The sequence below is a fragment of the Haloferax sp. Atlit-6N genome (assembly GCF_003383195.1).
Lineage (GTDB): Archaea > Halobacteriota > Halobacteria > Halobacteriales > Haloferacaceae > Haloferax > Haloferax gibbonsii.
In genome coordinates this window covers 342,673-400,343 of sequence record NZ_QEQJ01000003.1, presented here as the reverse complement: position 1 = coordinate 400,343, position 57,671 = coordinate 342,673, and the positions used below count along the sequence as shown (strand labels likewise).

The 57,671-nt window shown below is 61.4% G+C and carries 47 protein-coding genes and 2 pseudogenes (2 of these 49 only partly in view); 35 read left to right on the top strand and 14 right to left on the bottom strand.

Translation table 11 applies throughout. The features are described 5' to 3' along the window. Positions 1–1,100, top strand: the 3' portion of a protein-coding gene (locus DEQ92_RS14060; RefSeq protein ID WP_115821026.1) for a Cdc6/Cdc18 family protein. 148 nt of this gene lie to the left of the window's left edge; 1,100 of the gene's 1,248 nt are visible here — the last part of the coding sequence; the start codon falls outside the window, past its left edge; the stop codon is at positions 1,098–1,100. A gap of 728 nt (positions 1,101–1,828) precedes the next feature. Here the strand turns inward: DEQ92_RS14060 and DEQ92_RS14055 are convergent. After that, complete coding sequence (locus DEQ92_RS14055; RefSeq protein WP_115821004.1) at positions 1,829–2,320, bottom strand: hypothetical protein; 492 nt, start codon at positions 2,318–2,320, stop codon at positions 1,829–1,831. A gap of 115 nt (positions 2,321–2,435) precedes the next feature. Here DEQ92_RS14055 and DEQ92_RS23230 point away from each other — a divergent pair, with 115 nt between their 5' ends. Together DEQ92_RS23230 and DEQ92_RS14050 are read left to right on the top strand one after the other, a co-directional pair. Then, positions 2,436–2,774, top strand: coding sequence for a hypothetical protein (locus DEQ92_RS23230; RefSeq protein ID WP_074796151.1), 339 nt, complete (start codon positions 2,436–2,438; stop codon positions 2,772–2,774). Continuing rightward, positions 2,756–3,175 (top strand): putative toxin-antitoxin system toxin component, PIN family, encoded by a 420-nt coding sequence (locus tag DEQ92_RS14050; RefSeq protein ID WP_115821003.1) that lies wholly within the window; start codon positions 2,756–2,758, stop codon positions 3,173–3,175. Before DEQ92_RS23230 ends, DEQ92_RS14050 begins: the two co-directional genes overlap by 19 nt. A 371-nt stretch (positions 3,176–3,546) precedes the next feature. Here DEQ92_RS14050 and DEQ92_RS14045 read toward each other — a convergent pair whose 3' ends face one another. Both DEQ92_RS14045 and DEQ92_RS14040 read right to left on the bottom strand, forming a co-directional pair. Further along, entirely contained in the window at positions 3,547–5,355 is a 1,809-nt protein-coding gene (locus tag DEQ92_RS14045) for an MBL fold metallo-hydrolase (protein WP_199522916.1), read from the bottom strand. Beyond that, entirely contained in the window at positions 5,355–6,239 is an 885-nt protein-coding gene (locus tag DEQ92_RS14040) for a hypothetical protein (protein ID WP_147299495.1), read from the bottom strand. The genes DEQ92_RS14045 and DEQ92_RS14040 overlap by 1 nt, the downstream gene beginning before the upstream one ends. A 268-nt stretch (positions 6,240–6,507) precedes the next feature. On the opposite strand from DEQ92_RS14040, the gene DEQ92_RS14035 reads away from it, so the two are divergent. Then, entirely contained in the window at positions 6,508–7,566 is a 1,059-nt protein-coding gene (locus DEQ92_RS14035; protein WP_115821001.1) for a hypothetical protein, read from the top strand. A gap of 381 nt (positions 7,567–7,947) precedes the next feature. Here DEQ92_RS14035 and DEQ92_RS14030 read toward each other — a convergent pair whose 3' ends face one another. Beyond that, entirely contained in the window at positions 7,948–9,264 is a 1,317-nt protein-coding gene (locus tag DEQ92_RS14030) for an RNA-guided endonuclease TnpB family protein (protein ID WP_115821000.1), read from the bottom strand. Positions 9,265–9,307: 43 nt separating this feature from the next. Between DEQ92_RS14030 and tnpA the strand changes: the two genes are divergently transcribed. Continuing rightward, the gene (gene tnpA, locus DEQ92_RS14025) at positions 9,308–9,706 is read left to right on the top strand and encodes an IS200/IS605 family transposase (protein ID WP_115821024.1); all 399 of its coding nucleotides are present in this window, start codon (positions 9,308–9,310) and stop codon (positions 9,704–9,706) included. Between the two features lie 286 nt (positions 9,707–9,992). Here tnpA and DEQ92_RS14020 read toward each other — a convergent pair whose 3' ends face one another. Both DEQ92_RS14020 and DEQ92_RS14015 read right to left on the bottom strand, forming a co-directional pair. Next, a complete protein-coding gene (locus DEQ92_RS14020; protein WP_115805651.1) occupies positions 9,993–11,228 on the bottom strand; it encodes an MFS transporter in 1,236 nt (411 codons plus the stop codon). A gap of 1,085 nt (positions 11,229–12,313) precedes the next feature. Then, positions 12,314–13,096, bottom strand: coding sequence for an IclR family transcriptional regulator (locus tag DEQ92_RS14015; protein WP_008096833.1), 783 nt, complete (start codon positions 13,094–13,096; stop codon positions 12,314–12,316). Positions 13,097–13,601: 505 nt separating this feature from the next. On the opposite strand from DEQ92_RS14015, the gene DEQ92_RS14010 reads away from it, so the two are divergent. The 9 genes from DEQ92_RS14010 (at position 13,602) to DEQ92_RS13970 (ending at position 22,397) form a co-directional block, all read left to right on the top strand. Further along, positions 13,602–14,699, top strand: coding sequence for an ABC transporter ATP-binding protein (locus DEQ92_RS14010; protein WP_049968672.1), 1,098 nt, complete (start codon positions 13,602–13,604; stop codon positions 14,697–14,699). Position 14,700: 1 nt separating this feature from the next. Continuing rightward, positions 14,701–15,501, top strand: a complete 801-nt coding sequence (locus DEQ92_RS14005) for a creatininase family protein (RefSeq protein ID WP_049913702.1) — start codon at positions 14,701–14,703, stop codon at positions 15,499–15,501. Between the two features lie 153 nt (positions 15,502–15,654). Then, on the top strand, positions 15,655–16,926 hold the full coding sequence (locus DEQ92_RS14000; protein WP_008096827.1) for a sugar ABC transporter substrate-binding protein: 1,272 nt from the start codon (positions 15,655–15,657) through the stop codon (positions 16,924–16,926). Between the two features lie 9 nt (positions 16,927–16,935). Next, the gene (locus tag DEQ92_RS13995) at positions 16,936–17,874 is read left to right on the top strand and encodes a carbohydrate ABC transporter permease (RefSeq protein WP_008096826.1); all 939 of its coding nucleotides are present in this window, start codon (positions 16,936–16,938) and stop codon (positions 17,872–17,874) included. Then, positions 17,871–18,716 (top strand): carbohydrate ABC transporter permease, encoded by an 846-nt coding sequence (locus DEQ92_RS13990; RefSeq protein ID WP_008605944.1) that lies wholly within the window; start codon positions 17,871–17,873, stop codon positions 18,714–18,716. Before DEQ92_RS13995 ends, DEQ92_RS13990 begins: the two co-directional genes overlap by 4 nt. A gap of 44 nt (positions 18,717–18,760) precedes the next feature. Continuing rightward, entirely contained in the window at positions 18,761–19,909 is a 1,149-nt protein-coding gene (locus DEQ92_RS13985; RefSeq protein ID WP_008096825.1) for a hypothetical protein, read from the top strand. A gap of 41 nt (positions 19,910–19,950) precedes the next feature. Beyond that, positions 19,951–21,117: a mandelate racemase/muconate lactonizing enzyme family protein gene (locus DEQ92_RS13980; protein ID WP_115820999.1), complete on the top strand. Its 1,167-nt coding sequence runs from the start codon at positions 19,951–19,953 to the stop codon at positions 21,115–21,117. Positions 21,118–21,168: 51 nt separating this feature from the next. Continuing rightward, the gene (locus DEQ92_RS13975; protein ID WP_115820998.1) at positions 21,169–22,011 is read left to right on the top strand and encodes an SDR family NAD(P)-dependent oxidoreductase; all 843 of its coding nucleotides are present in this window, start codon (positions 21,169–21,171) and stop codon (positions 22,009–22,011) included. A gap of 11 nt (positions 22,012–22,022) precedes the next feature. Further along, positions 22,023–22,397 (top strand): RidA family protein, encoded by a 375-nt coding sequence (locus DEQ92_RS13970; RefSeq protein ID WP_008096816.1) that lies wholly within the window; start codon positions 22,023–22,025, stop codon positions 22,395–22,397. A gap of 201 nt (positions 22,398–22,598) precedes the next feature. Here the strand turns inward: DEQ92_RS13970 and DEQ92_RS13965 are convergent, their stop codons facing one another. Then, positions 22,599–23,246, bottom strand: coding sequence for a bifunctional 4-hydroxy-2-oxoglutarate aldolase/2-dehydro-3-deoxy-phosphogluconate aldolase (locus DEQ92_RS13965; protein WP_049968671.1), 648 nt, complete (start codon positions 23,244–23,246; stop codon positions 22,599–22,601). A 138-nt stretch (positions 23,247–23,384) separates the two neighbouring features. On the opposite strand from DEQ92_RS13965, the gene kdgK1 reads away from it, so the two are divergent. From kdgK1 to DEQ92_RS13950, 3 genes are all read left to right on the top strand, one after another. Further along, positions 23,385–24,341 (top strand): bifunctional 2-dehydro-3-deoxygluconokinase/2-dehydro-3-deoxygalactonokinase, encoded by a 957-nt coding sequence (gene kdgK1 / locus DEQ92_RS13960; protein WP_115820997.1) that lies wholly within the window; start codon positions 23,385–23,387, stop codon positions 24,339–24,341. Between the two features lie 1,119 nt (positions 24,342–25,460). Further along, positions 25,461–26,114 (top strand): ribonuclease HI family protein, encoded by a 654-nt coding sequence (locus DEQ92_RS13955; protein ID WP_049968825.1) that lies wholly within the window; start codon positions 25,461–25,463, stop codon positions 26,112–26,114. 155 nt (positions 26,115–26,269) lie between these two features. After that, on the top strand, positions 26,270–26,593 hold the full coding sequence (locus DEQ92_RS13950; RefSeq protein WP_008096810.1) for a hypothetical protein: 324 nt from the start codon (positions 26,270–26,272) through the stop codon (positions 26,591–26,593). On the opposite strand, the pseudogene DEQ92_RS13945 reads toward DEQ92_RS13950, so the two are convergent. Next, a pseudogene (locus DEQ92_RS13945) lies at positions 26,594–27,097 on the bottom strand (inorganic phosphate transporter); the annotation flags it as partial. It abuts the gene before it with no gap. Positions 27,098–27,263: 166 nt separating this feature from the next. Here DEQ92_RS13945 and DEQ92_RS13940 point away from each other — a divergent pair. The 9 genes and pseudogenes from DEQ92_RS13940 to DEQ92_RS24465 all read left to right on the top strand — a co-directional run. Continuing rightward, positions 27,264–28,832, top strand: coding sequence for a glycoside hydrolase 43 family protein (locus DEQ92_RS13940; RefSeq protein ID WP_115820996.1), 1,569 nt, complete (start codon positions 27,264–27,266; stop codon positions 28,830–28,832). A 716-nt stretch (positions 28,833–29,548) separates the two neighbouring features. Continuing rightward, positions 29,549–32,701 (top strand): right-handed parallel beta-helix repeat-containing protein, encoded by a 3,153-nt coding sequence (locus tag DEQ92_RS13935; RefSeq protein ID WP_115820995.1) that lies wholly within the window; start codon positions 29,549–29,551, stop codon positions 32,699–32,701. A gap of 252 nt (positions 32,702–32,953) precedes the next feature. After that, a complete protein-coding gene (locus DEQ92_RS13930; RefSeq protein WP_115820994.1) occupies positions 32,954–33,631 on the top strand; it encodes an IS6 family transposase in 678 nt (225 codons plus the stop codon). Between the two features lie 120 nt (positions 33,632–33,751). Further along, positions 33,752–34,195 carry a DoxX family membrane protein gene (locus DEQ92_RS13925; protein WP_115820993.1) on the top strand — a complete coding sequence of 148 codons (444 nt, stop codon included), beginning with the start codon at positions 33,752–33,754 and terminating at the stop codon, positions 34,193–34,195. A gap of 96 nt (positions 34,196–34,291) precedes the next feature. Next, positions 34,292–35,266, top strand: a complete 975-nt coding sequence (locus tag DEQ92_RS13920; protein WP_115820992.1) for a deoxyhypusine synthase — start codon at positions 34,292–34,294, stop codon at positions 35,264–35,266. Positions 35,267–35,426: 160 nt separating this feature from the next. Further along, complete coding sequence (locus tag DEQ92_RS13915; RefSeq protein WP_115820991.1) at positions 35,427–36,530, top strand: extracellular solute-binding protein; 1,104 nt, start codon at positions 35,427–35,429, stop codon at positions 36,528–36,530. Positions 36,531–36,532: 2 nt separating this feature from the next. Then, the gene (locus DEQ92_RS13910) at positions 36,533–37,471 is read left to right on the top strand and encodes an ABC transporter permease (protein WP_008096784.1); all 939 of its coding nucleotides are present in this window, start codon (positions 36,533–36,535) and stop codon (positions 37,469–37,471) included. Continuing rightward, positions 37,468–38,349: an ABC transporter permease gene (locus DEQ92_RS13905; protein WP_049968656.1), complete on the top strand. Its 882-nt coding sequence runs from the start codon at positions 37,468–37,470 to the stop codon at positions 38,347–38,349. The genes DEQ92_RS13910 and DEQ92_RS13905 overlap by 4 nt, the downstream gene beginning before the upstream one ends. After that, a pseudogene (locus DEQ92_RS24465) lies at positions 38,349–38,819 on the top strand (ABC transporter ATP-binding protein); the annotation flags it as partial. The gene DEQ92_RS13905 and the pseudogene DEQ92_RS24465, both read left to right, overlap by 1 nt. A 92-nt stretch (positions 38,820–38,911) precedes the next feature. On the opposite strand, the gene DEQ92_RS24460 reads toward DEQ92_RS24465, so the two are convergent. Next, positions 38,912–40,306, bottom strand: coding sequence for a DUF6498-containing protein (locus DEQ92_RS24460; RefSeq protein ID WP_244661348.1), 1,395 nt, complete (start codon positions 40,304–40,306; stop codon positions 38,912–38,914). 120 nt (positions 40,307–40,426) lie between these two features. Between DEQ92_RS24460 and DEQ92_RS13890 the strand changes: the two genes are divergently transcribed. Beyond that, positions 40,427–40,774 carry a hypothetical protein gene (locus tag DEQ92_RS13890; protein ID WP_115820024.1) on the top strand — a complete coding sequence of 116 codons (348 nt, stop codon included), beginning with the start codon at positions 40,427–40,429 and terminating at the stop codon, positions 40,772–40,774. A 73-nt stretch (positions 40,775–40,847) separates the two neighbouring features. Continuing rightward, positions 40,848–42,278, top strand: a complete 1,431-nt coding sequence (locus DEQ92_RS13885; protein WP_115820989.1) for a DUF6498-containing protein — start codon at positions 40,848–40,850, stop codon at positions 42,276–42,278. 110 nt (positions 42,279–42,388) lie between these two features. Here the strand turns inward: DEQ92_RS13885 and DEQ92_RS13880 are convergent, their stop codons facing one another. From DEQ92_RS13880 to DEQ92_RS13870, 3 genes are all read right to left on the bottom strand, one after another. Continuing rightward, positions 42,389–42,700, bottom strand: a complete 312-nt coding sequence (locus DEQ92_RS13880) for a hypothetical protein (protein ID WP_008096769.1) — start codon at positions 42,698–42,700, stop codon at positions 42,389–42,391. A 1-nt stretch (position 42,701) separates the two neighbouring features. Continuing rightward, entirely contained in the window at positions 42,702–43,073 is a 372-nt protein-coding gene (locus DEQ92_RS13875) for a helix-turn-helix domain-containing protein (RefSeq protein ID WP_008096768.1), read from the bottom strand. Between the two features lie 343 nt (positions 43,074–43,416). Next, positions 43,417–44,601 (bottom strand): outer membrane lipoprotein carrier protein LolA, encoded by a 1,185-nt coding sequence (locus DEQ92_RS13870; protein WP_049913698.1) that lies wholly within the window; start codon positions 44,599–44,601, stop codon positions 43,417–43,419. A 131-nt stretch (positions 44,602–44,732) separates the two neighbouring features. On the opposite strand from DEQ92_RS13870, the gene DEQ92_RS13865 reads away from it, so the two are divergent. The 6 genes from DEQ92_RS13865 to aceB all read left to right on the top strand — a co-directional run bounded on the left by DEQ92_RS13865 (position 44,733) and on the right by aceB (position 53,811). Then, complete coding sequence (locus DEQ92_RS13865; RefSeq protein ID WP_008096766.1) at positions 44,733–45,608, top strand: hypothetical protein; 876 nt, start codon at positions 44,733–44,735, stop codon at positions 45,606–45,608. 89 nt (positions 45,609–45,697) lie between these two features. Continuing rightward, positions 45,698–47,263 (top strand): PAS domain S-box protein, encoded by a 1,566-nt coding sequence (locus DEQ92_RS13860; RefSeq protein WP_115820988.1) that lies wholly within the window; start codon positions 45,698–45,700, stop codon positions 47,261–47,263. A 742-nt stretch (positions 47,264–48,005) separates the two neighbouring features. Continuing rightward, the gene (locus DEQ92_RS13855; protein WP_115820987.1) at positions 48,006–50,870 is read left to right on the top strand and encodes a bacterio-opsin activator domain-containing protein; all 2,865 of its coding nucleotides are present in this window, start codon (positions 48,006–48,008) and stop codon (positions 50,868–50,870) included. A gap of 116 nt (positions 50,871–50,986) precedes the next feature. Continuing rightward, complete coding sequence (locus DEQ92_RS13850) at positions 50,987–51,130, top strand: rubrerythrin-like domain-containing protein (RefSeq protein WP_004971811.1); 144 nt, start codon at positions 50,987–50,989, stop codon at positions 51,128–51,130. A gap of 42 nt (positions 51,131–51,172) precedes the next feature. Further along, a complete protein-coding gene (locus DEQ92_RS13845) occupies positions 51,173–51,652 on the top strand; it encodes a nucleoside deaminase (protein ID WP_255564066.1) in 480 nt (159 codons plus the stop codon). A gap of 848 nt (positions 51,653–52,500) precedes the next feature. Continuing rightward, entirely contained in the window at positions 52,501–53,811 is a 1,311-nt protein-coding gene (gene aceB / locus DEQ92_RS13840) for a malate synthase AceB (protein ID WP_115820986.1), read from the top strand. Positions 53,812–53,933: 122 nt separating this feature from the next. Here aceB and DEQ92_RS13835 read toward each other — a convergent pair whose 3' ends face one another. After that, positions 53,934–54,698, bottom strand: a complete 765-nt coding sequence (locus tag DEQ92_RS13835) for an IclR family transcriptional regulator (RefSeq protein WP_008096757.1) — start codon at positions 54,696–54,698, stop codon at positions 53,934–53,936. Between the two features lie 186 nt (positions 54,699–54,884). After that, positions 54,885–55,766 (bottom strand): GAF domain-containing protein, encoded by an 882-nt coding sequence (locus DEQ92_RS13830; RefSeq protein WP_115820985.1) that lies wholly within the window; start codon positions 55,764–55,766, stop codon positions 54,885–54,887. A gap of 156 nt (positions 55,767–55,922) precedes the next feature. Between DEQ92_RS13830 and DEQ92_RS13825 the strand changes: the two genes are divergently transcribed. Next, positions 55,923–57,671, top strand: partial view of an FAD-binding and (Fe-S)-binding domain-containing protein gene (locus tag DEQ92_RS13825; protein ID WP_049968645.1) — the 5' portion only. Its footprint extends 1,275 nt past the window's final position; the window shows 1,749 of its 3,024 coding nt (coding positions 1–1,749); it begins with the start codon at positions 55,923–55,925; its stop codon lies beyond the right edge, outside the window.

The window sequence follows — 57,671 nt, the reverse complement described above, 5'->3', positions numbered from 1 at the left end:
AACTCCGGTCAGCTATCGATGGCGAGTCACCGGAGAACGTGGTCATCTACGGCGAGACCGGGACGGGCAAGAGCCTTGTCGCGAAGCATGTCTCGACGGTCGCCGAGAGTATGGCCGAAGGCATCCGCATCGGGACGGCGTATATCGACTGTAGCGACGACGACACAGAGACACAGGCCGTGTCTCACATCGCACGGAAGCTGAACGACGAAGGCCAGACCGGTGTCTCAGTTCCGGAGATGGGCCTGTCGAAAAGCGTCTACTACACGCGTCTCTACGCCATTTTGGACGAACTCTACGACGTCGTTCTCATCATTCTCGACGAGGCGGATATGCAAGCGGACGATGGCCTGTTGATGTCGCTATCGAGATCACGTGAGACAGGGAAGACGGATTGTCGAGTCGGCGTCGTCGCCATTTCCAACAAGGTCCGGTGGGCGGAGAACCTCAACGACCGCGTGAAGTCGTCGCTTCAGCCCCGAGAACTCAATTTCCACTCCTACGATGCGAACCAGCTTCGGTCGATTCTCGAACACCGGCGTGATGCGTTCCGGGACGGAGTCCTTGAGGATGGTGTGATTCAGTTGAGCGCCGCGCTCGCTGCCCAGGACCACGGCGACGCCCGACAGGCTATCGACATCCTCAGAAATGCGGGGATGCTCGCACAGCAACAGGACAGTGAGACAGTCACCGAGAAACATGTTCGGGAGGCCCGTCGAGAGGCTGAGAAAGATCGGTTCCACGACCTCATCGGGGGGTTGACGGTCCAGAAGAAGACCACACTCGCTGCCGTTACGACCCTCCACAAGCAGACCGGGCGCGATGAATTCCCGACCGGAGATATCTACGCGGCGTACGCTGACCTCTGCGAGGTGATCGGCGTCGAGCCGCGAACCGAGCGTCGCGTGCGAGACTTCGTCCGCAATCTGGCGTTCCTCGACGTACTCGACGCGCGAAAAGATAATCAAGGGCGGGCGGGCGGCATCACCATCTACGCCGGCTTACAGCCCGCTCACGACCTCGAGATCGTCCACGAAATCGCGATGACAGACGACCGATTCGCCAACGTTGACGAATCGACGACAACCCTCTCCGAATAGCATCCCACCCACCCCTCGTTTCCGACGTTCTTCAAGCCGTAATCAGTGTCTTCGACTGGCAGGGGTCACACACGCACCCCTCGTTTCCGACGTTCTTTGTCAGGTCCTACCCGGTAGGAAACCTCCGCCTCTATTTCGGCAGCAAACATTATCACATATGCGCTGGAAACCATTCACTAGCCGCCTTTCAGTTTTGAATTGGGTGGGACTGTAGTCCCGCCCACTGCAGGTTTAATTCACCCTCTCACAAGAACGTCGGAAATGCGGGGTGGGAGTGTAAACCGTGCAATCACACCCCGCCTGTCGAAAGTAACTGTATCGACCTGCAAGTGCGAAACACACCACACCTACTGCCTCAGCTATATGGAATTTAGATATTGTTCCAGTATGTGTGACTAATCTCCCCGAAACAAATGATGTCAATCAACTAGATAGCACAATCAACGTGGCCGCAGACGATTTTAATCGATAGTTTGAGTACCCTCAAAGCAGCATATTACGAGTTTTTACAATCGACACCCGGGGTGTGGATATAGTAGTAATAATATTGACAGGTCATTATCCGCCTATGTTTCTGAGATAGATATTACAGACCATCGGCTCTTTGTATCGCTGTTTGTTGGCTATGAAGCACGACATTCACTGCTATGTGACAATAACAACTGATCACGACGGTGAGTCACATGGCCGCTCGAATTGGGTATGGCCTCCAGCGGTTCTCCTTCTGGTTACGTAGTTTTGCTACTGGAGATTGTAATTGTCACATCGACGTCGTCGACAGAGAGTTCCTCTACCGTCTCAATCGCTAACTCGCTGACCAGCTCGTACGCCCTCCGTCCCAATCCACTGTACAGTAGAGCAAAGGATTTCATGAGGATCACTGCTTCTGTGAGTTCGTCATCTGTTGATCCATCTTTGCTGCGAGCCATCGATTTGAACGCAAATGAGGGATCGAAGTCTTCCCAGTGGTAGAGTATGGCAAAGTCAGTCAGCGAATGTCGTATCTTCTCGTCAAGCCGGGTGTGATACCGCTCCGGTGGTGCACCCCGCTCGCCATTGATGCACTCCCCGATACACACCCAGTCTGCCTGGGTGAGGAAGCCATTTCCTATCCCTCGAATGAACTGTTCATCCTCGTCGACGAGTTCGCTCCCACACTCGTGGCAGTACCTGGCCGATTCGGTTGCTCCTGTTGATCTGCACTTACGACACTTCTTCATGTGTCGCATTCTACCCCACAAGGCATAGAACCGTACACGTCACTTCGGGCTTTGATGGACAACACCACCATATTTTATCTATCCTCGACGGCAACCTTCGGTTGAGTGAATTGCAATGAGTTCCAGCGCATCAAATAATCCCCCTGAAGACAGCCCGTGGACGCCGGATGAGGCGTCGTCTGGGTCGGACTTCTCAGAGGGCAAGCGCGAGATTACTGATGGCTTCCGGAAGCTTGGCGACGGTGCCTCAGAAGTCGTGCATGGGCTCATTGTCGTCCTTTTGATTCTCCTTGTCCGTCTGTGGGATGACGACGAGGAAGAGCGTGCTAAGGAGTCTACAGCACGCAAAGAGGAATGGGACAATCTGTCTGCATCGGTCCAACGCAAATTCGACGAATCGAACGTAACCGAAGACGATGTCGATGATGCGATAGAATGGGCCAGGTCACAGTAGTCTTCGACACCAACGTCCTCATTTCTGGCCTCGGTTTTGGTGGAAAACCCAAGGAATGCATAGACTTAGCCGTCATGGGAGACGTTCAAATGGTCATCTCAGAGGATGCTCTCGACGAATTTCGAAGGGTCCTCACTTATGACCGCCTGCCCTTCGATGAAGAAGAGCAACAGACACTTCCAGACGATCTTATCCGACTCACCGGGGCCGAAGTTATCAACCCAGAAGTCTCTGTCGAGGTAATTGAAGACGACCCTGACGATGACATCTTTCTTGAGTGTGCGCTCGCAGCAGGGGCAGACTACATTGTTTCTGGTAACGACCACCTCCTCGACGAGCATCCGTTCCGTGGTATCAAAATCGTAGAGCCGGCAGAGTTCTTGACCCTCATTCGCGACTGATCCGCCTCTTGACACCCTCACGAAAAGAGACAGTAAAGATGTGCTGAACTCAGGACGCGAATCGTGCAAGGTTGCGGACATCGATCAACCGGAACAGCCGATGATACAGTCAAACGTTAGTACATAGCCGATTCCCAAAGCAATGACCAAGAGAACAACGAGTAGGAGGACTGCTAGAAGCCTGTTGTAGGTAGAGGGTCGTTCTTGTTTGCTCATATGAATCTTGTTTGCCACGTCTAATAGAGAACAGATAGTTGGTTCGGCCGTGCTGAACTTATCCTCTGTCAGTGTCACGCCACACTTACTATTCTCTGAGAATTTCAACAGAGCCGAAAGACTCTAACAAAGGAGACACATTCCTCTGAACTCGCTTACTCTCCGTTATCTATTTCTTCTCGAATGATTCGTCGAACGTCCTCCTCACTAAGCCCATTCTCAAGACGAGCAGCGGCGACATCAGCAGTCAAGGCAGACAACAATTCATACACATGGTCGAACTGGTCTGCAATCGAATCATATGACTCATCTTTTGCGTTCTTCTGGGTGAGCGCAGGCGTCTCCACTTCGATATCCCGTGTGACAGGGATTGGTGTTAACATTCGTGACCGAGTTACGGTTTCCACGTCGTCAAGATTATCGATGAGGTGGTTCGAGAATCGTTCTTGCGCATACGCTGGCCCGTGGATCAGTGAAATTGCTCGTGGCCCGACGTCCCTCGCGAATGATAGTAGTCCGTGTTGGGCGGCGTGTCCGCTTAAGCCATCAACCGGTGTCACCCAATCAGCCGGGATCGTAGCTCGTGTGTACATCCCATCGTCGGCCTGCACCCAGTCGACAGTCCTGTCGTTTTGTGGCCAGTCAGACCCAAACGGGTCTGTGTCTAGGAATAGCGTTGCCGATTCTTCTTCGGCTTTGAGTACGTTCTGGAGTTTCCTCCCGCCCGTTCCTTTCGCTTGGTACCCAGTGAGGAACACATTCGCGGACTCGTATCGGGCAGCGAATTCAGCGAGATATCGTGGAGAGTGACCACCTGTGAGCATCCCACTTGGTGAAATAATCAACGGGATGTTCTCACCGGTTTCTGGGTTGAAATTGCTGAGAATGCGTTCCCGGTCAGCGTCGGTTTCCGGCATCAAGGCGTTCTCCGGGAGGAATGGCTGGCGGTCCTGCGCGTTCTTCACGCGATTCGGGATTGATTCATCGAAGTACGTTGTGTCCTCAATATGGGTGTGGTACAGGTTTGTGGCGTCCTGCGCCATCCCATCGATGACCAGCACGACTTCATCTTGGATGTGGCTCGGCATCGTGTGAAGCCGCTCTTTGAACAACAACGACAGCGTCTGTGCTCGCCCCACACTGAACGTCGGAATCAATACCGGCTCACGGTTCTTTAACGCACGTTCGACGGACTTGTAGACCGAAGTGCGAGCGTCCTTCATCGACGTGTGGCTGTGCTTCCCACCATACGTCGATTCTATCATTAACAGGTCTGCTTCCGGAGGCGGGTCCATCGGGGGGAGATGCGTACTCCGTCCACCAACATCACCACTGAACACGACACGATACCCATTGGTTTCGAACGATATCCACGCGCTCCCTAGGAGGTGCCCAGCGTTCCCCATCGTGAACCGCAATGGGTCAATATCTGAGACGTGCGTGTACTCACATACACGGCCCGATTCATAGTCGACTGGTTGGAACCGTTCGTAGACTCGTTCGATGTCTTCTTCATCGAAGTGCTGTTCTCGTCCGGGTTTCTGTGCCTCCCGGCGGTGAATCTTCAACGAGTCCTCAAGGAGTGTCTGAGCGATTTGGGTTGTCGGGCGCGTCGCCACGATAGTTGCGTCATCGTCAAGCAACCCGCGATTCTCAAGGACAGGGAGCGCTCCACAATGGTCGATGTGTGCGTGCGTCAGGAACACGCCGTCGACCTGGCCTTTCTCGAGTCCACGGAAATCCGGGAACTGCCCACCGGTCCCTTGGTTCAACCCAGCGTCAACTAAGAGTGTGCTATGTTCTGTTTCAAGTTGATAACAGCTCCGTCCAACTTCCATTCCGCCCCCACGCGGGACCACAACCATTGGTGTGTCCTTGTCGACGGTGACGTCGGCGTGTTCGAGGGGGTCGAATTCGTCGCCCGTGTCTTTGGGGAGCCACGGCATCTCTGGGTCATGACTCATCACTTCAACACCTCCGTGGCGTGGAATACCGTGTGCTCGCGTTCCTGCCCCACGAACTTCACTTTCGACACCAACCCGTCCGTCTCATTGACGAGAGATGGAACGAATTCCTCGAGTGAGTCCAGCACCATACTCAACGGCCGGTTCTGGTCGCCGTCCGCGTTCAATTCGTCGAGCTGGTAGACCGAGGGAGTCAACGACAGGTCATTGTTTTTCTCTGCATCAGTTTCGGTGTAGTACTGGGCCCGCCCACCGGACACACTAGTTGTTCGTCCATGCCGGAACGGTTTTGCTTGAACTTCCTTGATACGGGTCAACCTCGTCGGTGTTCTGGTTTCTCCGGGGAGGGCTTCTTTGATGCTGTCACGCACATTCGTCGCGGACAGCGACCCTTCCTTTGCGAACCGAACCATTGTCATCTCACCATTTCGGTCGTACATATCTGGTTTCGGTACCAAATCCCCCGTCGTTGAGTCTGTGGTGAGGAAGTGACTCGGAATTTCTACGATATCAATCTCTTGGAGCGTGAGGGTGTCCGTGTTAACCACAGGATGATCGTCCTCGAGATGGTTCAGAACTTCAGTGAGCTTCTCACGGAACTCAGGCGGTGTCCAAGCAGTCGTCTTGTCGGGAGCACGCTCTACGGGGTTATCGAAGTGAACCGTTTGTTCCGGGATGTACGGGGCGCTCGGTTGGTTGACACTAACAGGGTACGACGGAGACTTGTAGGTGTCGTCTGTGGTGTCTGCACCTCTCGGACGTGGGAGACCAAGCTTCATGCGCACCGGGAACACGTTCGACGGGAGTTTGTCCAGTACAGACAATGGGTTATGGTCAGTGAGTAGTGCGGCTCGTGTCTCGGCTGATTCGGGTTTTCCGGACATGAATTGGGTACTCGTATTCGAAACGTGGCGCTTCATCAGCAAAACCTCGTTTCGCACCGAGTATGCTATTGTGTTTACAGGGGGATATGAATTAACACGGCTCAAGGAGCCGTGTTTCATTTTTGAACGCCCCTTCGGCAAACTCCAATGCCGAGTATTTTGGTTCCTTGAATAGCCTCTTCTCGAAAGTCGGCATATTGTATACCAAGTATACTGAATATACTTTTGGACCCATACTATTATTAGACTGTATGGACAACCAGAATGTATGCGCCCCAATGTTGACATTCCGTGGTCTATCCATGGAAAAATCAAGGAGTACGCTGAACAGACTGACCAGACTATCGAGGAAGCGTACATCGAGACTCTTGAGCAAGGTGTCCGCGATCTTCCAGAACAGTTGACCAACGTGAGCCTTCCCAGTAAAGGATACAAGGATTTCGGGCCAAGATTGATTCGAACTCAAGGCACTGAGTCGCACGAGATTAACAACTCGGTGACCTCTCACCCGTTCTTCTACCTTGGCGAGAACTCAATGCAGATTAAAACACGTAAGAACGACATGTCCGTCAATGAGTTCGTTGACCGACTGGCACGAATACACAACGTAGGGCGACTCAGTAGCTCTTGGTTTACGGTCCATCAACTGGGTGGCGCGTTGGTCGGGCGTGGTCCTGCAAACCTAGCAACTGCAATCAAGCAGTTGGATACCACACTCACTGACAAAGAAATCCCGACATACAAAAACGGCCATCTCATCTACATCGCCAAACTCGCCTATGAGGGAGAGTATCTCTTAATCAGGGCAGAACTGCCCCGATTATCCGGCGACAAACAGGTACTTTCGAACGTCGAGCTTCGTTTCATTGTAGAAGGTGTACCAGTAACCGGTGCGCTATACCAACGTCTCGCGAATGCCTTCGGGTTCAACGAACTTTTCAACGCCACGGAGTGCAGGCTTCCACAAACCGGGTTCAATGCACCAGAAGGTAGTAGACTTACCGTCACTGAGCAGATCACCACCGAAGACGAAAACTACGAGGACCCTAGTGTGACTGGCCTGATAGTCGAAAACCCGTTACAGGGCAACAACGATCTCTTAACGCACCTCAAAAAGGAACTCACTGGCCCAGAAGGGTCTACAGAGCAGGCCGCAAGTTGTCTTGATGTCCTGGCGAATTACGATGAATTGTACTGTGACCTCACCCATGCCCATGGACTTTCTGAGGAGCGTGAATACGAGTTCAGAGGATTATCAGCCACATACATCCAGCCACTATTCCATCGAAATAGCACCTGGAACATTTCAGTCAACATTGACTGGTAATTAAGCACCCGGTTGAATAGTTGAGACAAGTAATCTACTTCTCCCCGGGAATAGTCGATTCTCGGAAGCGTTTGACAGTGAGTTTTTTTTGGAACACCAAGCAGGAATCCAATGGAATGACAGCAAGCCAGGAGGTAGAAGTGCATCGTGATTGGGTCACCGCGACAGTGAAGCCAAAAGAAACAGACCGAGGAATATATTTCACTGACGAGTCGCCTGAGTTCACTCTTTTAGTCACCAATCATATGGATACTGATCTCAGAAAAGACAGTGAACTCACATGGTCAATTTCCGTCGGGGATGGGTATCCTGAGCCGTACATTAGAGAGAATGTAAACGACCACGGGTCGGGTGACCCGTGGCTTTTGTTGTTCCCTCAGCCTACGTTGTAAGCACCCCACGCGAAGCGATTTCGCGGGATGAGGATGGGCGGTTTACAGAGCGCCCCGACCCAGACAGGCTCACCTTCCGAACACTTGGTTGGGTTTTGCGAGTCCGGTAATTAACCGATTCAACATCTACGCCAGCGTGTTTCGCCCACACTCGCCACGCCACATTCACACTCGCGTTCCGGTCAGCATGGTCTTGATGAACCGCACACGAATCATTTGTACACCGGAACCGTCGTCCTTGACGGTATCCCCGATGACCACAGCACGAACATGACTTCGAGTTGTACGGAGACTCGACCGTCTCACACGGAATCTGGTTCCACGTCGCTTTGTAACGAACCTGTTGCTCGAACTTGTGGAACGGGAGTTTGTGCAGACGCCGATTCATGTACGTGCCGTACTTGATGGCGTCTCGAATTCCACTCAAGTCCTCGAACACCATAACGGGGTTCGGGAACTGTTGGGCGAACTCGACCACGACTCGGGACATTCTGTGAAGAACCCATTCTGTGTAGCGTTCTTCTTTGTCTCCGAGTTGGTTGTGGATGGAATGTTGGCCGTGTTCTTGACAGCGTTTCGTGATGGTGTGGTAGCGTTGGCGTTCGGCTTTCACCGAACCGTAGTCAAGCACGAGTGTTCCGAGCGTTTCCATCGTCCCACGGTTAAGAGCGGTGAGAGCGATGTTGCGCTCGTTAATATCGACGCCGACGAGTGTGTCAGCGTCTTCGGGTTCAGGTACTTCGACTTCTGTTTTGACCGTGACGTGTAGGTAATACACGCCATCTCGGTACAGAAGTTCGGCCTGTCCCAACGACCACTCATCTTCAGTCAAGGCTGACTTGATGAGGTTGAGATCTTCCGGTCGCCCTCGAAGGTGTCCTTTCACCTTCTTGTACGGCTTCGGACTCACACGGAACCGAATCCTACCTTCTTCGTCGTTGTGGGTGAGGCGGTAACCTTCGGTGTGTGCCATAACGAGTGGGTAGGCTCCTTTCTTGTCCGTGGCTGGTGGCGACGGTTTCCCGACGGTAGTGTCATCTTGGTCGTACCACCAGTTGAGGAGTTCTTTGTAAGAGTTCCACGCTTGCAGAGCCTTAGCAACGACCGCACACTTGTTGTTCCGGAGGAAGTCCTCGCGGTCAACCTCGCGTTGAATCTCGGTTTTGTTGTAGCCGTCTTGTTTGAGACGGAGTGTGTCGTTGGAGATGTCTCGTGCGGTGAATCGGGCATCTTTGAGCCACGACCGCTCACCAGACTCTATGCAGAGTCGAGTGCGTGCGGTTTTCGTGACTTCTTCGATACCCATACCTTGACTATCGAATCAAATGATAATAAAATTAGGGATTAGGGTGGGAGAGTACAGAAGTCATGGACATTCGATTAGTTTGTGTAAGTATCATTTCGTGTGGTGTCCGAAGTATCGGCACGGGATGTTGGAGTTAGTTCGAGACGAACTTGCAGAGTTGTTCCGAGGAACCGCCGAACGGTTCGGTCACGAGATTGTGTCGATGGAGATTGCTACCGACCACGTTCACTTGTTCGTGGAGGCCGACCCAAAATGGAGTCCTGCCGAGATTGCCAAGCAATTCAAGGGATACTCGGGGCGAACAATTCTCAATCGTCACCCAGAAATCAAACAGCGGTACTTCTGGGGGAGTGGGTTGTGGAAGGAGGGATACTACGTTGGGACGACTGGTGTGGTGTCCGAGGATGTGGTTCGTCGGTACATCGAGGAAACTGAACATTAGGCAAGCGTACGCGATTCACCCACGGGTCAGGTGACCCGTGGAACTCTCGCTGTCTTCTTTAGATATTGTAGGACTCGGAATTGCAATGGGGGGCTCTGTTGAAATCCACTTCACATCTGCCGATTTGCTGAGGAGCAGGTTCCCAGCAGTGTCCGCGAAAACCGTGGGAAGAACGACTCGCTGCAATGTCAACGCTGAAGGATTGCAACAGAGCCGCCAGTTTCACTTGAGGTTTGTTTTGAGCACCGTCCGGAATTGTTCTGAGGACGGTACAGTTGACACCACGTCAGGAGTCAACACTCGGGAGAAAACGACCTGTCTCTCGTCGGACACCCAGCAAAAGGACCACGGCCGCGATAAGCGGCATGACCGCACAGCAGAAATACACGGGCCAAAACCCGACTGCCTCCACGATCGGCAGTGTGACAATAGGACCAAACCCACCGCCGACATCCCCGAGGACGTTGTTCGTCCCTACGGCACGTCCCATCTCGCCGTCGGCGACGAGATCACCTAACAGCGCCATCAGTGGCCCGCTTGTGCCGCCCTGTCCGAGCCCAATGCACACGCAGGCGAGAACCAACATCCACGCTGAGTCCGCAAGTGCGAGCAACAGAAACCCGATCGACGTGACGCCAAGAAATAAGAGCAAAACCGGGACTCGTGACTGAGCCTGATCGCTGACGCGTCCTCCAAGATACATCGATAGGCCTGCAGCGAGAACAGTGAGGCCCATGAACAGACCCGAGGTGCCCTGAGCATCGAATCCAAATACGCTGAGTTGGTTCTGGTCGAGAAATAAGACTAGCGTCGCAAACAACGCCCCAATGTAGACGAACAGGACGGCAAAGTTGACTAAGCCGACCGTTACTGCGGGGAGACTCTTATTAATTTCCCAAGGCTTGACAGACTGATTCGCACCTCCATCAACGTGTGTTTCGGGCACTGTCTGGTATGCGACGACGCTGGCGAAGAACGCGAAAGCGGTAGCGACCGCGAACGCAACGACGTCCCCGGAGAATTCGCTGACGAGGCCGCCGAGTACTACTCCCGTCGGGAATCCAAAAAGTACGCCGCCTCTGATGAGTCCCATATTCGATCCCCGTGACCCACCATCACTGATATCGTCGGCTATCGTGTACGCAGTCGCAAAAACAAGCGCGCTCCCGACACCCCATAGAATGCGGGCAGTCATGAACCACGCTTCGGGAAGTGGTGCGATCATTGCGATAACGTAGCCGAGTGTCGAAATCCCCTGGACGAACATTCCGATGACGAACGGTTTCCTCGTCCCAAATCGGTCCACGAGGCTTCCGGCCGGTGCATTCGCGAACAGACGTGAAAACCGGTTCGCGCTCAAGATCATACCGACGAGAAACGGGGAAATTCCGAGAATAGCACCGAGGTTCGGCAAGATGGGGAAAATCACTCCCCCACCGAATCCGATGAAGAACGTGCTAACAATGACCGACCCGAGAACAAGACGTTCCTCATTTTTCGCCCTTGGGATCCGAATATTCACACTCGAGACGAGTGTTCCTGAGCTGCTTGAGTGTGACCATCCGACTGCGTAGCCAATACAGTTTCAAGATAATCGGCCCTGTTGAAAACCTCAGCAGCTGATAGTTTGCCGAGTTCGTGCTGAATACAGAGCGCACGTCGGTCACGCAACAAAAACGCGTATATCGGGTAGTTCGGCTTCGATGGCTCGCTCGTCTCCTCGTGGGTCGGTAGCACGCCCGGTGCGTACTGGGGCGGCCCAGACCTCTCCAACAGCGAGGGTGGGGCGTACTCCGCAGGCTCTACCGCCGATGGACTTCCCCACGTCTCGTGACGAAAGTCGCCGCTGACGGGATCAAGGGGTTCTCCCATGCGGAACCGTCGTGGGAGAATTGGCTCACGTTCGAGGATTTCGCCGAGGCATCGGCCGGCCTCTTCGCGGTCGGCTATATCAGTTCAAGTGTCCTCTCCGGGGCGGCCGTATGCTACGGGGCGCGAGCAGTGAGATCGAACCTCCGTCGACCGCGTCGGCCCGTCGTCGGTACCCGACTCCCTCTCGCTCGAAGCGTCGATGGCGAACGTGAACACGCGAACGGAACTCAGTGCGGTCCGTCAGCGGTTTGGTGAGTGAGTTCGCAGCTATTTCTGAGCCAGTTGTATTGCGGTTTTTATTCAATTATGTAGGCCGTCATTATCATCCACGGCTATTCGAAACTGAACAAGTCATGCCGACGCGGGTAACCTCGCGAGTCGTACAGAGGTCATCATCTGTAATCTGTCGTCAGATATGCGACGTTGAATAGTTGTTTTATCCGATTTCGAGCATCTATTTGGTACAAAGAACATCCCATGTGTGGATGGCTGTGATCCCTCCGGCCACTAGATGGTCGCTCCGGAGGCGATACGGAGAGGGCTATCGCTGCACTAATATTTTTTATTTTATGCAATATTATTCTATGAATGACGCTACCGACGCGTCGTCGTTTTATCGATCTTCTCGGCCGGAAGGTCGGAGAGATTCCGAGACGAGCGATACCCATTCGTATCGCGTCGCAAGGAATTACAGACGTAGTATCGTAATTCTAGAGCTACAACGAGCGCCGGTAATCACCCGTCTATGGTCGTGTACTCGGAGTACTGGTTACGCACTTCGAGTTCGTTTTTGCTGTACTGCAGTACGTTCAGTAGCTCCGCCATGTAGGCCGGTGTGAACCGGTCTCTGGGCCCGGTCACGCCGATAGACGCCTTGACCTCTCCGTTCTTATCGAGAAGCGGAACGGCGATACCTCGAATACCGCGGAGGTGTTCCTCGTCGTCGATGGCGTAGCCCCGTTTACGGACCCGCGCGAGCGAGTCTTCGAGTTCCGCCAGCGAGCTAACGGTCCTGTTCGTCCCCGACGGGAGGCCGTGTCGCTCGACGATTTCCGCCCGGCGAGCCTCGGGAAGGTACGCTAAGATCGCCTTTCCGAGCGAGGTCCAATGCATCTCTGTGCGATTCCCGATCGGAATCTCGTCCGCCGCGGCCTTCTCCCCGGTGCTTCGATACAGAATGACCCGTTTCCCGTTTTCTTCGACCGCGGCGCCGACTATCTCGCCCGTCACTCGGCTGAGCTCTTCGACCTTATTCCTGAGCAGTCGAGCGATGTCGACCCGCTGCCGGATGTCTCCGCCGACCTCGAGAAAGCGAAACGAGCGGCGGTACTCTCCGGCGTCTTTGACGACGAAACCCCGCTCGACGAGCGTGTTGAGGTGGACGTAAATCGTGCTTGCCGGGATGTCGACCGTCGACGCGAGTTCCGAGAGGCCGGCCGGTTCGACGCCGCTGAGAGCGTCGAGAATCTCGAACGTCGTTTCGACCGCGCGTATTGTTTTGACGTTGCCATCGGACATGGTACGGTCTTTCCCGCACTCGGTGAAAGTAGTTTCCCCCTGTTCAACTGGAATTCAACTCTCTCGGAAAGAAAACCTCGAGTATTTACCACAGAAAAAAGTACAGCGAGTGGCACGCTATTTTTACCTCATATCGACACGTATTTTCCGAACACGTCAAATCCGGGAGCGAAGCCGCGTCCGGTGAACAGGCCGAAATACCGGTTGAGAAGGCGTGTTCGACGAATGTCAACGGTAGTGTAGGCGTACGTCGAGGTTCTGCACTTTCGACCGTGTTGAATACGGGGCGTCGGCAGTGGTGACATCGCGGGGGACCGCCGCCGAGTCACTCGGTTAGACGCGAGGGGAGGCGAGAACCGACGACTGGACAGGCGCTTCACCTGCCGACTGGGGTGTCGAGAAGGTCGCAGCGGCGCCGAATGCGATTCAACACGGTTGGGAGCTCGGCGTTCGCCTCCATTACCAACATTTATTATGCGGGATTGAGGAGTAGTCCTCAGTCGACATGAGCCAGGTAAGACTATCGAACGTGAGTAAGGAGTACGACGGGGACATCCTCGCCGTCGAGGGGTTGGACCTCACCGTAGACGACGGGGAGTTCGTCGTCGTCGTCGGGCCGTCCGGCTGCGGGAAGTCGACGACGCTCAGGATGGTGGCGGGGCTTGAGACCGTCACCGGAGGTGAAATCGCCATCGGCGAGAACGTCGTCAACGACGTGCGGCCGCAGGACCGGAACATCGCGATGGTGTTCCAATCGTACGCGCTGTACCCCCACATGACCGTCCGCGAGAACATGTCTTTCGGGCTACGTCTCGCCGGGGAGGGCGACGGTGAGGTCCGGGACCGCGTCGAGGACGCCGCCGAGATGCTGGAGATTTCGGAGCTGTTAGACGACCTCCCGAAACAGCTCTCGGGCGGTCAACAACAGCGGGTCGCACTCGGGAGAGCCATCGTGCGCGACCCTGACGTGTTCCTGATGGACGAGCCGCTTTCGAACTTGGACGCCAAGCTCCGGACGCAGATGCGGACGGAGATTCAACGGATTCAGGAGGACCTCGGCGTCACGACGGTATACGTCACTCACGACCAGACAGAGGCGATGACGATGGCCGACCGTATCGTCATCCTCAACGACGGTAAACTCCAGCAGGTCGACCCCCCGGAGCGGTGCTACGACGAGCCCAACAACGAGTTCGTCGCCGGGTTCATCGGGTCGCCCTCGATGAACTTCTTCGAGGTGACCGCGACGGACCACGACGGTGGCGTTCGCTTCGAGTCGCCGAGCTTCGAGTTCACGCTGGGCGTCGACATTCCCTCTGGTGAGTACACGTTGGGCGTCCGACCGGAAGACCTCACGCCGGATCGTGAGGGAGGCTACGTCGAGACAGTCGTCGACGTCGTCGAACCGGTCGGCTCGGACAACTTCCTCTATCTGCAGACGGCCCGAGGTTCGTCCGAGGTCGTCGCGCGGGTCGAAAGCGAGTTCCGACCGACCGTCGGGGACGAGATAACGCTCGGGTTCGACGTGGACGACATGCACCTCTTTGGTAGCGACGGCGCGCGCGTACCGGTGAGCCAGACGCAACTGACGGACTCCGCCTGACATGATGTATGATTCAATCGGACGACGAGAGCACGAGTGGGCGGGAATGACCGCGGCCGAGGTTCGAGAGGTTGGAGCGAAGCCGGGGTCGGTTCTGGTGATTCCGGTAGGGAGCATCGAACAGCACGGCGAACACCTGCCGGTGGTGACCGACTCCCTCCTGGTCGAGGCGATGGTCGATTCCGCGGTCGAGCAGACCGACGGTCTCCCGGTCGTCGTCTCGCCGACGGTTTGGAGCGGGTTCTCACCGCACCATCTCACCTTCGGCGGGACGCTGTCGTTAGACTTCGAAACGATTCGCGCGACGCTCGAGGACATCGCGAACACGGGACTTCAAAACGACTTCGACGCCGTGTTGTTCGTCAACGGCCACGGCGGCAACGGTCCCCTCATCGGGTCCGTCGTCAGCACGGTCGGCGTCGAGACCGACGCCGAGGTCCTCGGAACGACCTACTTCGAGCTGGCGACTGACCGAATCGAGGCGCTTCGAGACACCGAGACTGGTGGGATGGCCCACGGGGGCGAGTTCGAAACGTCGCTCATGCTTGCGGTCCGACCCGACCTCGTCGGCGATTCGTCCACGCGGAACGGTGAACCGCTACACGAGTCGTACCGCTGGGGCGGACAGGACCTCCTCGACGGGGGCTCGGTGAGCGTCTACCGGTCGTTCGACGCGTACTCCGAGACGGGTGCCATCGGACTCCCCGAGGAGGCGAGCGCCGAGAAGGGAGAGCGGATTCGGTCGATTATCGCCGAGGAGCTCGCCTCGCTGCTCGATGCGGTTCACGAACAGAACGCGTGAGTCCCGACAATCATAATGAAAATAAAATATGAATAAAAACAATTATATATGTGGGCGCAATTGGTAGCGATGATGCGAGAGAATACCACAGAAGAAGCTAGCGGACAGACTCTGGACCGTCGGCGGCTCCTTCAAGCGCTCGGCGCTGGTGGCATGATCGCCGTCGCCGGCTGTACCGGCGGCGGGGACGGAAGCGAAAGCGGCTCCGATGGCGAGGGCAGCGGTGAGAGTGGGGACGACACGCAGAGCGTCCAACTTCTCACGATGGGGGTCGGCGACAACATCAAGCAGTTCTTCGAGGAGAACAACGCCGCCTTCGAGTCGGAGTACGACGTCGACGTCGAGTTCACGAGTGTAACCTGGGACAACGCACGACAAACGGTGAACAACCGAGTCGACGGCGGCCAGGCCCCGGACGTGAGCCGCTGGCCCGCCCGGTGGATTCCGCAACTCGTCGGGAAGGACGCGCTCGAACCGGTCGACGATCTGATGGACGGCGAGTTCGGCGAGAAGTTCGCCGAGGGGGTCGCCAACGGTACGATGTACAACGGCTCGCACTACGGCGTCCCGTGGGCCGCGTCGAACAAGTGTCTCTACTACAACAAAGACGCGTTCGAGGCCGCCGGTCTCGACCCGGAAACCCCGGCGCTGGACACGTGGGAAGACATGCTCGCGGCGGCGAAGGCCCTTACCGAGAGCGACGAGGTGAATATCCCGGCGCTCGGCCTCGCCGGCGCCGACGCCATCGAGACGGGGTCGCAGTACTACCACTACCACTGGTCGCACGGTGCCGACCTTGTCGACGACGAGGGGATGCCCGTGGTCAACTCGGACGGCGCCGTCGAGGCGCTCTCGTTCTACACCGACCTCCACCTCGAACACGGCGTGACGCAGTCCTCGCCGCTCTCGTCGACCCGACAGGACATCCGTCAACTGTTCGAGAACGGCGACCTCGGGATGGTCATCGGGCACGTGTACACGGGGCTCAACATAACCGAGTCACAGGAGAACGGCGAGGTCGACTTCGACTACGGTATCGTCCAGGTCCCGGAGGGCCCCGCGGGCCGGTACAGCCTGTTCACCATCGACACCCTGGGCATCTTCAGCCAGAGCGAACACAAGGACGTCGCGCGAGACCTCATTCGCTTCTATTTCGACGAGGAGCGCCGCTTCCAGTACTCGAAGCAGAAGGGCTTCCTTCCGGTCGTCGAGGCGGTCGGCGAACGGGAGTACTTCTCCGAGTCGAAGAACTGGGGGCCGTTCGTCGAGGCGGGACAGTACGCCCGTGCCCGGCCGAAGCTCAGCAATTTCAGCCAGTTCAACGACCGGATGGTCCAAGCGATACAGGAAGCGCTCGCCGACCAGAAGAGTCCGCAGAAGGCCTTGAACGACGCCCAGAGTGACCTCGAAGACGCGATGAACTAATGCAACGATATGAGCCTCGCTGAAGAACGTACCCAGACAGGCGACGATTCGCGACTGGCACAGTCCGCCGCGCACGTCAAGCGGAATCGCCGCGCGTACCTCTTGATAGCGCCCGCTGCGGTGTTCCTCGTCGCCGTCGTCGGGTACCCGATACTGGAGACGTTCCGCCTGTCGCTGTACCGATCTCCCGCCGATTCGACTATCGAGACGTTCGTCGGGTTGCAACACTACGTCGACATCTTCAACAGCGACATCTTCTACCGTCTCCTCTGGCAAACGGGACGGTGGGTCGCGGTCGGCGTCGCCGGGAAGACGCTACTCGGGCTGCTCATCGCAGTCCACCTCAAGGGCGACATTCGGGGTCGGAAGTTCTTCCGGACGGCGTTTCTCATCCCGTGGGGAATTCCGTACGCCATCTCTGCGGTCGTCTTCCGCTGGATAGAGCATCCACAGTTCGGCTATCTCAACGCCATCCTGCTCAAACTCGGCGTGATAGAGCAGGGTATCGGAATTCTCGGGAACCCAGACATCGCGTGGCTGGGCGTCGTCGTGGCGGATATCTGGATCGGTACGCCGTTCATGGCGATTATCTTCCTCGCGGGTCTGCAGTCGATTCCGCAGGACCTCTACGAGGCCGCGGCCATCGACGGGGCCGAGCGGTGGCACCAGTTCCGATACATCACGCTCCCACAGCTCAAGAGCGTCATCCTGATGGCGACGCTCCTCTCGACGATTTGGACCTTCGTCAGCTTCGACGTTATCTGGACGATGACGGGCGGCGGTCCGATTAGCACGACTGCGACGCTGGTGATACACATCTACCAGGTCGGCCTGCAGAACGGGAACCTCGGGCTCGGCGCCGCCTACAGCGTCATCGGGTTCCTGCTGTTGCTCCTGTTCGCCGTCGTCTATCTCAGGGTCTACACCCGCGGAGGTGAGGAGCTGTGACGATGGCAGGCCACGACGAGGGCGGACTGCGCCGAGTCAGAGTCTACGGCATGCTCATCGCCCTGCTCGGGATAATGATGTTCCCGTTCTACGCGATGTTCTCCAGTACGTTCAAACCGGAGTCGGAGATATTCTCCGCGCCGGCGACGCTCGTGCCGTCCCAGCCGTCTCTCGGGGCGTACGTGGACGTCTGGACGCAGACCGACGTGCTCCTCTGGATCGCCAACAGTTTCGTCATCTCGCTCGGAACCGTCGTCCTGACGCTTCTGCTCGCGATTCCCGCGGCGTACTCCTGCGCGCGGAACGACTTCGTGGGCAAGCGGACGTTCCTGCTTGCCGTCCTCGTCGTCCAGATGTTCGCCCCCGTGGTGCTCATCGTGGGGCTGTTCGACGTCATCAGCCGACTCGGACTGTTCAACACGTACCTGGCCGTTATCGTCCCCGCAGCGGCGTTCACCCTCCCGTTCAACATCTGGATGCTCTACGGCTACTTCAAGACCGTTCCCGTCGAACTGGAAGAGTCCGCCCGCATCGACGGTGCCAGCCAGTTACAGGTACTCACGAAGATTGTTCTTCCGCTGACCAAACCCGCGCTGGTCGCCAGCATCACCTACACGTTCCTGTACGCGTGGAACCGGCTACTGTTCGTGCTGACGTTCCTCACCGACAGCGGGAAGTACAACATCCCGCGCGGGGTCTTCTCGATGGTCGGCGCGCTCCAGACCGACTGGCGGATGATGCTCACCGTCTCGGTCATCGGTATCATCCCGCTCCTCGTCCTGTTCGCGTTCCTCGAACAGTACATCGTGGCGGGGATGACCGCCGGCGCAGTCAAGGAGTAACGGCCCTCCTGTATATTTATTATCGACCCGCGTGACGACCCGCTATGGAGTTCGCTATCTGGGCGTACCCGTGGGACGTGCTCGATACGGGACCACGAGAGACGGGCGCTCGCATCGCCGAACTGGGCGTCGACGAGGTGACCCTCGCGACGAACTATCACGCCGTACAGGCGTTCGCGCCGCACAACCCGAAGCGACGGACCTTCTTCGCACACGCGAGCTCGTACTTCCGCCCTGGCGGCGGCTACGGCCGCCTCGAACCGGTTCCGTACGAGGGGATGACCGGTGACTGGGTCGCTGAAATCGCCGACGGCCTCGAGAACGTCCGGTTGAACTCGTGGACGGTCGGTTGCCACAACTCGCGGCTCGGGATGCGCCACCGAGACGTGACGCTGACCTCCGCGCACGGCGACGACCTCGTCTTCGGCCTCTGCCCGACGAACCCCGACGTACAGGAGTACCTCATCGGACTCGTCCGCGACCTGACCGACTCGGCCCACTTCGACCGAATCGAACTCGAGACCTTCGACTACTTCTACGGGACGGGATTCGGTTGGCACCACCAGAAAATTCACGCTCGGCTGGGAACGCTCGGTGAGTTCCTCTTCGGACTGTGTTTCTGCGACCACTGTCGGGCAACCGCGTCGGACGCGGGCGTCGACGTCGACTCAGCTCGGGACACCGTCGCACAGACGCTCGACGAAATCGTCGACGGAACCGTTCCGCACGGACTTTCACCCGAGCTGTGGCTCCGCGAGCACGACGCGGTCGCCGACTACGTCGACGTGCGCGAAGAAACGCTGGCGACGCTCTACGCGGAGTTGTCCGCGGAGAGCGGGTCGACGCCGCTCGGATACTACGTCGGCGCGCCCGAACCCGGCCGCGAGTGGATGGTCGGGGCCGACCTCGACCAGTTGTCCGAGCACGTCGACTACTTCTGTCTGCCAGCGTATGAGTCCTCACGTGAGGCGGTGATAGACGCCTATCGAAGCGTCGATGCGGTGACCGATGACAGACCGTTACACGTCGGACTCCTCCCGGGCCACCCGGCGATACACGACGGCGACACGCTCGTCGACATCGTCGACTCACTACGGGCCGTCGACGTGCCGCGAGTCTCGTTCTACAACTACGGGCTGCTGCCCGAGCGGTCGCTGTCGTGGATTCGGGAGGCCACGGACGCGAGTCTGTAACAAACGATACTTTCATACTGTCGCCCCCTACAAGCGTTTGTATGGAGATAACCGACGTGACAGCGGTTACTGTCGACGTTCCGCTAACGAGTACCGACGAGCATCTCGGAATCGCCCCGTACACCACGAATCACGGCGAACTCGAATCGATGGAGCGCGTGCTCGTCCGCGTCGACACCGACGAGGGTATCGAAGGCTGGGGCGAGATGCGCGTGTTTCTCTCGCCGACGGCGACCGAGTCGCTCATCGAAGACGGTATCGGGCCGATGGTCGTCGGTCAATCGCCGTTCGAAATCGAACGCCTTCGCCGACAGGTGTTCGTCGAGTACACGAACGTGGATATGTTCTTTTCCGCCGTCGAAACGGCCTGTTGGGACATCGTAGGGAAAGCGCTCGACCGACCCGTGTACGAACTGCTCGGCGGCTGGACCGCGCCGACCCAGAGCACGCTCCAGCACAGGTCCCACGTGGCCGACGGCACCCGGACCCCCGGACCAGTCCCGGCCGCGTTCTGTCTCGGAATCCTGCCGCCCGAGGAGTCTCGCGTGAAGGCCCGTGAGGCACTAGACGCCGGCTTCGACGTGCTCAAGACGAAAGCGGGGAGGGACTGGCGACAGGACGTTGCGCGGATCAAGGCGATGCACGACGAGACGGACGGACAACTGGAGTTCCGCCTCGACCCGAACCAGGGTTGGACGCTCGACCAGGCAGTTCGCGTCGGCGCGATGCTCGAAGACGAAGGTATCTACCTGCAGTACCTCGAACAGCCGATTCGGGTGGACTCCCACGTGTCGCTCGCACGATTGCGACAGCGCCTTCGGCAGCCCATCGCCCCGAATGAGGACACCTACGTACCACACAACATCTCTTCGCTCGTCGAGGCCGGTGCGATGGACGTGGGCGTTATCGACCTCACCCCGGCCGGCGGCATCAGCGGTATCCGTCAACAGGCGGCGATACTCGAAGACGCCGGCGTGCCGTTCACTCACCACTGTGCGTTCGACCTCGGGATTCGGACGGCGGCGATTCTCCACGCCGTAAGCGGGATACCGGGCTTTTCGCTCCCCCCGGACTCGACGTACTACGCGTGGGAGGGCGACGTCATCGCGGAGCCGTTCGAAGTTGAAAACGGCTGTCTCCCCGCACCGCGCGGACCCGGCCTCGGAATCTCGGTCGACCGAGACGCCGTCGAAGCGTACCGAATATAGTGCAACACCATAGCAAGGTTGAATAGCTCCGACCACATCGGTGCGCACGCTATGGTTGAGTTATCACTACGAGACCGTCCGGCAATCGTAACCGGTGCCTCTCGAGGTATCGGTCGCGAAATCGCGGCGCGATTCGCGGAGGCTGGCGGAGACGTCGCCATCTGCTCGCGCTCGTTGGACGACGTGAGACCGGTCGCCGAGGAACTCACCGCCGCACACGACGGCCGGGTCGTTCCGGTCGAATGCGACGTGACCGCCCGCGACGAGGTTCGAAGCCTCGTCGATACCGCGCTCGACGAGTTCGGCGAGGTCAAGGTGCTGGTGAACAACGCTGGCGGGTCGGACGAGTCCGCGAACGTGGCGCACCGCTGCGACGAGGAGACGTTCGAGCGGATGGTCGACCTGAACCTCAAGAGCCAGTTCCTCCTGAGCAAGGAGGTCCTCCCGGCCATGGTCGCCGCCGGCGGAGGCTCGATGGTCCACATGGGCTCGGTCAACGGGCTCTTCGGCATCGGTCTGTCCGGCTACTCAGAGGCGAAAAGCGGTCTCCTCGCGATGTCGCGAAACATCGCGGCCCACTACGGCCAACACGGTGTTCGCTCGAACGTTATCTCCGCAGGGACGATAGAAACCGCGAGCAGGCGCGAGGAGATGGAGAACACAGAGGGCCGAACGGGCGATTCGAACGCGCGCGAAGGCTGGCTCGACCAGTACCCGCTTGGTCGCTTCGGGACGCCGCGTGAGGTCGCGGACACCTCGCTGTTCCTCGCATCCGAGCTGTCCAGTTTCATCACCGGCGAGAACATCGTCCTCGACGGCGGCCTCACGACGAGTCTCTCGACGTCGTTCATCAATGAAGTGTACGACGCGGACGAAGTACCATCGCGGCAGTAACCACATCAACGATGAAAGAACTAACCACAGCGGACGCACCGGACAGCATCGGACCGTACTCGCAGGGCGTCGTCTCCGGCGATAAACTCTACGTCTCTGGACAGGGACCCGTCGACCCCGAAACGGGCGAAGTCGTCGACGGGACGCCGGCGGAACAGACGAAGCGAACCCTCGAGAACGTCGAGGCGATTCTGGAGGCCGGCGGGTCGTCGCTCGCGGACGTGGTGAAAGCCACCGTCTTCCTCAAAGACATGCGCTACTACGACGAGGTGAACGAGGTTTACGGCGAGTATATGTCGGCACCATATCCGGCACGGAGCGCCGTCGAGGTCGTGAAACTCCCCGTGGACATCGACGTGGAAATCGAGGTCGTCGCCGAGCGGTGACGCGTCGAGCGAACGACTCGGAGGTACCGTCCCGACCGTAGGTGAGAGCGGAAGCCGACGGTGAAACACCGCGTCGGGAGTGGCAACGCTACCCTCCCCGCGGTCCCGAAGCAGTGTCGACCGTTGGGTTCCGTTTTCGTTTCGTGCAGTTCAGAACGCGTGACGGTTCGGTCGTCCCGGCCATCGAAGCCGGTCTGGTGTCTACTCAGCCCGTGCGGCCTCGACAGCCTCTCTGAACGCGCGGGCGTTCGCTTCGATAACGCCGAACTCGCCGCGAGCGATGGCCTCGGCGTCGACGATGGCGCTCCCGACGCCGACGGCTGTCGCGCCCGCGTCGAAGAACTCGCCGACGTTGTCCAGTCCGACCCCCCCGGTCGGGACGGTCGGGATGTGGCCGAGAGGGCCGCCGAGTGCCGAGACAAACCCCGGTCCGAGCGTGCCGGCGGGGAACACTTTCACCATGTCCGCGCCGGCTTGGAAGGCGTTGACGGCTTCGGTTGGCGTAGAGATACCGACGAGCGAGGGCGCGCCGTAGCGGTTCGCGGCTTCGACGACGCCTTCGTCGAACGACGGCGTGACGATGAACTCCGCACCGGCGAGGGTCGCCGCCCGCGCCGTCGCCGCGTCGAGGACGGTCCCCGCGCCGACGGTCACCTCGTCGGCCGCGAAGGACTCCGACACGTCTCGAATCATGTCGAGGACGCCCTCGGTGTTCGCGGTTATCTCGACCGTCGAGACGCCACCGCGGCGGAGCGCGTCGACCGTCTCGATCGCCGTCTCGGGGTCGGTCCCGCGGACGATTGCGACAATACCCGACTCTGCGATTCGCTGGGCGGTGGAAGCGACCATACCCGTAGCAGGACGACCCACGGCTTAACCTTCGGGGTCCGGCGACTGCCGCGAGCAAACATCGTCGAGAGCGGAGTCCTTATGCCGCGACTCCGCGACGTTCGAGTATGCAAGACTCGACCCGACGGAGTGGATACTGTGACGCCTGAACTGGTGACGTTCGGCGAGACGATGGTCCGCCTGTCACCTCCGAGAGGACGCCGCTTGGAGACGAGCGACACCCTGCGGTTCAGCACCGCCGGGGCGGAGTCGAACGTCGCCATCGCGGCCAGCAAGCTCGGAGCTGACGCCGCGTGGCTGTCGAAACTTCCCGACTCAGCGCTCGGCCGCCGGGTCGCGACCGACGTACGTCGACACGGCGTCGAACCCGCGGTCGTTTGGAGCGACGACCACCGACAGGGGACGTACTACCTCGAACACGGCGTCGAACCGCGTGGCACGTCGGTCATCTACGACCGGGCGGACGCCGCGGTGACGACTGCGACGCCCGACGAACTCTCGACGCGCCTCCTCGAAGACGCCACCTACTACTACACGAGCGGTATCACGCCCGCGCTGTCCGACCAGTTGGAAGCGACGACGCGCTCGCTTCTCGACGCCGCGCGGAGCGCGGGGGCGACCACCGCGTTCGACCTGAACTATCGGTCGAAGCTCTGGAGTCCCGAAGCGGCACGCGAGACGCTCGAACCGCTCTTTCCGCTCGTCGACGTGCTCGTCGTCGCGGCGCGCGACGCCCGAACCGTTCTCGGACGCGACTGCGACGCGGCCGCGATTGCGGCGTCGCTCGAAGCGGAGTTCGGCTTCGAGACGGTGGTCGTCACGCGCGGCGGCGAGGGCGCACTCGCCCGCGCCGGCGGCGAGACGTACGAGCAGGGTGCGTTCGAAACCGAGACGGTCGACCCGATTGGTACGGGCGACGCGTTCGTCGGCGGCTATCTCGCCTCGCGGATTCGCGGTGACCCCGTCCCCGACGCGCTCGAAACGGGTGCCGCGACGGCGGCCCTCAAGCGAACGCTGGACGGCGACTTGGCCGTCGTCACCCCCGAAGAGGTCAAGCGCGTACGCGAGCAGTCCGGCGGTGGTATCAGCCGTTGACCACGGTTCACCGACTGAGCGGCCGAGACGAGAGATACGAGGTGGCTGTCGCACGTTCTCGAGTGTTTGTCGTGGTTGCCCGCGCTCACGACCCGCCTGAGACGACGCCAACACAGGTTGCAGTTGAGGGACCCACCCCAAAACCGATGGGACATCGTCTCGTTTTCATATTGTGACATATTCGACACAAGGCTGTTTCTTGACATAGTACTGTTTCGTTAGTGAACACCTCGACCGACGTGCGTCAGTTGGACGATTGATGCGGTCGTTGGCTGTTATAGTATTGTATATTTTTGAATTAATATGAGCGCTCTAACGACTGCCCACCTACGAGTGATGGACGCAACCGACTCGAATTTCGAGGACATGGAGCAACGTCTTGATGAGATTCCACCTAGTGGAGCAAGCCGATCGCTTAATTCTAATAGGGAGATTGAAGTTCGTTATTCGTCATGCTCACCGAGAAGCACAGCGCTCGAGATATCGTGTTTCTCCGAGAGGCGATGGCGAAACGCAGCCGTTGGGTCGGCCCTATGTCGGAACAATGACTCGGCGCCGAGAATTGGATCTCCAAATATATTGTATAATATAATCAAGACAGTCTGTGATCGATTCCGACAGCAGCCTCCTCGACACAACCCAATTTGGCGTTTGCTCAGGCGGTTTGAGATATGTTTCTGACAGAACGAATGCTATCGATAGACTGCTTGATGAGAGTGTCCTATGTCGAGAGTTCGAGGCAGTTGTGTTGTTTCTCTTAGTAGATACGCGATCCCGTAGAGGTGGACGACAAACGCCCCGAGCGGTGTCCACAGAACGTAGTGCATTTCGGTGTCTCGGAAGCTGTCCGACCCCGACGAGTCCGCGGGCCCTTCGGTCCGGCGAGGTGCGAACCAGACGTGAGGCTTCTTCTTTAACTAGACAGTGCCGTCTGGTGAAGTGCCATCGCTGTTCCACCCGAGGAGGGTGTCTTACCGACGTCCCTCGCCAACCAACCTGAAGGAATTATCTCGTTCAACGACCGAGTGCTGATATGCAGCTGTTCGACGAGCTTGCGAGAGCAGCGAGGTGCGACGTGGTGAGGGACCGGAGCGAGAACCCGAGGAAGGTGTCGGCGACGTGACCGAAGAGCCGCGTCCCGCCGGGCACCTCTCACCGCTCGCCACGCTCGTCGACGAGGTTCTCGCGGGCGTCGGTTACGAGATGGCAGCCGCCACCGACATCATCGACGACGCCGTCCCCGGCTACGGCGGCCTGTTCGACCCCGCGACGACCTCGGGCGAGTTGCGGCGTGCGCTCGATGATCTACTGTCGTCGGAACTCACTCACCCGCCAGTCCCCGCACCGACCGACGATTCGTTCATCCTGTACGTCGATGGCAGTTCGCGCGGCAACCCCGGTCCGGCGGGCGCGGGCGCGGTCATCATGGACGCAGAAGAGAACCAACTCGCACGGCTCGGCCGTCCCGTCGGGTCTCGGACGGGGAACAACACCGCCGAGTACGGCGCCCTCCAACTCGGACTATCCGAACTGGTGTCACGCTACGAGCCACACAGCCTCGAAGTCCGAATCGACTCGATGACAGTCATTCGCGATGTTTGGGGAGGTAACGACCCGACAGAACCGGGCGTCGAGACGTACAGCGAGGCTATCGCCGCAGCGCTATCGAGCGTTCCGAACCACCGGTACACGCATCTGGCTGACTGCGACCCGAACCCCGCCGATGCGCTGGCGACAGTCGGTGCCGACATCGCAGCCTTGGGGCCGGGATAGCTCGTCTCGTCGCGGGTGTGCCGAATTCCCGTCGGTGACGTGTCCATTCCGCTCGTGCGAGTCGCAACCCATCCGGTCACCGTGTGCCATCTCGTTTCGAACCGACGCCAGTGGGTGGTCGTGGCTTTTACCCGCATCGAGACATCACCTCCGGTATGGACCTTCAGATTGCTGGACTGGAGGATCTCGAGGAACGAGTCGGGAACGCCCTCAACCGAATCGGCGAACTGCAAGCGGGTACCCGGGTCCACTCGGACGTCTTCTTCTCGCAACCGTTCATGCGCGACCACACCGAGTTCGACTCGTTTGCCGCGTTCTGCGATCAGAGCCCGTGGGCGTTCGACGACGTTGCCGACGCACGGGACATCTCGCGTGCCCGACTCGACGAGTACGTCGCCGACAGAACTGATTTCGAGACGTGGGAGGAGATGAAGACTCGGGCCGCCGAAGAAGAGATTATCGACCAAATCGTCTCCTGATCACCCCACGCCCGGAACCGCGTTCAACAGATTGTACAGGCCGTAGCTGATGACGCCTGCACCCGGTATCGACCCGAGCCACGACCCGAGCGCGATGCCGACTTTCCGCGGTGAGACGCCGCTTCCGTCCGACGAGCTGGCGGCGAGACCACTCCCGACGATGCTCGCGATCATCACTTTGTTGAACGAGATCGGGATTCCCAGTACGATTGCGAGCTGTGCGATCAGGAAGGTGGGAATCAGGGCGGCGATCGACCGTCTCGCCCCGAGCGTGGCGTATTCGTTCGAGACGGCTCGGACGAGCCGCGGCCCTCTGATCCACGCCCCGAGGAGAATCCCACCGCCGCCGAGTGCGAGCAGGGAAATCGACGAGAGCTGGAGGTCCGTTTCGAACACGGCCTCTAGCGGCCCGGTCGCCAAGCCGATCTGCGTGCCACCGCTCGTGAACACGACGATGAGTCCCAGCGCGACCAGAAACTGATTGATACCGGCGGTCTCGTCGCGGCGGGTTCGTCGACTGCAACTCGATATGGTTCGTCTCACGCGGGACGCGTCCGTCGTCAACCACCCGATGCCCCCAGTACCGAATGTCTGGTGAGAGCGTTCAACGCCGTGCAATCGAGAGACCTGAACACAACGTTTATTCATGCGTTACTTGTTGTCAGCTATCATGAAACACACCGCAGCAGTCTGGGGACCGACCCTCGACGACGGCCGGTATCGGAACCCGATCATCTACGCGGATTACTCCGACCCCGACGTGGTTCGCGTGGGTGATGACTTCTTCATGACCGCTTCGAGCTTCAACGCCGTCCCGGGGCTTCCGATACTCCACTCGCGCGACCTCGTGAACTGGCGACTCATCAATCACGCCATCGACGAGTTACCACCAGATTTCGACCGTCCGCAGCACGGGAACGGTGTCTGGGCGCCCTCGATCAACTACCACGAGGGGACGTTCTACATCTTCTACGGCGACCCCGACCGCGGCGTCTACATGACCAAGACCGACGACCCCCGGGGTCGGTGGTCCGATCTGACGCTCGTGCACGAGGTCGAGGGGTGGATCGACACGGCACCGCTGTGGGACGACGACGGGAACGCGTATCTCGCTCACGCGTTCGCGAAGAGCCGTGCCGGATTCAACAGCGTGCTCAACATCGCCCCGATGGCACCCGACGGGACACACATCACCGGCGAAAGCCGACAGGTGTTCGACGGCCACGACGACCACCCGACAATCGAGGGGCCGAAGCTGTACAAGCGGGGCGGGAGTTATTACATCTTCGCGCCCGCCGGCGGCGTTAGCGATGGGTGGCAGACGGTCCTGCGCTCGGACGACATCTACGGCCCGTACGACGACCGAATCGTCCTCGCCCAGGGGGAGACACCGATTAACGGGCCGCACCAGGGAGCACTGGTGGGCTTGGACAGCGGCGAGGACTGGTTCGTCCACTTCCAAGAGGTCGACCCGTACGGCCGCATCGTCCACCTCCAGCCGGTCGCTTGGACCGACGGGTGGCCCGTCATCGGTCGCGACGAGGACGGCGATGGGACCGGCGAGCCGGTCCGAACGCACGAAAAGCCCGACGTCGCCGCTGAGACGCTTCCGACGATGGTCCCGCAGACCTCCGACGACTTCGAAGCGGCCCGCTTAGGGCTCCAGTGGCAGTGGCACGGGAACCCGAAGTTCGGTTGGCACTCGCTTACTGACCGCCCCGACGCACTCCGTTTATTCCAACAGCGTGTCGATGCGTCTGAGAATCTGTGGTCCGTCCCGAGCCTCCTCCTCCAGAAGTTCCCCGCCCCGGCGTTCACGGCGACGACGGAAGTCCGGTGCGGCCTCGAAGAAGGAACCGGACACGGAGGGCTTCTCGTCATGGGCTCCGAGTACGCCTACCTCAGTGTCCGTAAGACCACGGACGGAGTCAATCTGATACAGGCTCGTAACACCAGCCCATCAGAGGGTGACCTTGACACGGTCGTTGAACGAGTACCCCTCCGGGGCTCGTCCGCACGACTGCGGGCGACTGTCGAAGACGGGGGGCGCGTCCAGTTCGCGTACGCGACCGACGATGCCGGCTTCGAGTCGATTGGAGAGCCGTTCCAAGCCCAGCAGGGACGCTGGATCGGTGCCAAAATCGGTTTGTTCGTCGCGCAGTCGAGCGAATCTGCGGTCGACGGTGGGTACTGCGACTTCGAGTACTTCGAGGTCAGCGAGTCAGCGACCCACGACTGAAGTCGTGGGCTTGTAGGCTTGCTACCGAATTGTGTACGAGAACTGTACAGCGTTGACGAGACGCTTCGCGAGTGGACACCCGGTCACGTAGTGCTGGACCGCGAACACCTGATAGGCGCTCCCAGAACGCACAGCGTTCTGGTGTCTTGGAACCCATTTCATGTTGATTCGAATAACATATACGAAATAGATTCATTCTGTTAAATTTATAAATATTTGTGATATAAGGCAGTTACTCTAAGACATCCCGGGCCGTTCCCTCACACTCTCTCATATATCGTTGAGACGTGCTCTACGACAGGTTATAGATTTCGTATTTTGCACGTTCTACGTTCATAATAGGCGATTTGGACGATATATACCTTCTATTCTATACTATCCCTATTTCTCGCCCACTACTTCTTCGCTCGCCATTCGATCTCACTCGCAAGCTGAGAGCGTTCTTGTCTGCGTGCGCTCGTCACCAAGCGCCTGGTACTGTTCGCGTTCGCTGTCTCGCCGGTGGCCTCGAAAATAGGTTGATATTCTTATACTTACGAGGTGAGTTCAATATTATTTTATTATCTACTCAGCCAGTGATTCGAGTCACGGTCGGCGTCTCGTCGCGTGAACGTTAGGTCGTGACGCCCGCTGGCTGACCGCCGTCGATTTCAGAGCCGAGTACCACTTCATTTATATCACGCGGAAGGCACTTATAACGTATCTTCGACCGACGCATGACGTTCTCTACTCCCTCCCATCTCACTCGGACTCGACAGGCGCTCGTCGTACTCGTCGTCGCGGCGCTGTTCGTCCCCCTCGCCGGCCCGGTCGCGGCCGTCGAAAACGAGACCAGCACGACGTTCGTGGAATCGGATATCGCCTCGGACACGACGTGGACGCCGGAGGATGGCCCCTACCGAATCATCCAGAGCGTCCACATCGACCCCGGGACGACGCTGACGATACGACCCGGGACCGACGTTCAACTCGCCGAGGGAATCACGCTCTCCGTCGACGGCTCACTCGTCGTCGACGGCACGGCGGCCCGACCGGTGACGGTTTCGCGGTCCGCGGGTGCCGCGACCGACCGCCGGTGGGCGAGCATCCGCTACAACGGGACGAGTGAGTCCCGACTCGTCGTGCGCAACACGACCCTGCAGGGCGGGACGAGCGGCGTCACCGTGTCCCGCGCAGACGGGTCGATTACGATTACCGACTCGACGTTCCGAGACTTCTCGAAGGCCGGGCTGTCTGTCGACGACGCCGCGGAGACGCCGCGGATCACCATCGAGCGGTCGGCGTTCCGACGCATCGACGGGCACGCGATTCGGGCGACGCCCCTGTCGGGCGCGACCGGCGAGACCTCGATTACGGCGTCACCCGCGGAGCGCGAAGAGCGGTCGGTCCACACGCTGTCGCTCGATGCCGGCGTCGGTGTGACCTTCGACGCGGTGGAACTCCGGTACGCCGATGCCGGCTCCGTCGACGACGTCGACGCGGAGAGCATCGAACGCATCGGTCTCGATAGCAACCGAAACGGAACGATAGAGCGGTCGTTCGACTCGTTCGTCACGGACGTCTCGGCGCGGGACGGTCGCGTGCGAATCTCGCTGTCGAGGCCGGTCAGCATTCCGAGCGACGGCCGACTCCTCGTGGAGTACGAGGACGTCGTCAACCCGGAGACACGCGGGTTCTATCCCGTTGCGGTCGACCTCCGCAAGGGGACAGTCTCACAGCTCTCGGACGGCGTTCGGGGCTCGCTCACCGTCGGAAACGTCACGTCGCCGGTCGACGAGCGCGCCGCGTCTACGACGCGCGTGCGACAGCTCACCGTTCGCGAGTCGTCGTTCCGCGATATCAACGGGAACGGGGTCTTCGTCGCCGCCGACGGTATCGGCCGGCTCTGGCTGTTGAACAACGAGATTTCGGCGACCGCGGGCAGCGGAATCGCGGTTCGTGCGGCCCGGAGCGACACGACGCTGCTGCACAACGAAATCACCGCCGGTGACGCCGGCATCCAACTCGACGCTCGCGACGAAACGACGGCGACCGTGGTCGGAAACGAGGTTCGCGGCGCTCAGACCGGCATCCGTATCCGCCAGTCTGGGACCCAACTCCCGCAACCCGGCGCGGTCACCATCCGTGACAACACGCTGGCGGACAACGTCGGCCACGGCGTCGACCTCACCGCTCGCAGTCTCGAACTGAATCTGCAACTCACCGACAACGCGATTCGCGGTAACGGCGGGGACGCCGTCCACGTCGATAACTGGCTGACGCGGGGGAGCGACGTTCGCGGGAACCGCCTCGTCGAGAACGGCGGCGACGGCTTCGCCCTCGATGGGACCGTCGTATCGGGTCTCACACTGGCGGATAACGCTGTCCGGGACAACGGAGGAGCGGGACTGGAGCTCCGGACGGGAGCGGCGGCACGCGGGGTCGCCGTCCGGAATAACACCGTCCGCGATAACGGGGGCCACGCCGTTTCGGTCCGCTCGGACCTGATTATTCACCGGACGAACGTCAGCGAGAACCGACTGGCGAACAACGCCGGCGCGGGGCTGCTCGTCGCCAGCCCGATAACGCACCGCGGCGAGCTTTCGGTCGCCAACAACACTATCGCCGCCAACTCCTACGGCGTCGTCGTCCGCGGGGTCGTCGAGACCGACGTTCGAGACAACGACATCGTGTTCAACACGAACGCCTTTGCGGACCCGGTTCCCGTTTCGGGAGTGACGCCGGGAACGGGGGTGTACGTCGCGGAGGGGGCGTCCGGTGCGATCATCAACCAAGCAGAGTCGACGGTTCCGCTGGAAGAACTCGTCGCCAATCCCGAGTTGACACAGCGGCTCACGGTCGCTCGGCTCTGGGACGACACGGTCGTCGTCCTACGGACGGACGGCGAGAGTGAGACGCGGAGCGCGGAAGCCAGCGCCCTGACGATTCGTCGCGTGAGCGGCGCGCTTCCGACCGGCATCGGGGTCCAAACGGCCGGCGAGGGAACCAGGACCCACCACGTCGTCAACAACAGTATCTACGGCCAAGACCGGGGTCTGACGGTCGACATCGAGCGGCTGGTCAGCGCGAACGCGACCGCCCGAATCGTGGTGGACCCGATTCGGACCGTCGACGCCGAGTCCAACTACTGGGGCGCTGCCAGCGGTCCGTATCACTCGTCGATTCTCCCGTCCGGAGAGGGGAACCCCGTCGTCACCGAGCGCGGCTGGGTCGATTTCACGCCGTTCCGAACCGCAGCACCCGACGAGTTGTACACTCGGCCGACTGCCCGAATCGACGCCCCGGCGACAGCGACAGCCGCGGACGAACTCCGACTGTCCGGGGCCGGCTCGACGAGCGACACCTCCCCAGTCGGTCGCTATCACTTCTTCGTGAACGGGACCGAGCGAGCGGTGCAGTCGACCCCCGAACTCAGCGTCACGATGAGCGAACAGCCTCTCGACGTCGGGTTAGCCGTCGAGAGTCGGCTCGGTATCGACAGCGACACCGTCAGGGCGACGGTTGGTGTCGCGCCGCCCGAAGCGACTCCATCGGTGACGACAGCGACCTCGCCGAACACGGCGGGGGCGACGACCACGTCTCACTCGCCGACGAACGATTCGACCGACGACGGGTTCCTCGGCGGACTGGCCTCGGTGTGGGGGCTTCTCGGAAGCGGGCTCTACGTGGGTGCGCTGGGTCTCGGCGGCTACGGGATGGCGCTGACCCTTCGGAATCGGAACCCCCCGGTGAGCGGCCTCTGGATACAGCTTCTGGCGGGTGCGGCCGTCCTCGTCTGGCTCGTCGGCGGCCTCGTCGGCGTCGGCCTCGCCGGGGGTGTCGCGTGGGCCGGCCTCACCGGCGTCGCGTACGTCTTGGCGACGCGATAACTCGAGTCGAGATGGCTTTCGGGGACTGGGGTGGCGTTGTATAGGTTAGTGTATTTGGATATTGTATTTGATGATCAATATAGAGATCCAAACACAAATATTCGAATGTAGCATTCAATGCTTGTGTGACGTGTGGAACACCTACAATTTGTTTCAGAAATAACTATGTAGCTAGCTTACTCTCAAATTCAGGATAATACAAAACGGACGGCACCGTCTAGTTAAGGGATGAACAGATAGAGCTAGTGATTCATGCTACTCTCAGACCTGCTCAGGGACAGTTTAGACACCGCTACGCTTGAATGTTGGCAGCGGGAACGGACGGCGAAGCCCGTCAGGGCGTTCGCCGTCCGGCTCCATGCTGCCGGTCTTTCACTCAGAGAGAAAGAAGCGATTCTTCGGCTGCTAGGCGTAGAACGCTCGTTTCAAGCAGTCTTTCAGTGGGTACATCGACTGTCTGACAGCGTTTCAGACCCGCCGAAGGCAACGCCGAGGCGGGTCGCAGTCGGCGAGACCGCTGTCAAAATTAACGGTGAGTGGTCTTGGTTGTACGCTGCAATAGATCTCGATACAAAAGTGATTCTTGACGTCGTGCTGTTCAAGCGTCATGGAACCAATCCGGCGGCTGCATTTCTCCACGGAGTCTGTGAGACACACGACTGTTCAGAGACGGTGTTTCTGGCTGATTCCTTCGGGTATCGGACTGCATTCTCTCGATTCAGGCTAAACGGTCGGGTCGATCACACAGACCGAAACCTGATTGAGAAATGGTTTCAGACGTTCAAAGTAAGAGTTGATCGTTTCCACAATTCATGGGTGGGCAGTCGGCTGAGCGTCCGCCGATGGCTTGCAGTGTTTGTTCATTACTATAACTTTCAGCGACCGCATCAATCGCTCAACGGACGACCGCCAGCTCAGGAGGTTAACTAGACAGTGCCACCATATGAGTATTGATTTTCGAAAGCTGCGGTTTCGGTCTCCGGTTCGGTACCAACGCCGGGTCGCCGACGCCGACAGCGTCTTTGACCGCCGGTCCAACGTCGATTCGAAATGGCTCTCGCCGCCGAACGACTCCGCCGATTCAAGACGCCGCTCCGCTACGTGATGGGCGCGCTCTACGTCCTCGCGGGAGTGATGCACTTCGTCGTGCCGAACGCGTACGCGCAGGTCGTCCCGCCGGTCTTCCCGGCGGCGCTCGCGCTCGTTTACATCTCGGGCGTCGCCGAAATCGTCCTCGGCGTCGGCGTCGTCTTCCGCCGCACCCAACGCATCGCCGCGTGGGGACTCATCGCGCTACTTGTCGCGGTCTTCCCCGCGAACGTCTACATGGCGACGAGCGATATCGTGCTCGAAGGTGTTCCGGCGTCACTTCGGGAGCCCTCCGACGCCGCCCTGTGGCTCCGACTGCCGCTTCAGGGCGTGCTCGTCGCGTGGGCGTGGTGGTACACTCGCCCGGAGTCCGATGGCGGCGTCGACTCGTCGTCGAACCGGTGACAGTCATCGAGTGGATTGGTGTCTACCCCCATGCTGTCCGGCTGTTTTCGGAACCGAACGGAACTGATTCAAGCGCGCCGGTGCGAGCCGTAGCTGATGACCGAAGACGACACTCACGACCACGTCGTCCCCGGGAGCGACGAGGCCATCGATTCGGCCGACGTTCGGGGCTACGACTTCGACGGCGCGTTCGACTTCGACGAGTTCCTCGACGCGTACGCGACGACTGGCTTTCAGGCGACGCAGCTCGCCGAAGCCATCGACATCGCCGAGGAGATGCAGGAGGCGGACGCGACCGTCTATCTGACGTTCACCTCGAACATCATCTCGTCGGGGCTGCGCGAGGCCGTCGCCTACCTCGTCCGCGAGGGCTTCGTGGACGTGCTCATCACCACCTCCGGCTCGCTGACCGAGGACGTCATCAAGACCGCGAAACCGTTCAAGATGGGCTCGTGGGACGCCGATGAGGGCGAACTCCGCGAGCGCGGCATCAACCGCCTCGGCAACATCTATGTCCCCTCCGACCGGTACGTCTGGCTCGAACAGTACCTCTACGACTTCTTCGAGGACTTTTTCGCCGAAGAGAAGGTGCGGACGCCGACGGCGTTCGCCCGCGAGCTGGGCGAGACGCTCGACGACGAGCACTCGGTGTTGAAGCAGGCGGCCGAAAACGACGTGCCGGTCTACTGCCCGGCGCTCACCGACGCCGAGGTGGGCAACTTCCTGTACTACTACCGGCAGGGCTACGACAAGGACGTCGGCATCGAGATTCTCGACGACTACGACTCGCTCATCCAGAACGGCCTCCTCGCTGACGAAACCGGTCTTATCGCCGTCGGCGGGGGCGTCCCCAAGCACCACGCCATCATGACGAACCTCTTCCGCGGCGGCGCGGACTACGTCGTCTACATCTCGACGGGGATGGAGGGCGACGGCTCGCTGTCGGGCGCGCCCCCGAACGAGGCCGTGTCGTGGGGGAAAATCAAGGACCACGACACGAACTACACGCAAATCGAAGCCGAGGCGACGCTCGTCTTCCCGCTTCTTGTTGCGGGCGCGTTCAAGAACTAGCGGGACTCCGTATCTATTGTCTCCTTTGTAGCGCTATGTTGGTGTCCCAACCGTCGAAACGGCTACGTTAGGCTCATAGCAATTCCCTTTAGCGGCCGGTCGTGTTGCCCGAGTGATGGTATCAACCAGGAGAAGTTTCATCGGGGGTTCTGCCGCGGCGTTGGCGGGTCTCGCCGGCTGTCTGACGACGAGTAATTCCGAACGTGACGCCGCTTCGACTGGCTCCGGCGGCGGCGACGCGGAGACGTACGAGGTCGGGTATCAGGACTTCCAGACGAACATCGAGGCCACCGCGTTCCCCGATACGCTGTACTTCTACTGCGTGCAGTCCGGGTGGATGAACTGGCCGTCGCTGATGCAGTCGTTCGAGGATTCCTACGGCGTGGCGGTCCACGACGACGATCGCTCGTCGGGCGAGGCGCTCCAACACATGCGCTCGCACTCGAACAACATGACTCACTCCGGGTACAACGGCGGCTACACCTACGGCATCGTCGCCCGGAACGAGGGCTTTACACAGGCGTACAAGCCGCAGGGGTGGGACAAAGTGCCGGACACGCTCAAGACCGACGACGGGCACGTCACGGCGACCCGCCGGGTAACGACGGCCGTGACCTACCGGAAGGACATCTACGAGGAACGCGGCCTCGACGAGCCGACCACGTGGGAGGACCTGCTCCAGCCCGAAATCATGCAGGACCTCGCACTCCAGACCCCGCAGGCGGCGGTCGGGCTCGCGGCGGCGCTGTCGGTCAACAACGCCCGCGGCGGCAGCATGGACGACCTTCAGCCCGTCATCGACTACTACGAGCGGATTCAGGAGGGCGGCGCGGAGTTCACCGACAACTTCCTCGCGCAGTTCTCCCGCGGGGAGTACGCGACGTTCGTCCGGTACGACTACTCCGGGCTCGACCTCAAGTACAACAACGACGAGGTCGCAGAGGAGAACGTCGGCGTCGCGCTCTTGGGCGGCGAAAACGGCAATAAGGGCGCGCTCAACATGCCGTACGGCTACGCGCTCTTGGAGGGCGCGCCGAATCCGGCGGCGGGCAAACTGTTTATGGACTACGTCCTCTCGCTGGAGGGCCAACAGCAGTTCCTCGACGCCTACGTCAGGCCGATTCGCTCCTCGGAGCTGGAGCTTCCCGACGAGTTCATCGACCCTGCCGAGTACGACCGGACGGAGTTCCAAGTCGACTACGGTCAGTTGGTCGACCGGCAGGAGGACATCATCCGAGAGATAACGCGCGGCGCGAACATCTGAGGATGTCCGACCGACACGCCGAGAACAGTCCGCTCTCGACGCTCCGGGCGCTCACGGCGCGGGTGGTCGGCGCGTTCGAGACCGTCGCGAACCCCGTCACCGAGCGAGAGCGCGAGTACCGCCGCATCGTCGCGCTGTGCGCGCCGTTTTCGGTGCTTCTGTTCGTCGCGGGCCTGTATCCCCTCTCCGAAGTCGTTCGCATCAGCGTCTCGACGGCCCAGTACCGGTCGGTCGGGTTCTCGCTCGACGCCTACGCGACGCTGTTCGGCGACCCCTACTACCGACAGGTGGCGTTCAACTCCCTGTGGCTGGCCACCGGGACGACGCTCGTCTCGGTCGGACTCGCCGTCCCCATCGCGCACGCCCTCGAAAAATATGACCTCCCCGGCGAGGACCTCCTCGTCACGCTCGTCTCGTTTCCCATCAGTCTCCCCGGCATCGTCGCCGCGTTCATGATTCTGGTGCTGTTCGGGAACAACGGCGTCGTCACCGCGGTCACGGCCGCCCTCACCGGGGCTCGACCCACCGACCTTGCGTTCGCGGTCAGCGTCCCGGGACTGTTCGTCGCCTTCGTGTACTCGATGGTGCCGCGCGCGACGCTCATCCTCCGCGGGACGTACGCCGAGGTCGACTCGGCCGCCGAGGAGGCAGCCCAGGCGCTCGGTGCGACGCCGTTCGAGACGTTTCGGTACGTCACGCTCCCGCAGATTCGACCGGGCATCACCGGCGCGCTGATTCTCACGTTCCGGACGGGACTAGCGATTTTCGGGACGCTCGTCGTCATCCAGACGCTCGTCGTTTGGACGCTCCAGCTCTCGCGGGAACTCGGCGTCGGCTACGACGTGCAGGTCGCCGGCGCGATGGCGACCGTCTACTTCGCGTTCACGTTCCTGTTCACCGTTCTCGGACTTCGGTACACCAGCGCGGAGGTCGGGATATGACGTTGTCCCTCTCGCGTCGGTTCGGGCGGTCTATCGTGACGCTGGCCCTGTTCGCGACGGTCGCGTTCCTCATCGCACCCATCGTCCTCACCGTCGTCGCCTCGTTCGCGACGAGTTGGACCGGTGTCCTCCCATCGGGGTTCGTCACCTTCGAGAACTGGCGGGCGGTGCTGGGGCTCGCGGACACGATTGGCTCACAGCGCAGCATGGGATGGAGCCCCCTGTTCAGCCTCCCGCTCGGCGGCGAGAGGCTGACGGTGTTGGTTCCGGCGGAGTTGGCGTTCAGCATCGGGCTGGCGCTCGGCGGCGTCCTCATCAACCTCGTCGTCGGCGTTCCCATCGCGTACGCGGTCTCCCGCTACGAGTTCCCGGGCAAAGAGTGGGTCAACGCCGTCTCCGTGCTCCCGCTCGTGCCGGGCGTCATCTTGGGTGTCGCGTTCCTCCGAGCGTACCCGGACCTCTCGGCGACGAGTTTTGGACTTATCGTCGGCTACTCGCTCTTGAAAGCGCCGTTCATGGTGATGGCAGTCCAAAGCGAGTTCGAGTCGATGCCGCTGCGGCAACTGGAGGAATCGGCTCGCTCGCTGGGCGCGTCGTGGCCGCGGACGTTTCTGACGGTCATCGTACCGAACGCCCGCTCGGGTATCGTCTCGGGAGCCATTATCTGTTGGGCGCTCGCGGCCGCGGAGTTCAACTTCTCGTACATCGTCTGGGCGAAAGGTACCCAGCCGCTGGCGCTCTTCTTGCAGCGACACATCTCGAACAGCTCGTTCACCAAGGCGGCGGCAGCCGTGTCGATGTTCTTTTTCATCATCGTCGCGGTCACCCTCCTCCTACAGCGGGTCGGTCGCCGCGGATTCGACACCAGAGGTAGCTAATGGCAGACGTGACACTAAACGCGGTCCGAAAGGACTACGACGACACGACGGCGCTGGACGGCGTTTCGCTCACCGTCTCGGACGGCGAGATTCTGGGCGTGCTCGGCCCCTCGGGGTGTGGGAAGACGACGACGCTCCGGACCGTCGCCGGCTTCGAGACGCCGACCGACGGGACGGTCAGGTTCGACGGCGAGGACGTGACGAACGTCCCCCCGGAGAACCGAAACGTCGGGTTGGTGTTCCAAGAGTACGCCCTGTTCGACAACATGACCGTCGCCGAGAACGTCGCGTTCGGGCTGAAGATGCGAGGCGTCGGGAAGCGCGAGCGGCGGAATCGGGCCGAGGAACTGCTCGAAATGCTCGACATCGGCGAGATGGGCGACCGCGACCCGACGACGCTCTCCGGCGGCCAGCAACAGCGCGTCGGGCTGGCGCGCGCGCTCGCTATCGAGCCGAACATCCTCCTGTTGGACGAGCCGATGACGGGGCTCGACGCCCAACTGAAGGCGCGCCTGCGGACGGAAATCGGCGCGCTACTGGCGGAGTTGGACGTCACCGGACTCTACGTCACCCACGACCAGGAGGAGGCGATGGTGATGTGCGACCGGGTCGCCGTATTGAACGAGGGTCGCGTCGAGCAGGTCGGAACGCCCCGTGAGATATACGAGTCGCCGGCGAACGAGTTCGTCTCGGAGTTCGTCGCGCTCGACGCGCCGGACCTTCCGTTCGTTAGGTGATGATTCGACCGCAGCGGCGCGATTTCGACGGCACCCGACGGGAGGTGCGGCAGTCGGTACACACGGTCATCGCGTTCGAGTCGGAGCGTCTCGGTTCCGAACAGGCGGTCGGTGGCGGTCCGAGTGTGCTCTAGTTCGGCCCGTGACTCGGAGGCGAGTCGCCACTGCGGCCCGAACAGCCGGTCGTAGCCGACGACTCGCCCGGCATCGCCGTCCTCGTCCTTGACGCGGTACTCCATCGCCAGATACCGGAACGACCAGTCGAAGACGCCCAGCGCGGTGAACGCCCCAGCGACTACCACCGCTCCACCGAGCAGTTCGACCGCGACGCCGTCGGTCGTCGCGGTACTGAGCAGGCCGAACAGCGTCAGCGCCCCGCCCAGTACGAGCGCGAGCGGGGAGCGGAGCCCGCGGACGACCCCGCCCACGACGACGGCCGCGGGCTTCGGTCGGACGATTTCGGACCCGTCCCGCGAGCTCTCGATTCGCTCCCACTCGGGAGTGTCGGGAGCGAATCCGAGTTCGACCGACGTGCGCTCGTCGAACGCCTCCAGTCGGTCGCGGTAGACGCCGACGATGTCGGCGAGCAGTTTCACCGCGAGCACGAACGCCAGCACGAACGGTGGGGGTGCACCCGCGATGACGAACCCCCCGCCGATGAGGAGCGCCGAGCCGGTCCCGGCCATCGACGTGAGCGCCGACCGAAGCGGCTGCTGCGGCGGGACCGACGCGTAGGTTCCACCGAGTAAGTACCGACCCACGTCGACGGCTCGGCCGAAGACGACGGCGACGACTCCCAGGCCGACGGAGAGTGTTTCGGCGTCGGTCATCGCCGTGCCCGTGGTCTCCCCGACACCCCCGACACCGATTGCACCGAAGAGGGCCCAGCCCACGCTGCCGACGGCGAGGGTCATCAGGATGGCCGGGAGATTCGCGACCTGAATCGACAGCGGTAGGACGGGGAGACTGATTCGCCCGCGCTTTTCCGACAGGGCACCGAACACGAGCCACGAGAAGCCGTCCGCGTTGTAAGTCGGCTTGCCTTCCGCGAACAGCGCTTTCACCGCGGCACCGACGAGGCACGCGCCGAGTTCGACCCAGTAGACCGCCAACAGCGCCACGAGCGACCAGTCGAGCGCGAGCACGCCGACGAGCGGGACGGCGTTGACCGCCATCAACACCGCCACCTTCGCTCGTCGTCTCTCGCTGGGTGTGAGCATTGTTGATAGAGAGACATTTCCCTCGGGGCAGTTAGGTGGTCTGACTCGCGTCGGGCGGTCGGAACCGCGTTTCCGCGCCCGGAAAAAAGATTGATGTTGTCAACAAATTATCTAGAACGCGTGCGTCCCTCCATTCGATACCTCGCCTCCCTCGTCGTCGGCCTCGTTGTCGCCGGTGTGGCCGTCTCGGCCCCCGACGCGCCGGGATTGTTTCCCGTGGCAATCGCTCCGCTGTACGCGGCGACGACCGCGCTCGTCCTCCGTCACCGCGACGGGTGGAAGCGACTCTTCCGGTTCGGAGACCAACGCTGGAGCGACCGAAAGCGGGGTGCGCTCGGGGGCGGCATCGGCGCGCTCAGTTTCTCGCTGCTGCTCTCCCTCTCGGTCCCGGCTGGAATCACCGGAATCGGTCTGATGTTCTTCGGACAGGCGCTCACGGTCGCCGACTACGAGTCGCTCCCCGAGTAGTGGCGCGCCGTCGAGGCGGTTGGAGGACGGGTTTCATCAGATATATGACCGGATGACCGAAACGACACATCCGATGGCCCCTCCACGGTACGGCGACGTCCCGACTTCGTCTCTACCCGCCGGCATCGGGTTCTTCCCGGTGCTCTCGGCAAATCTCCTCCCGCTCGCCGGTGTGCTGTGGTTCGGCTGGAACCCCGGGACGCTCCTCGCGGTCTACGTCCTCGAACTGCTGTTGCTGTTCCCGCTTTCGGGCGTGAAGGCGCTGTTCGCCGGCCGGCCGCCGACCTCGTCCCGCGAGGACGGCGTCTTCAGCCTGTCGGAAAACGACCTCATCGACAAGCGCGGAAGCGTCACCATCCACGACCGGCTCCCGCCGGTGTACCCGCGTAACGTCCCCTTTGCGACCGCCGTCATCGGCGGCGGCGCGTGGGTCGGCGTCTTCCTCCTCGCGCCGCTCTCGGAGGTCATCTCGGTGCTCGACGTACTCGCCCGCCCGGAGGCGGTCGTCAGCGTCGCCGCGCTCGTCGTCGGGCAGGCCGGCGAGACCACCGCCACGTTCCTCCGGGGGAACCGATACGCGGAGCGCTCTCCGTACGCCCTCGTCGAGATTCCCGCCCGGCAAGCGATGTTTCTCGCGTGTTTCCTGTTCGTCGTCATCCTCGGCGGCGCGACAGTCGCGCTCGTGGGGTTCGTGTTCGTGAAAGTACTCTTCGAGTGGTCTGGCTTCCGCGCAGAGCAGGGCGGCGGCGGCCGGCTTACGAGTTGGCTCTCCGGCCCCGACAGCGACGCGACCCGCGACGAGGTCGACGTTCCCAGCGGCCGCCCCTCGGTCGCAATCGACGCGGACCGTCGCGCGGTGGTCGCGGCCGCGGTCTGGCGCGCAGTCACCACGACGGGACCGTTCTACGTCACCATGGCCGCGATGGTCTGGATCGGCGGGGCCGCGTTCGTCGTCGAGGGGACCACCTCGCTCGCGGTCTGGGTCGGGTTCGGTCTCTTCGGGCTCTGCCTCCTCGCGTTCATGCTCGTCGGCGATATCGTCGAGAGCGTGCTCGCGAGCGGGTGGCTGACCTACCGACGTTTCGGCGACCGCCTCGTCGTTCACGACCGCCTGACGAACGAGTCGCAGTGGGCGACGGCGGTCGGCGACCTCCGCGACGCCGAGGTCGTGGCGACTCGGCCCACCGACCGCTACCTCGGAACGCGGACCATCGCGGCGACGGTCGGCTGGGGCGACGACGAGACGGAACGCACGCTCGGGCCTGTTGCTGACGCCGGGGCGTTCGTCGAAGCGCTCGACCTCCCGGTCGGCTCGACCGACCTCCCGCCGCTCGACCGCCGGTTCGTCGGGGCCGCCATCGCTTCGGTCGTCCTCACCGCGATCGGCGTCGTCACCGTGATTGTCACCCCGCTCGGTCCGTCCACGAGTTGGTTGCCCGCGCTGTTCCTGTTCCCGGTTTTCGCCATCGTCCCCAAGGGGTTCTGGAAGCTCGCGCACTCGTGAGGCGAGACGACCAGAGCGGTTTGTGAGCGAACCAAAAAGTGCGGAGAAGAAGACGCGTGAGTGAACGAGTAGAGCCCCGACGAGGCCGCCCGAGACGACCCGGGGACGGACTACCCTCGCGAATGTAACGAGTAGGCGATGAGCACGACGCCACAGAACTGAAACAGCCGCGTGACGAGCGTGAGCGGCTGTTGGTACTGGAGGCCGATGTAGCCCTCGCGCAGGAGCACCGACCCGACGAAGGCGACGCCGAACGCGACGGCCGTGAGGAGGAACAGACCCGCGGAGAGCGACCGCATCGTCCGGCTGTCGTGACGGCGGTAGCCGCGATAGGCCTGATAGCCGACGTAGCTCCCGACGAGCGTCGACCCGAGAGCGAGCGAGACGATGAGCCAGTCGAGGACCGCGGATAGCGTCGTCATCTCAGAGGTCCTCCCACATCCGTTTGAACCGGTCTGCGGTGTCGGTCTCCCCCTGGCCGGGGAACGACTCGTCGTCGGTGCGCGTCAGCGACGACTCGAACGACCCGTCGTCTAGTTCCACGGAGAACTCGGAGAGCGTGGCGGCGTAGACGCTGTAGTGGTTGTTACTGGTTCGAATTTCGGTCTGTTCGTCGAGGAGTCCGTACGCTTGTAATCGTTCCACCCGACGGTAGACCGTCGGTTTGGACATCTCACACTCGTCGGCAAGCTCTTGTGCGGACATTGGTTTGGTACTCGTCGCTGCGAGGATGTCCCGGGCGTACTCGTCGCTGAGGAGGTCGAGAATATCGCCCAGCGCCGGTTCCTCACTCACGGTGGTCGAATGACTGCTCGTCGGACTAATAGGCCCATGGGTTTCCACCCCTGTTGGTCGCGGCGACCGATTCGGGACGGGTGTACGATGGGGCTGTCGGGATAGCACGGTGGGGCTGCGGGTTAGCGCGGGGATACTGCGGGGCAGTACGGCGATGCTGTGGAGGGACTGTCGCGTCAGCGATGACCGCGATGGGTGCCGGAGTGCTGTCAGAGGGCACAGAACGGTACTGCTCGGGAGGGCAGTACGGTGTCGGTTCGGCGGGGCCCATCGCAGTTCAACCGATGCGCCGGGAGATAATATAAAAAGGGGGCCAGTTTCTGACCCAGAAACTCGCGCGGTTTCAGGCGGGACAGCCGACCGAGCGACCGACTTCGACGAGGCGGTCCGTCTCGACGCCGGTCCCGCGAACGGTGTAGCCGTAGCCGTCGCAGTTCCACGACACCGAGGTGGTCGGACCGTAGTCGATAGTCGCCGGCCGGCCGCCCACCGTCGCGTCGCGCTCGTCGGCGTCGATGTCCAGCGTGTAGTTGAACTTCGCGACCGTGAGTTCGCGGCCGCCGGCGGCGTAGCGGAGTCCGACCCCGTCGATTCGACCGGTGGTCCGCGTGGCGTAGACCAGTTCGAACGCGGGCGGGACCGTCGGCTCGGGGACCGAAACCGAACTCCGCGCTTCCAGGTCGGCCCTGCTCCGGAACCACTCCGTGTTCGGCGTGTTCGGTCGCTCGACGGTCGTGTTCGCACCGATTTCCGGCCGGAACGCGTCCGCCGACACGGCTGCATCGAACGTGACGTTCGTGTACGTGGTCGTCACAGAGCGTCGGGACCCGTCTGCCGTCCACGACGTCTGTTTGCGAAGCGGGTAGAACCGCTCGGCGTCGAGCCACAGCCGCTGGTGGTAGCCCGCCTCGCTTCGATTCGCCTCGGGCGCGATATCGATGACGTACGCCTCGCGCCCGTCGACGGTGTCGGTCTCGACGAATTCGACGACGTAGCTGTGATTCGCGTCAGCCTGCGGGGCGGCACCGGCATGTCGCGGTACGACGGGTAGCGGCGACACGCCGATTGACTGCGGGCGACCGGCGTCGTCGGTCAGCCCCGCGGCCGCGACGAGGAGTTGGAGTCGCTCGGCCGTCCGCGACTCGGTCGGTGGGCCTGTCAGCTCGATGGCGGTCACGGTGTCCCGGTCAGTGTCGTGAAGCCAGAGCGTCGAGCCGTTCGAGACCTGCCGGTCGTACTGTCGGTTCGCCGCGTTCCGAAAGTGAACGCGCTTCCGTTCCGTCTCCGGGACGAGCGTCACGTCGGCGACGGTGCGAGACGTGACCGTTCCATCGGTTCGAATCTCGACCGTCTGCGTTCCGGTGAGCGCGTCGGTTGCGCGGTAGCGCTCGGTTACGTTCGCGTCGACCGAGGGGCTCGCGTCGCCTATCGCGCCGCCCGTCGTCCAGAGGACCGCGGGGAGCGCGACGGCGACGAGCACGAACACGGCGAGTGTACGTCGGTTGGGTCGGAGTGGAGGGCGAGTCATACTGGGAGCACTCTGACAGGGAGTTCGACTGCGTGTCGGGGGGCCGACGGCTAAATACTTCTGGACGACGGGGGCGTTCGAAACCCGAGCGGACCGATAGCTACTCCCTTCGCGGGTGAGATGGCCGGGACATGTCGCCCTCCACTAGCTCCGCAACCCGAAGGCAGGCGTGGCTCTGCGCCTTCCAGTGGGGACTCGTCCAAGCGTTCGTCCTCGACACGCTCGGCCGATTCCTTCGGAACTACTACCGCGCGACGACGGGTGTCGCGTTCCCACCCGACTGGGTGGTCTCGATTCAGTTCGCCGCCCCACTCGGCCTCCTCGTCGGCGGCTTCGGCGGCTATCGCTGGGTGACGAGTGGACGATCGGCCGCGTCGGCGTCGGCACACCGCAAGCGGGTCGTTTTCGTCGGGGCGCTGTTCGTCGGCTGGGCGCTGGCTATCGTCCCGACCGCTGTGTTTCAGTTGGTCCTCGACGAGCGTCTGTTCACGGTCCCGTACTTCGTCCTCCCGACGCTCACGGCGCTTTCGGTCTTCGCGGGCGCGTCGCTCCTCGCCTACCGCGCCGAGGCGGGGTGGTACCGAAAGCGGCGAAACCGACTCGTCGGCGGGGCCGCGGGCGGCTGTACCGGCGTGCTGGTCGGGGTGTTCGGCTTCGTCGTCTACTCGTGGTATCTTCTGGCGACGCAGACGAACTACAGTCTCAATGGCGGTGCCGGAATCGTCGCGGCCGCGTGCGTCGGTGCCGCCGCCGGCTACGCCCGGACAGAAGGCGACCGCGCGGGCGACCGAGCGCGCGAGTACCTCGTCCTGCTCCTGGTGTCGGCGCTCTCGCTGTCGCTCGCGGTTGGACTTGTGACGCTCGCCCTCGCCGTCGTCGGCGTCTCGGTGTTCCTCGGCTCGTCGGTCGTCGTGCCGGCGATTCCCGTCGTCGGGTCGGTCGCGCTCGCTGGCTATCTGGCGTTCGTCGCCGAGACGACGCTCGTCGGTCGGTTCGTTGACGGGTGACTCACCGCCCGAGCAGCGACGCTCTCTCGTCCGTTCGCCGTCCGAATCGCCGAGCAGTTTATCAGCATGTGGATGGTACTCAACCAGTAATGTCATGTGAGCGGAGCGAACTGTTCGAACACATTGAGTCCGACCTCATTCTTCGAGAGTTCTTTCAGGAGGTGACCGAATACGCGATATTTCTCCTCGATGCGGACGGGTTCGTGGCGACGTGGAACGAGGGTGCGAGACGGATAAAGGGCTACGAGCGAGACGAGATTATCGGTCGTCACCTGTCTGTCTTTTATCCCACCGACGGGGACGGCGAGTCTCCCGAGACGGTGCTCTCAATCGCCGAGTCCGAGGGAAGCTACGAGGAACGCGGGTGGCGGGTCCGGAAGGACGGGTCGCGCATCCTCGCACACGTAATCGTCCGCGCGCTGAGCGGCGACGACGGGGAGCTCAGAGGCTTCACGAAAATCGTCCGAGACGTCACCGAGACCTACGAGTACCGACAGGAGTTAGAGCGGAACCGCGACCGCCTCGAACGCACCGAACAACTGGCCGACATCGGCGGATGGGAGGTCGACTACGAGACCGGCGAGCTACGACTGACTGATGGGACCAAACGGCTGGTCGATATCCCGTCCGACGCGGAGGTGACGCTCGACGGACTCGGAGACTTCTTTCACGAGGACGACCGCGCTGTCATCGACGAGGCCATCGAGAACGCGCGGGTCGACGGCGAGCCCTTTGACGTCGAAATGCGGGTAGTAACGGCCACGGGGCGAACGCGATGGGTGCAAGTTCGCGGTGAGCCGACTGACAGCGGCGCCAACGTCCGCGGCGCGGTGCGCGACATCTCGGACAGGAAAGAGCGCGAAGAGCGGCTCATGGTGCTGAACCGAGTGCTTCGCCACAACCTTCGGAACAACCTCAACGTCGTCAGCGGGTACGCGAGCGAGCTGAAACGGGACCTCGAAGCGCTCGACAGCCCGTCGATAGACGAAGACGACTACGAGCGGTTGCACGAGACGCTGGCGAAACTCAGCGAGACGACCAGAGGTATCGATTCGGAACTGCGGACGCTCGACACGCTGGTCGCCGCGGCGAGCCGATTCTCGACGGAGGCGATGGTCTCGAAGACGGACCGAATCATCGAGAACGCCGACAGCCTCGTGTCGACCGGCGAGAAAGCCCGGCAGTTCGAGAACGCCGTGGAGGGGAGCACGGACAGACACCCGGTCGGCGTCAGCGACGTCTTCGCCGATCTCAAACGGACGTACGAACGGAAGCACCCCGAGGCGGAGGTTCAAATCGGACCGAGCGAACAGACCGTGCTCGCGAGCACGCACTCGCTGTACCTCGCGCTCGACGAACTCGTACAGAACGCCATCGTCCACAACGACAGGGACCGCCCCGTCGTCGCGGTCTGGTCGCGACGCCTCTCAGGCGAGCGGGTCGCAATCGCGGTCGAGGACAACGGCCCCGGTATCCCGCAGACCGAGCGGGAGATTCTGAAACGCGGGAAAGAGACCCCCCTGACGCACGGAAGCGGAATGGGGCTGTGGACCGTCCACTGGTTCGTCACGCAGTTCGACGGCGAGGTGTCTATCTTGGACCGCGCCGAGGGCGGGTCGACGGTCGAACTCAGACTCCCCGCGCCGGAGAACTGACGCGGCGTATTTGATACTAATTGAACTATTCAGGTGACCCAGATATTCCAGATAATTCAGATTTGCTGGGTTCTTCTGGTAATGGAGGTTCGTCAAGATACTCACAGTATCCTAACAATGCCGGTACTGCGAAGATGGCCGTCGAGAAGCACGACCCAGAACAGCATCACACTCCGAGAAATTTAGATTAGGTGGATTATTTACTGTGTCTGGTTCGACCCTCGGAGCGGTCGAAGACGGGCTGTCTCACTTGCATCCGACGGAGAGACACGGTCAAAAGAGCACCGTAACCGCAGTACTGAGAGCACCAGCTAGTGGAACAGTCGTCGTTATCGAGGCTACCCGCGTAGTTCCAGTTATCCACATATGCACCGAACCCGAGTCGTGTGGGTCGCTTAGATTCTCGTGGTTATCTGAATAATCCACATCTCGCGTAGAATCTCTGTGAGGTCGGTAACGTGCGGTGGTGACGACGTGTGAGCAATCTAAATTATCTGGATTAGTTGAATAGTCGAAGACACGCACATAGTTTGAGCAACCCGGCTACTCCACGTGGTGCACAGGAGAGAGCGACCGCGGACAACCTGCGTAGTTGGAAGAACCCACATTCCCTGACAAATCTAGAATATTCAAAATATCCACATAATCTGATGAACTTGGAAAATCGAGGGTATCTAAATTACTCAAGGTTGCGATGGTAAGATAGCGAACGCCTTTGTCAACGGGGGTTTGGTCTCTAGCCATGTCCGGTGTCTCCGATTCTGGCAGCGTGCTGGTCGTCGGCGAGAGCGACTGGGTGACGCGGTTCGCCGAGGGACTCGATTCGCGACCCGGCGTCACCGTACTGAAAGCCGAGACGAAGGCGGCGGCACTCCGCGCAGTCGAAGCGGACGAGGTCGACTGCGTCGTCGTCGACGCCGACCTCGCGGACGCGGCCGTCGTCGACCTCCTCACAGACGTTCGCTCGACGGTCGCGACCCTTCCAGTGGTCGTCGCCGCGGACGGCGGGAGCGACGTCCTCGCTAGCGAGGTCCTCGGTGCGGGCGCGACTGACTACGTCGCGCTTGACGCAGACTCGCCGGACGTCGAAACACTCCTCGCGCGGACCGGACGGGCGCTCCGGTCGGCGCGACAGTCGGCCGGCGAGCGCGAACGCGCCAGGCAGTTCGACGCGATGTTCGACGACGAACGGACGGCGACGTGGGTGCTCGACGGAGAGGGGTCGCTGACTCGGGCGAACCGGACGGCGCGGGAGTTCCTCGACGCGCCCGTCGACCCGCTCGTCGGCGGGGCCTTCTGGTCACTCCCGTGGTGGTCGAACGGAGACGACCCGACGAGCGACGACGTGCGACGGCTCGTCGAGGACGCGCTCGGAGGGACGGCCGGGAACGCGGTGGTCCCACAGCCGTCGGAGACCGGAAGACGACGCATCGTCGAGCTATCGGTCCGCCCCGTGACCGACGAGCGTGGGGAGGTCGCGTCGGTCGTGGTCGAGGGTATCGACATCACAGCGCGGGTGTCCCTCGAACGAGACCTCCGCCGCTCCGAGGAACTCCACCGCGTCACGCTCAACAACATGACCGATACGGTCCTCATCACCGACGAGTCGGGGGCCTACACCTACGTCTGTCCAAACGTCCACTTCATCTTCGGCTACACCGCAGACGAGTTGCGCGAACGGGTCCCCATCGACGAACTGCTGGGGGAGGACCTCTTCGACCGCGACGAACTCGCGGAGCGCGGCGTCCTGAAAAACATCGAGAGTACGGTGACCGACAAGGCCGGCCGCGAGCACACCCTTCTCGTCAACGTCCGTGAGGTCTCGATTCGGGACGGAACGCTGCTTTTCAGTTGCCGCGACATCACGAAGCGCAAGCAGCGCGAGGACGCGCTGACGACGCTCCACGAGACGGCTCGCGAGTTCCTCTACACGGGGACTCACCGACAAATCGCCCAGCGCGTCGTCGACGATACGCCCGGCGTGCTCGCGCTCGATGCGAGCGCCGTCTACCTCTTCGACGCCGACGCCAACGCGCTCAGACCGGCGGCGTACTCGCCGGCGATGCGCGAGGCCCACGGCCCGCTCCCGACAGTGCCCGCGGACGGGGAGACGCTCCCGAGCCACAGTTTCGTCGAGGACAGTGCGCTGTACTTCGACGACGTGCACGAGGCCGACCGGTTGGAGAACTCCGTGACCGGTCTCCGGAGCGTCGCGTACGTCCCACTCGGAGACCACGGCGTGTTCGTCGCCGGCTCGACCGAGGTCGGAGCCTTCGACGCGGTGGCGCGGGAACTGACCGACCTGCTCGCGGTGACCGCCGAGGCGGCGCTCGACCGCGTCACGCGCGAATCCCGACTCCGCGAACAAGACCGGACGCTCCAGCGACAGAACGACCGGCTCACCGAGCTAAACCGAATCAACGAGACCATCCGCGAAATCGACCAAGCGCTCGTCGGAGCCCAGACGCGCGAAGAGATAGACTACACCGTCTGCGAGCTACTGACCGCCGCCGACCGGTTCGCGTTCGCGTGGGTCGGTTCCGTCGACCCCATCGGCGAGACGGTCGAGCCCCGCGCGTGGGCCGGCGACGAACGGGGCTATCTCGACAGCACGACGTTCGAAGTCGCGGCGTCGTCGGTCGAACCGGCGGGACGCACGGCGGCGACCGGAGAGGTGACTACCGTTCCCAACGTCGCGTCCGGTTTCCGGGACGAACCCTGGCGGAAGGGCGCGCTCACCCGAGACTACCTGTCGGTGCTCAGCATCCCGCTCGTCTATAACGACCTCTCGCACGGCGTGTTGACGGTGTACGCGACGACGCACGACGCCTTCGACGAGACGGCGACCGCCGTCTTGGCCGAACTCGGCGAGACCATCGCGTCGGCGCTGAGCGCCCTCGAACGGAAGAACGCACTGCTCACCACGGCCGTCACCCGCGTCGGGTTCGCCGTCGACGACCCCACGTTCGTCCTCTCGCGACTCGCCCGCGACGCGGGGTGCACGCTCACCTACCGTGGAGGGGTCCAACAGTCCGCCGAAGGAAACTACGTGTTCGTCACCGTCGAAGACGGGGCGGTCGAATCCGTCGCGGCCGCGGCCGACGAACTGGTCGCCGTCGCCGACGTACGACGGATAAGCACCGACGGGGACGCCGGCGTCCTGCGCCTACGCTTGACCCAGCCGTTTCTCGCACCGGAGCTTGCGGACCACGGTGCCGTCCTCGGCGAGGTGCGAGCGACCCCCGAGGAGACGACGCTCGTCGTCGACGTCCCCGAGAGCATCGACGTTCGGAACGTCACGCACCTCGTCGACGAAGCGTTCGCCGGCGTCGAACTCCGCACCAAACAGACGCTCGACCGCTCGACCGAGCGCGACCTCTTCTCGCGGTTCCTCGACAAGCTGACAGAGCGACAGCTCGAGGTGCTCCAGACGGCCTACTACAGCGGCTACTTCGAATCGCCACGGGAGAACACGGGCGAAGACGTCGCCGCGACACTCGGTATCTCCCCGCCGGCGTTCTACAAACACGTGCGGACCGTCCAGCGGAAACTGTTCGCGACGCTGTTCGACGAGCACTCCGGTTCCGCCACCGGAAGAGGCGGGTAGGTTCGTTATCTAGCCGGTATTCCCTCGACTGGTTTGGTGTGTAACTACCTCATATTCCCTTGTACACCTATTACGCATGGGCAGAGCGTCCGGGACACGACCGGCGCTCGCGAACCATGAGAGATGTCGAATCCACCCCCGGCGAGGAAGGAACGTACGAATGCTTCGAGTGTGGCGGTATCGTCCTCACCGAACACAACCCGCTACGCTGCCCGGACTGCGGAGGAGCGATGCGCAACCGACGGACGGCAATTGAGTAACCGCGCGAGGGCGCGGTCGTCGTTCGATTTAAGCCGCTCGGCGTGGAGACCGTAGGCGACGTGACGACTCACCTCGACGACTTCGACCACGAGGCGCACATGCGCGAGAGTTTCGAACTCGCCCGCGAGGCTGCCGCCCGCGGCGACGAACCGTTCGGCTCCGTCCTCGTCCGTGACGACGAGGTCGTCATGCGCGACTCGAACCGCATCGTGACGGAGTCCGACATTCGTCGGCACCCCGAGTTACAGCTCGCCTATCGGGCATGCCGAGAGTACGACCCCGACGAGCGGGCGGAGACGGTGATGTACACCAGCACGGAGCCCTGCCCGATGTGCGCCGGCGGGATGGCGACCGCCGGCTTCGCGCGCGTCGTGTACGGCGTCGGCGGCGACGAAATCGGAGAGTTCACGGGGTCGAGCCCCGGCGTCCGGTCAGCGGCGATTCTCGACGGTGTCACCGAGGTAGTCGGCCCGGTGCTGAACGAGGAAGCCCGGCAGATTCACCGAGCGTACGAGTGGTAACCGACGGCTCGAAAGCCCCGGCCGGCCGCGGCCGAACGGCGCTGCAGCCACGCGCGGACGCCGCGATTGCGGCGAATCAGAATCATCAGTTATCAGATGGTTTTATCGAATGTTCTTAATACTAATTTATTTGTCGGTCGCTGAGATGAAGATGCCAATACAGATTCCATTAATACCAGCGGTAAGCCGCGTATAACGCGGGAGTGTAGATATCTCTCAGGAACACCTCCGCCCACCTGAACCGATACAAACTCACCTATCTTAGAATTTCTAAACGAAATCAACAAGAGAATGCAAAATTTTCTCGGGTGACGTTCATAAATAACCACACAACAGGACGTAATGAGTGAAAAGAGAGCCACCAAGTAAATACCAGTATTCAAACTATTATTACCATCTGATATAACCGACTACGGTGTCCATCCGAACTCGTCGAACCGAGTCGAACACGAAAGGACTTCGGGGCGCTGTCGGACGACGGTCGACGCTCACGAATTTCCGATATCGAGAGGACCGTGAGAACCGAGAGGCGGCGAGCTCATTTACATAATCCGAACGTCGCGTGTTGTTGTGGGTGACCCCCAACTAGAATTACAGAGCTATGCCTGTAACACAAACCGATTTAATTCCACATATCTGTATAATGTGAACACATGACATTGCAGTCATTTACATAATGTAAGTTAGTGATATCCGGAGCATCTCTCCATCGGTGGAGACGTTTGCCGACCTCGGTCAGCGAGATGACTTCCGATATCTGAACCACCGGCGACCGTCGAATCGCAAGCCTCCGATTGGGCGAGTCTAAATATTTAATATGTTTCGGAAGAGACGTTTCCACTGTCGATATGAGTAGCGACAGAAACTACGAACGAGAGTTCGTACGTACGTTCTTCACCTCGCCGACGGCGGTCGGCGGCGAGAACTCGGCGAAGATGTTGCAGAGCGCGGCACAACTGCGGGGGATACAGGCCCCCGACACCTGGATTCCGGACAACGAAGACGCCACCGCGCCGTCGATGCGGGCCGAGGGCGTCCAGAACCTCGTCGAGGTCGTCTCCGAGCACGGAGCCGACTTCCCCGGCGAGATTCACCCCCGCGTCGTGTGGCACCGCGACGACCCCTCGACTCGCTACGAGGGCTTCAAGCAGATGCTCGAAATCACCGACCCAGAAAACGGTGCGGTCGAGCACATCGACGGCTTCGTCATCCCCGAGGTCGGCGACCTCGACGACTGGAAGAAGGCCGACGAGTGCTTCACCATCATCGAGAACGAACACGGCCTCGAAGAGGGAAGCCTGTCGATGTCGGTCATCATCGAGAGCGGTGAAGCCGAACTCGCGATGAGCGATCTCCGCGCGGAGAAGGGTAAGCCGTCCAACAACCTCGAACGGCTGTTCCTCCTCGTCGACGGGCAGGTCGACTACACGAAGGACATGCGCGCCATGACGCCGACCGGCGAGCTTCCGGCGTGGGCCGAACTGCGACACAACACCTCCCGCGGCGCGAGCGCCGCCAACTGCATCGCCGTCGACGGCCCGTACGACGACATCCGCGACGTCGAAGGCTACCGCGAGCGCATGGTCGAGAACCGCGCCATGGGGATGACGGGCATCTGGGCGCTCACGCCCGGACAGGTCGTCACCGCCAACGAGGCACCCCTGCCGCCGAAGACCGGCAGTTGGCTCCTCGAACTCGACGACGACGAAATCGAACTCGCGCCCGAGGACGGGGCCGAGGTGTACGACGGCGACGAACTCTCGCTCGAACAGGTCGGCGACGACAGCTACGTGCTCCGCGTCGACGGCGAAGAACAGGAACTCGACGGCGAGGAACTCCACGAGGAGCTCCTCGACCTGACCACCTACGTCCCGAGCATGGACGACATCGTCGACTCCATGGAAGAGTTCGAGGCGGCCAAGGAAGCCGGCAAGGGCGCGATTGCGATGACGCAAGCGACGACGCTCGTCATCGACGGCGTCGAAGTCGACATCGCCAAGGACCGCATGTGGGACGAGGCGACCTATCAGGCCGCGATGACGCCCGTCGCCCTGTTCCAAGACGTGTACGAGCACCGCCCGGACCAACACGACGCGCTCGAAGAGATGTACGGCACCGACATCGTCGAGCGCGCGATGGCAGTCGGGACAGACGACTAACGCACCCGATCAGTCAGCCACCCAGACAAGTCCAACCACCGCGTCTGTCCTTTTCGCGCGACGTCCGACTCGACCGCGAGCGAAAGCTTCGGTACCCCGTGAGATCCGCGAGACGGTGTCGGTCACGCGAGCGTCGATTCCAGCGACTCGACGGCGTTCAGTAGCTTGTCGGCGAACTCGCGTTCGAGTCGCGTCATGTCCACCTGATACTTCGGTCCGCCGACGCTGAGCCCGCCGACGATGCGCCCGTCACCGTCGTGGACCGGCGCACCGATGGCGATGAGGTTCGGCGCGAACTCCTCGTCGACGACGGCATACTTCTGGGTCGCGATTTCGTCCAGCGCGTCGAACAGTTGGTCGGGGTTCGTAATCGTGCCCTCCGACTCCCGTGGCAGGCCCCAGTAGTCGATTATCGACTCGACCTCGTCGCGGTCCAGTTCCGCCAGGATGGCCTTCCCCGCGGCCGTGTTGTGCAGGTGATACTCCGACCGATACCGCGTGCCGTTCGCGTCTCTCCCCTCCTCGGTCGACGACCCGTAACACATGAGCAGCCGACCGTGTTCGAAAATCGTGAAGTTCGCCTCTTGGTCGGTCGCGCGAGCCAGTTCGTCGACGACCCGCTCGACGACCTCGTCGTTCGGATAGCGGTGTCGAGCGCGTTCGCCCAACAGCGCCACCCTGAAGCTGACGTGGTACACGCCGTCGCGCTTGACCAAGTATCGGCTCTCCAAGAGCGTGTTGAGGTGACTGCAGATGGAGCTCTTCGAACTGTCGACCATGGAGTCCAGTTCGGCGAGCGTGAGGCCGTCGTGTTCCAAAATGAGGCTGAGAATCTCCAACGAGGCTTGGGTCGTCTTGAGCCGTCGCCCGGTCACGTTCTCAATCATACCTCAACTATTATGTTGATGGTTGATAACTGTTGCCATAATGTAAATCAACTGAACTGGCGAGCCAGCCCTGTCAATTCGGATATGTTTCTATCCGACTACCCCGGGAACAAACAGCGCGTCGCGAACTCACGGTTCGCCTCTGGCAGCGTCGAACTTCGTGACGAGGAGAGCGTTCAGTGTGCGTCAAATCGCCCGCGACCGTTTCACCCAGCCGATGCGCGTGATTGCCTCCGCGCCGAGTTGGCCGAGGAGACTCGCGGCTTCGAGGTCGTGTTCTTCGAACGCGCTGACGACGACGTCGCCGGCGCTGAGCACGCCGTGGCTTCCGATGGGAACGTACAGCCCGGACTGGAGGGCCCCCCGACTGTGGTCGTCTTCGGTGTGCTCGTGGTTCGCGTGGATGACCGGTTCACCCGTCCGGTACGTCCGTGCCGCCGGCGTGTCCTCGCTGACCGAGTAGTTCGGTCGGTCGCCGGCGCGTTCCAGACACTCTTCGGTCGCCTCGATAGTCTGGAGCATGCTCCGGTTCTCGTCGACCAGCCGAACGGTCGTGTTGACGAGGCCGAGGACGTTCTTCGCCGCGTCGGCGAGTATCTCGGCGACTTCCGCCTTCGAACTCGCGTTCCGAAGTTCCTGGCTCGTCCGTCGGAGAATCTCGATGCGCTGTTCCTGACGCTTGGTGTCGGTCACGTCCTGTACGACGCCGTGGAGGTCGACTGTCCGACCGTCTTCGACCAGCGGTTCACAGGCCAGCCGTATCGAGCGCTCGGTCGTCCGCTCGCTCGCGTACCGCACGTCGACGGAGAAAGACTCGCCGTGTTCGATTGCGTCCGCGAGGTAGGCGAGCACCTCGTCTTGGTCGCCTTCGGCGTACTGTTCGACGACGTCCGAGACGGTTGGCGTCGCCGACGCGTCGAAGCCGTGTATCCGCTTTGCCTCGTCGCTCCACCACAGTTCCTCGCGCGAGACATCGTACGACCACACGCCAATACCGGTCAGTCGCTGGAGGCTCGCGAGTAGTTGGTCGACCTCCGTTTCCGATGCTGTCGGGACAGCGCGTGCCACGTCAGTTTGATTCCAGTTCGGTGACCTGACCATGAATGTCGTTACGTACCGAGGACGTGAATATAAATCCCCACGTCGGTCGCGACGGACCGTTCGGGGGCGGAGACGTGTCGCAACACCAGAGCATTTAATCCGTGCGTATGTGTATCAATGATGATGGCAGTCGAAGACACGCTCGACTCCCCTCGGGGAAGAGAGACATCGGCGACGACGTTAGACCTCGACCGGCCGGACGCCGCGGAGTATTCGGCGTTGGCGACGGAGTTACGCTCCCGCGTCGACGGAGAGGTGAAGTTCGACGAGTACGCGCAGGTGCTGTACGCGACCGACGGCAGTATCTATCAGGCGCGACCCGCGGGGGTCGTCTTGCCGAGGGACGTAGACGACGTCCGCGCCGCCGTCGAGACCGCGACGAGCCACGGCGTCCCCGTTCTGCCACGCGGAACGGGTTCCTCGTTGGGCGGCCAGACCGTCGGACGGGGCTGCGTCGTCATCGACTTCACGAAGTACATGGACGATATCGTTGATATCGACCCGTCAGCGAAGCGCGCGACCGTCCAACCGGGGTGCGTCCAGGACCACCTCGACGCCGCGCTCGCGGAACATGGACTGAAGTTCGCGCCGGACCCCGCCTCGTCGAATCGCTCGACCGTCGGCGGCGGCATCGGCAACAACTCCACGGGCGCGCACTCGGTCCGCTACGGCATCACCGACGCCTACACCGAGGAGTTGCAGGTGATTCTGGCCGACGGCTCGCTGGTACACACCCGCGAAGTCGTCCTCGACAGCGACGAGCACGAATCCATCCTCGCCCAAGACGACTTAGAGGCGAACATCTACCGGACGGTTCGGGAACTCGTCGAGAACCACGAGGGGGAAATAGAGAACAAGTATCCGTCGCTCAAGCGCTCGGTGTCGGGGTATAACCTCCAGAAGGTCATCTACGAGAACGACGACGGCGAGGAGGTCATCAACCTCTCGAAGCTGTTCGTCGGTGCGGAGGGGACCCTCGGCGTCATCGTCGAGGCCACCGTCTCGCTCGTTACCAAGCCGGACGAGACGGCGCTCGCGCTGTACTGCTTCGACGACCTCGTGGACGCGATGGAGGCCGTCCCGGAGGCACTCGAATTCCCAGTCAGCGCCGTCGAACTCATGGACGACGAGGTGTTCCGACTCGCCCGCGAGTCGGAGGGCTACGCCGAGTACGCCGAACCCATCCCCGAAGGGGCGAAAGCGGCGCTGATGCTGGAGTGGGACGACGAACTCGTCGACGACTTCGAAGCCGCAGTCGCCGACACGAACGCCCACTTCGTCGACTCGGGCGCGGCGTTCGACGTGCTCGAAGCCTACTCCGAAGAGAGCCAGGGCCGACTGTGGAAGCTCCGCAAGGCGGCGATTCCGCTGTTGATGAGCCTCGAAGGCGACCCCAAACCGTACCCGTTCATCGAGGACGCGACCGTCCCGCCCGAGGAACTCGCGGAGTACGTCCAGAAGTTCGAGGAGGTGCTGGAAGACCACGGCACCTCCGCCGCGTACTTCGCCCACGCCGGGTCGGGAACGCTCCACATCCGCCCGATTCTGAATCTCAAAGAGAACGAGGGCATCGAGAAGATGCACTCCATCACCGACGACGTGACCGACCTCGTCGTCGAGCACCACGGCGCGTTCTCCGGTGAGCACGGCGACGGGATGGCCCGAACCGAGTTCAATCCGAAGATGTACGGCCCCGAACTCTGGGGCGCGTTCAAGGAGCTGAAAACGGCGTTCGACCCCGACTGGATGTTCAACCCCGGGAACGTCGTCTACCGAGACGGTCCCTCCGACCCGGGTCCGGAGGGCGACCGCGGCGTTGGCGCGGACATGCGCGAGAACCTCCGGTACGGCCCGGACTACCAGTCCGTCGAG

Bases quoted from the DNA above. Each gene is read 5' to 3' on its own strand.
- DEQ92_RS14055 (WP_115821004.1), bottom strand. From the start codon at position 2,320: ATGAAGAAGTGTCGTAAGTGCAGATCAACAGGAGCAACCGAATCGGCC.
- DEQ92_RS23230 (WP_074796151.1), top strand. From the start codon at position 2,436: ATGAGTTCCAGCGCATCAAATAATCCCCCTGAAGACAGCCCGTGGACG.
- DEQ92_RS14050 (WP_115821003.1), top strand. From the start codon at position 2,756: ATGGGCCAGGTCACAGTAGTCTTCGACACCAACGTCCTCATTTCTGGC.
- DEQ92_RS14045 (WP_199522916.1), bottom strand. From the start codon at position 5,355: ATGAGTCATGACCCAGAGATGCCGTGGCTCCCCAAAGACACGGGCGAC.
- DEQ92_RS14040 (WP_147299495.1), bottom strand. From the start codon at position 6,239: ATGTCCGGAAAACCCGAATCAGCCGAGACACGAGCCGCACTACTCACT.
- DEQ92_RS14035 (WP_115821001.1), top strand. From the start codon at position 6,508: ATGCGCCCCAATGTTGACATTCCGTGGTCTATCCATGGAAAAATCAAG.
- DEQ92_RS14030 (WP_115821000.1), bottom strand. From the start codon at position 9,264: ATGGGTATCGAAGAAGTCACGAAAACCGCACGCACTCGACTCTGCATA.
- DEQ92_RS14015 (WP_008096833.1), bottom strand. From the start codon at position 13,096: ATGTCCGATGGCAACGTCAAAACAATACGCGCGGTCGAAACGACGTTC.
- DEQ92_RS14010 (WP_049968672.1), top strand. From the start codon at position 13,602: ATGAGCCAGGTAAGACTATCGAACGTGAGTAAGGAGTACGACGGGGAC.
- DEQ92_RS14005 (WP_049913702.1), top strand. From the start codon at position 14,701: ATGATGTATGATTCAATCGGACGACGAGAGCACGAGTGGGCGGGAATG.
- DEQ92_RS14000 (WP_008096827.1), top strand. From the start codon at position 15,655: ATGATCGCCGTCGCCGGCTGTACCGGCGGCGGGGACGGAAGCGAAAGC.
- DEQ92_RS13995 (WP_008096826.1), top strand. From the start codon at position 16,936: ATGAGCCTCGCTGAAGAACGTACCCAGACAGGCGACGATTCGCGACTG.
- DEQ92_RS13985 (WP_008096825.1), top strand. From the start codon at position 18,761: ATGGAGTTCGCTATCTGGGCGTACCCGTGGGACGTGCTCGATACGGGA.
- DEQ92_RS13980 (WP_115820999.1), top strand. From the start codon at position 19,951: ATGGAGATAACCGACGTGACAGCGGTTACTGTCGACGTTCCGCTAACG.
- DEQ92_RS13975 (WP_115820998.1), top strand. From the start codon at position 21,169: ATGGTTGAGTTATCACTACGAGACCGTCCGGCAATCGTAACCGGTGCC.
- DEQ92_RS13970 (WP_008096816.1), top strand. From the start codon at position 22,023: ATGAAAGAACTAACCACAGCGGACGCACCGGACAGCATCGGACCGTAC.
- DEQ92_RS13965 (WP_049968671.1), bottom strand. From the start codon at position 23,246: ATGGTCGCTTCCACCGCCCAGCGAATCGCAGAGTCGGGTATTGTCGCA.
- DEQ92_RS13950 (WP_008096810.1), top strand. From the start codon at position 26,270: ATGGACCTTCAGATTGCTGGACTGGAGGATCTCGAGGAACGAGTCGGG.
- DEQ92_RS13940 (WP_115820996.1), top strand. From the start codon at position 27,264: ATGAAACACACCGCAGCAGTCTGGGGACCGACCCTCGACGACGGCCGG.
- DEQ92_RS13935 (WP_115820995.1), top strand. From the start codon at position 29,549: ATGACGTTCTCTACTCCCTCCCATCTCACTCGGACTCGACAGGCGCTC.
- DEQ92_RS13930 (WP_115820994.1), top strand. From the start codon at position 32,954: ATGCTACTCTCAGACCTGCTCAGGGACAGTTTAGACACCGCTACGCTT.
- DEQ92_RS13925 (WP_115820993.1), top strand. From the start codon at position 33,752: ATGGCTCTCGCCGCCGAACGACTCCGCCGATTCAAGACGCCGCTCCGC.
- DEQ92_RS13920 (WP_115820992.1), top strand. From the start codon at position 34,292: ATGACCGAAGACGACACTCACGACCACGTCGTCCCCGGGAGCGACGAG.
- DEQ92_RS13910 (WP_008096784.1), top strand. From the start codon at position 36,533: ATGTCCGACCGACACGCCGAGAACAGTCCGCTCTCGACGCTCCGGGCG.
- DEQ92_RS13905 (WP_049968656.1), top strand. From the start codon at position 37,468: ATGACGTTGTCCCTCTCGCGTCGGTTCGGGCGGTCTATCGTGACGCTG.
- DEQ92_RS24460 (WP_244661348.1), bottom strand. From the start codon at position 40,306: ATGCTCACACCCAGCGAGAGACGACGAGCGAAGGTGGCGGTGTTGATG.
- DEQ92_RS13885 (WP_115820989.1), top strand. From the start codon at position 40,848: ATGGCCCCTCCACGGTACGGCGACGTCCCGACTTCGTCTCTACCCGCC.
- DEQ92_RS13880 (WP_008096769.1), bottom strand. From the start codon at position 42,700: ATGACGACGCTATCCGCGGTCCTCGACTGGCTCATCGTCTCGCTCGCT.
- DEQ92_RS13870 (WP_049913698.1), bottom strand. From the start codon at position 44,601: ATGACTCGCCCTCCACTCCGACCCAACCGACGTACACTCGCCGTGTTC.
- DEQ92_RS13865 (WP_008096766.1), top strand. From the start codon at position 44,733: ATGTCGCCCTCCACTAGCTCCGCAACCCGAAGGCAGGCGTGGCTCTGC.
- DEQ92_RS13860 (WP_115820988.1), top strand. From the start codon at position 45,698: ATGTCATGTGAGCGGAGCGAACTGTTCGAACACATTGAGTCCGACCTC.
- DEQ92_RS13855 (WP_115820987.1), top strand. From the start codon at position 48,006: ATGTCCGGTGTCTCCGATTCTGGCAGCGTGCTGGTCGTCGGCGAGAGC.
- DEQ92_RS13850 (WP_004971811.1), top strand. From the start codon at position 50,987: ATGAGAGATGTCGAATCCACCCCCGGCGAGGAAGGAACGTACGAATGC.
- aceB (WP_115820986.1), top strand. From the start codon at position 52,501: ATGAGTAGCGACAGAAACTACGAACGAGAGTTCGTACGTACGTTCTTC.
- DEQ92_RS13835 (WP_008096757.1), bottom strand. From the start codon at position 54,698: ATGATTGAGAACGTGACCGGGCGACGGCTCAAGACGACCCAAGCCTCG.